Annotated in this window: 39 protein-coding genes (1 of these 39 cut by a window edge); 7 read left to right on the forward strand and 32 right to left on the reverse strand. The window is 64.6% G+C overall.

The window, feature by feature from the left end; all coding sequences use genetic code 11:
- The 3 genes in view from IE125_RS15390 to IE125_RS15400 are tightly spaced (at most 4 nt apart) and all read right to left on the reverse strand, a layout consistent with a single transcriptional unit that may run on beyond the window.
- On the reverse strand, window positions 1-4,154 hold the 5' portion of the coding sequence (locus IE125_RS15390) for a hypothetical protein (RefSeq protein WP_189445567.1). 763 nt of this gene lie to the left of the window's left edge; only the first 4,154 of its 4,917 coding nucleotides appear in the window; its start codon is at window positions 4,152-4,154; its stop codon lies beyond the left edge, outside the window.
- Window positions 4,151-5,122 (reverse strand): hypothetical protein, encoded by a 972-nt coding sequence (locus IE125_RS15395; protein WP_229809154.1) that lies wholly within the window; start codon window positions 5,120-5,122, stop codon window positions 4,151-4,153. The genes IE125_RS15390 and IE125_RS15395 overlap by 4 nt, the downstream gene beginning before the upstream one ends.
- A gap of 4 nt (window positions 5,123-5,126) precedes the next feature.
- On the reverse strand, window positions 5,127-6,584 hold the full coding sequence (locus tag IE125_RS15400; protein WP_189445568.1) for a hypothetical protein: 1,458 nt from the start codon (window positions 6,582-6,584) through the stop codon (window positions 5,127-5,129).
- Between the two features lie 201 nt (window positions 6,585-6,785).
- Between IE125_RS15400 and IE125_RS15405 the strand changes: the two genes are divergently transcribed.
- Window positions 6,786-7,772 carry an aldo/keto reductase gene (locus tag IE125_RS15405; RefSeq protein WP_189445569.1) on the forward strand — a complete coding sequence of 329 codons (987 nt, stop codon included), beginning with the start codon at window positions 6,786-6,788 and terminating at the stop codon, window positions 7,770-7,772.
- Window positions 7,773-7,825: 53 nt separating this feature from the next.
- On the opposite strand, the gene IE125_RS15410 is transcribed toward IE125_RS15405, so the two are convergent.
- The gene (locus IE125_RS15410; RefSeq protein WP_229809155.1) at window positions 7,826-9,448 is read right to left on the reverse strand and encodes a methyl-accepting chemotaxis protein; all 1,623 of its coding nucleotides are present in this window, start codon (window positions 9,446-9,448) and stop codon (window positions 7,826-7,828) included.
- Window positions 9,449-9,852: 404 nt separating this feature from the next.
- On the opposite strand from IE125_RS15410, the gene IE125_RS15415 reads away from it, so the two are divergent.
- Window positions 9,853-11,043 carry an amino acid aminotransferase gene (locus tag IE125_RS15415; protein ID WP_189445570.1) on the forward strand — a complete coding sequence of 397 codons (1,191 nt, stop codon included), beginning with the start codon at window positions 9,853-9,855 and terminating at the stop codon, window positions 11,041-11,043.
- Between the two features lie 112 nt (window positions 11,044-11,155).
- Here the strand turns inward: IE125_RS15415 and IE125_RS15420 are convergent, their stop codons facing one another.
- The 6 genes from IE125_RS15420 to dkgB all read right to left on the reverse strand — a co-directional run bounded on the left by IE125_RS15420 (window position 11,156) and on the right by dkgB (window position 17,618).
- Window positions 11,156-12,013 (reverse strand): copper resistance protein B, encoded by an 858-nt coding sequence (locus IE125_RS15420; protein WP_189445571.1) that lies wholly within the window; start codon window positions 12,011-12,013, stop codon window positions 11,156-11,158.
- On the reverse strand, window positions 12,006-13,886 hold the full coding sequence (locus tag IE125_RS15425; protein WP_189445572.1) for a copper resistance system multicopper oxidase: 1,881 nt from the start codon (window positions 13,884-13,886) through the stop codon (window positions 12,006-12,008). Before IE125_RS15425 ends, IE125_RS15420 begins: the two co-directional genes overlap by 8 nt.
- A 157-nt stretch (window positions 13,887-14,043) precedes the next feature.
- Window positions 14,044-15,402, reverse strand: a complete 1,359-nt coding sequence (locus IE125_RS15430) for a sensor histidine kinase (RefSeq protein ID WP_189445573.1) — start codon at window positions 15,400-15,402, stop codon at window positions 14,044-14,046.
- A complete protein-coding gene (locus tag IE125_RS15435; protein ID WP_189445574.1) occupies window positions 15,356-16,057 on the reverse strand; it encodes a response regulator transcription factor in 702 nt (233 codons plus the stop codon). The genes IE125_RS15430 and IE125_RS15435 overlap by 47 nt, the downstream gene beginning before the upstream one ends.
- A 153-nt stretch (window positions 16,058-16,210) precedes the next feature.
- Window positions 16,211-16,669 (reverse strand): EF-hand domain-containing protein, encoded by a 459-nt coding sequence (locus IE125_RS15440; protein ID WP_189445575.1) that lies wholly within the window; start codon window positions 16,667-16,669, stop codon window positions 16,211-16,213.
- A gap of 136 nt (window positions 16,670-16,805) precedes the next feature.
- Complete coding sequence (gene dkgB, locus IE125_RS15445) at window positions 16,806-17,618, reverse strand: 2,5-didehydrogluconate reductase DkgB (protein ID WP_189445576.1); 813 nt, start codon at window positions 17,616-17,618, stop codon at window positions 16,806-16,808.
- Between the two features lie 182 nt (window positions 17,619-17,800).
- Between dkgB and IE125_RS15450 the strand changes: the two genes are divergently transcribed.
- A complete protein-coding gene (locus IE125_RS15450) occupies window positions 17,801-18,910 on the forward strand; it encodes an NAD(P)/FAD-dependent oxidoreductase (RefSeq protein ID WP_189445577.1) in 1,110 nt (369 codons plus the stop codon).
- A gap of 189 nt (window positions 18,911-19,099) precedes the next feature.
- On the opposite strand, the gene IE125_RS15455 is transcribed toward IE125_RS15450, so the two are convergent.
- From IE125_RS15455 to leuC, 16 genes are all read right to left on the reverse strand, one after another.
- Window positions 19,100-20,287 carry an O-succinylhomoserine sulfhydrylase gene (locus tag IE125_RS15455; protein WP_189445578.1) on the reverse strand — a complete coding sequence of 396 codons (1,188 nt, stop codon included), beginning with the start codon at window positions 20,285-20,287 and terminating at the stop codon, window positions 19,100-19,102.
- Window positions 20,288-20,351: 64 nt separating this feature from the next.
- The gene (purF, locus tag IE125_RS15460) at window positions 20,352-21,866 is read right to left on the reverse strand and encodes an amidophosphoribosyltransferase (RefSeq protein ID WP_189445579.1); all 1,515 of its coding nucleotides are present in this window, start codon (window positions 21,864-21,866) and stop codon (window positions 20,352-20,354) included.
- Between the two features lie 32 nt (window positions 21,867-21,898).
- The gene (locus IE125_RS15465; RefSeq protein WP_189445580.1) at window positions 21,899-22,501 is read right to left on the reverse strand and encodes a CvpA family protein; all 603 of its coding nucleotides are present in this window, start codon (window positions 22,499-22,501) and stop codon (window positions 21,899-21,901) included.
- The gene (locus IE125_RS15470) at window positions 22,501-23,250 is read right to left on the reverse strand and encodes an SPOR domain-containing protein (protein ID WP_189445581.1); all 750 of its coding nucleotides are present in this window, start codon (window positions 23,248-23,250) and stop codon (window positions 22,501-22,503) included. The genes IE125_RS15465 and IE125_RS15470 overlap by 1 nt, the downstream gene beginning before the upstream one ends.
- 37 nt (window positions 23,251-23,287) lie before the next feature.
- Window positions 23,288-24,592 carry a bifunctional folylpolyglutamate synthase/dihydrofolate synthase gene (locus IE125_RS15475; RefSeq protein ID WP_189445582.1) on the reverse strand — a complete coding sequence of 435 codons (1,305 nt, stop codon included), beginning with the start codon at window positions 24,590-24,592 and terminating at the stop codon, window positions 23,288-23,290.
- A gap of 5 nt (window positions 24,593-24,597) precedes the next feature.
- Window positions 24,598-25,533, reverse strand: a complete 936-nt coding sequence (gene accD, locus IE125_RS15480) for an acetyl-CoA carboxylase, carboxyltransferase subunit beta (RefSeq protein WP_229809156.1) — start codon at window positions 25,531-25,533, stop codon at window positions 24,598-24,600.
- Window positions 25,534-25,715: 182 nt separating this feature from the next.
- Complete coding sequence (gene trpA, locus IE125_RS15485) at window positions 25,716-26,579, reverse strand: tryptophan synthase subunit alpha (RefSeq protein ID WP_189445583.1); 864 nt, start codon at window positions 26,577-26,579, stop codon at window positions 25,716-25,718.
- 14 nt (window positions 26,580-26,593) lie between these two features.
- Complete coding sequence (gene trpB, locus IE125_RS15490; RefSeq protein ID WP_189445584.1) at window positions 26,594-27,808, reverse strand: tryptophan synthase subunit beta; 1,215 nt, start codon at window positions 27,806-27,808, stop codon at window positions 26,594-26,596.
- A gap of 13 nt (window positions 27,809-27,821) precedes the next feature.
- Window positions 27,822-28,535 (reverse strand): phosphoribosylanthranilate isomerase, encoded by a 714-nt coding sequence (locus IE125_RS15495; RefSeq protein WP_189445585.1) that lies wholly within the window; start codon window positions 28,533-28,535, stop codon window positions 27,822-27,824.
- Complete coding sequence (gene truA, locus IE125_RS15500; protein ID WP_189445586.1) at window positions 28,532-29,497, reverse strand: tRNA pseudouridine(38-40) synthase TruA; 966 nt, start codon at window positions 29,495-29,497, stop codon at window positions 28,532-28,534. Before truA ends, IE125_RS15495 begins: the two co-directional genes overlap by 4 nt.
- 26 nt (window positions 29,498-29,523) lie before the next feature.
- Entirely contained in the window at window positions 29,524-31,848 is a 2,325-nt protein-coding gene (locus IE125_RS15505) for a type IV pilus assembly protein FimV (RefSeq protein ID WP_189445587.1), read from the reverse strand.
- Window positions 31,849-32,006: 158 nt separating this feature from the next.
- A complete protein-coding gene (gene asd, locus IE125_RS15510) occupies window positions 32,007-33,122 on the reverse strand; it encodes an aspartate-semialdehyde dehydrogenase (RefSeq protein ID WP_189445588.1) in 1,116 nt (371 codons plus the stop codon).
- 154 nt (window positions 33,123-33,276) lie between these two features.
- Complete coding sequence (leuB, locus tag IE125_RS15515) at window positions 33,277-34,368, reverse strand: 3-isopropylmalate dehydrogenase (protein WP_189445589.1); 1,092 nt, start codon at window positions 34,366-34,368, stop codon at window positions 33,277-33,279.
- Between the two features lie 9 nt (window positions 34,369-34,377).
- Window positions 34,378-35,163: a class I SAM-dependent methyltransferase gene (locus IE125_RS15520; RefSeq protein ID WP_189445590.1), complete on the reverse strand. Its 786-nt coding sequence runs from the start codon at window positions 35,161-35,163 to the stop codon at window positions 34,378-34,380.
- The gene (leuD, locus tag IE125_RS15525) at window positions 35,156-35,800 is read right to left on the reverse strand and encodes a 3-isopropylmalate dehydratase small subunit (protein ID WP_189445591.1); all 645 of its coding nucleotides are present in this window, start codon (window positions 35,798-35,800) and stop codon (window positions 35,156-35,158) included. The genes IE125_RS15520 and leuD overlap by 8 nt, the downstream gene beginning before the upstream one ends.
- A 12-nt stretch (window positions 35,801-35,812) precedes the next feature.
- A complete protein-coding gene (gene leuC, locus IE125_RS15530) occupies window positions 35,813-37,261 on the reverse strand; it encodes a 3-isopropylmalate dehydratase large subunit (protein WP_189445592.1) in 1,449 nt (482 codons plus the stop codon).
- Between the two features lie 193 nt (window positions 37,262-37,454).
- Here leuC and IE125_RS15535 point away from each other — a divergent pair, with 193 nt between their 5' ends.
- Together IE125_RS15535 and IE125_RS15540 are read left to right on the forward strand one after the other, a co-directional pair.
- Window positions 37,455-38,348, forward strand: coding sequence for a LysR family transcriptional regulator (locus tag IE125_RS15535; protein WP_189445593.1), 894 nt, complete (start codon window positions 37,455-37,457; stop codon window positions 38,346-38,348).
- 110 nt (window positions 38,349-38,458) lie between these two features.
- Entirely contained in the window at window positions 38,459-39,706 is a 1,248-nt protein-coding gene (locus tag IE125_RS15540; RefSeq protein ID WP_189445594.1) for an MFS transporter, read from the forward strand.
- A gap of 102 nt (window positions 39,707-39,808) precedes the next feature.
- Here IE125_RS15540 and aroC read toward each other — a convergent pair whose 3' ends face one another.
- The gene (gene aroC / locus IE125_RS15545; RefSeq protein ID WP_189445595.1) at window positions 39,809-40,900 is read right to left on the reverse strand and encodes a chorismate synthase; all 1,092 of its coding nucleotides are present in this window, start codon (window positions 40,898-40,900) and stop codon (window positions 39,809-39,811) included.
- 45 nt (window positions 40,901-40,945) lie between these two features.
- A complete protein-coding gene (gene prmB, locus IE125_RS15550; protein WP_189445596.1) occupies window positions 40,946-41,899 on the reverse strand; it encodes a 50S ribosomal protein L3 N(5)-glutamine methyltransferase in 954 nt (317 codons plus the stop codon).
- Window positions 41,900-42,121: 222 nt separating this feature from the next.
- Here prmB and IE125_RS15555 point away from each other — a divergent pair, with 222 nt between their 5' ends.
- On the forward strand, window positions 42,122-42,694 hold the full coding sequence (locus tag IE125_RS15555; protein ID WP_189445597.1) for a Smr/MutS family protein: 573 nt from the start codon (window positions 42,122-42,124) through the stop codon (window positions 42,692-42,694).
- 6 nt (window positions 42,695-42,700) lie between these two features.
- On the opposite strand, the gene IE125_RS15560 is transcribed toward IE125_RS15555, so the two are convergent.
- From IE125_RS15560 to IE125_RS15570, 3 genes are read right to left on the reverse strand one after another with little or no spacing between them, the layout of a single operon-like run.
- Window positions 42,701-43,780, reverse strand: coding sequence for a patatin-like phospholipase family protein (locus IE125_RS15560; RefSeq protein WP_189445598.1), 1,080 nt, complete (start codon window positions 43,778-43,780; stop codon window positions 42,701-42,703).
- The gene (locus IE125_RS15565; protein ID WP_189445599.1) at window positions 43,777-44,670 is read right to left on the reverse strand and encodes an alpha/beta fold hydrolase; all 894 of its coding nucleotides are present in this window, start codon (window positions 44,668-44,670) and stop codon (window positions 43,777-43,779) included. Before IE125_RS15565 ends, IE125_RS15560 begins: the two co-directional genes overlap by 4 nt.
- Window positions 44,667-45,464 (reverse strand): alpha/beta fold hydrolase, encoded by a 798-nt coding sequence (locus IE125_RS15570; protein ID WP_189445600.1) that lies wholly within the window; start codon window positions 45,462-45,464, stop codon window positions 44,667-44,669. The genes IE125_RS15565 and IE125_RS15570 overlap by 4 nt, the downstream gene beginning before the upstream one ends.
- Window positions 45,465-45,692: 228 nt before the next feature.
- On the opposite strand from IE125_RS15570, the gene IE125_RS15575 reads away from it, so the two are divergent.
- The gene (locus IE125_RS15575; protein WP_189445601.1) at window positions 45,693-46,640 is read left to right on the forward strand and encodes an AEC family transporter; all 948 of its coding nucleotides are present in this window, start codon (window positions 45,693-45,695) and stop codon (window positions 46,638-46,640) included.
- Between the two features lie 265 nt (window positions 46,641-46,905).
- On the opposite strand, the gene IE125_RS15580 is transcribed toward IE125_RS15575, so the two are convergent.
- Window positions 46,906-48,483: an aldehyde dehydrogenase (NADP(+)) gene (locus IE125_RS15580; protein ID WP_189445602.1), complete on the reverse strand. Its 1,578-nt coding sequence runs from the start codon at window positions 48,481-48,483 to the stop codon at window positions 46,906-46,908.
- Window positions 48,484-48,582 lie beyond the last annotated feature (99 nt).

The raw sequence follows: 48,582 nt of genomic DNA on the forward strand, positions 1-48,582 counted from the left end.
GCGTCGATAATGATCGAGCTCAAGCGTTCGACCAGGGTGTCCTCGATCTGCTCACGAGAGGTGTGCAGGCGCCCGACTCGAGCGCGATGTTCGTCCAGCTGGCCAACCAGCTGGGCGTGCAGGGAGCGTAGCGACTCCAGCGCCTCGGGACTCACCCCCTCGAGCGAGCCGAGGCGCGCGCGCTCGGTCTCGTTGAACAGTCGACTCGCACTGGCCGACTCCAGCGAGAGCCCCAGCGCCCGCTCACGGGCCGTCACGTCGCGCGCCTGACGCTCCCGATTGCGTGCGCGCTCGCCGAGGTTGAGTGCACCCAGCCCCTCGAGCAACGTCTGCTGGCAGGTTTCCAGGGCCTCGAGCTCGAACGTCCCGGCTGCCTCCGGATCGAGCGGTGCCGCCAGCCACTGGCGCCAGCTCGCGAGCGCCGCATCGAGCCGTTCGGCCTCATCGCCATCACGCGGCCAGCCAGCGTCTGGATCGGCGAGCGCGCGTTCGGCCCAACCCTCGGGGAGCTGCCTGAGGACTTCCAGCCAGGCGACGGCCAGCTGATCGACGACGTTCAGCGCCTGCTGATGGCGACCAAGGCGTGTCTCGACAGTGCTCTGCTCCGAGCCGTTGGCCTTGCGTCGGTCACGGCTCTCTTTCAGCGACTGCTTGAGTCGGCCGATATCGCGCTCGAGCGTGCGATTGCCGCCTTTTTCGTCGCGCACCTGGAGAAACGCGCGGATGCGGTCGAAATCGAAATCGGCGCGCCGGTTGGCATCGGCAACGCCGCGCTGCAGATCGGCTTCGCGCGTCTCGGCGTCCCGCATGAATTCAGGCCCGCCTTCGGCGACGAACGTCGCCAGCCGCCGCAGTCGATCGCGTTCGCCATCGTCAAAGAGCCGTCTGAGCTGCTCGCGGCCTTCACCGCGACGCGATTCGAGCGCCTCGACCTGCAACTCGATCTCGGCCAGTCGCTCACCAAATTCGGCACTCTCTTCGTCGAGCAGCGAGAGCTGTTCATCGATCTCCGCCAACCGCTCGATACCGCCGGCGGCAGCGAAGCGTTCGGCGGCCAGCCATAGATCGCCGTGCTGTTCGAGCTCCCGCGCCGCCGATTCCCGCAGCGGCGACAGCCGATCGCGCTCGCTCACTGCCGCCGCCCGTGCCTCACGAGCCTCGGCGAGCGCCGATTCGCCGCCCTCTTCGAGAAAACGCTGGAAATCGTCGATCGCCTTGAGCGCCGCCTCGCCGAGACGCGGTGCCAGTGCCGACTGCTCGGCCTCGAGCCTGTCACGCTTTTCATCGAGCGCGGCCAGACGAACTTCAGCGTCGTCCGCAATCGCCTGCTGGGCCTCGAGCGCCAGACGAAAACGCTCACCGTGGGGGTCGAGTCGCGCGATCTCGTCTTCCAACGCCTGCTGGCGCTGACGATCGATCTCCAGGCGCTGCTGTGTTTCTTCGCGCAAGGCGGTGAGGTAGGCCGGGTCGAGCGCGGCCTTGACCGCGAGCGTCTCGACGCCCTGCACGGCACCGAGCGGCAGCTCGCCTCGGGCCAGCGTCGCTGCCAGACTCGCGGCCTCCAGCACAGGCACCCCGCAGCCGGCATCGATCAGACACTGGGAAGCCTCGCGGGCGGCGGCCTCGCCCTCGATCACCGGCGCGAACAGTTGGCCTGCAGCCTGAGCCAGCCACAGCCGGCGCTGTTCGGCATCCGCCTCGAGCCCGGCGATGACCTCGTGCAGGACTTGGAACTCGATCTGTTTGTCGTCGAGCAGTTGCTGCGCTTCGGTTTCGGCGGCCAAGCGCGCCAGCGGATCGCCGCTGAGACTTTCGAGATAGCGCTCACGTGCCTCGCTGGCGCCGGCCAGCGTTTCCCGCTCCCGCAGCAGTCGCGGGTAGCGCGCCTTGGCATCCTTGAGCCAGGCACCCGGCGTCTGCTCGGAGATCTCGCGAAACGCGCTCAGCGCCTCGCGAAGGCGCTCGAATTCGCGCGCCTCCTGCGTCAGCTGATGCAGACCATCCTGCAGCTCACGCGACTGGCGGTAGAGCGTATCGCGCAGGTGAACGGGCGAGGCGTCACCGTGCCACTGACGGTAACGCGACGCGGAATCCTCGAGCGGCTCGAGACGCGCCAGTCGCGCCCCGGCATCCGCCTCCGCGCGACGGGCGTCGGCCAGCGCCTGCTCATGAGACGCCAGCGCACTGCGACGCGCGCTCCAGAACCCGACTGGCGAGGCATCGGGCCAGTTCTCGGCAAATGTCTGCCACGCCTCGCGTCCGGCGGCCAGCGGCGCCATCTCGCCCTCGAGGCGCTGACGCTGCTCGCGCCGGCTCTGCACTGCCTGACGCGCGCCATCGCGCTGCCCCAGCAGTGTGCTCGCTTCTTCTTCCCAGTCCGCAAGCTGCGTTTCGAGCTCTGCCTGTTGCGCCTGCTTGGTCTCGAGCAACGCTTCCGGCGTGATGTCGGCATGCTCGGCCACGAATGCCGCGTGCCACTGTGCCGGTTGCTTCAACTCGCCCATGCGCCCGAGATGATCGGCGTGCTGGCGACGGGCGACTTCCAGCGTTTGCCGGGCACCGTCGCGCGTTGCCTCCGGCGTCTCCAGCTCGGCTTCACTGAAGAGCCCCTCGGCCAGCGCCTGGGTGTAGACACTCTGGTTGTCGATGAAGTCGCGCTGGCGCGACTCGAGTTGCTCCCGCTCGTGTTCGAGCCCTTCGATCTCGTCGTCGAGACGCTCGGCATCGAGCTTCAACGAGCGCCGGTACTCGCGGTCGGCGATGACCTCTTCGCGAAAGCGATTGCCATCGAGCGCTTCGAACGCCTCAACCGCATTGTCGAGCTGACTCAGGGCGCGATAGCGCGCGGCGTCGTCGCTGAAAGCGTGGCTGTCGGCCAACCAGGCGCGAGCCTGATCGAAAGCGACATGCCCCACCTCGCGCCCGCCGATCCAGCTCGCTTGCGGCAGATGCACCAGACGGCGATGCGTGTCGACACGCGCGCCGCGCTCGGAGAGCGCCTGACGCACGTTGCGCTCGGCCTGCCGGCTCAGCTTGGCCAGCAGCCAGGTCGAAACGCGCGGTCGCTCGGTATCGCCGATCGCCCAGGCGAGTCCCGCAGCCAGCTCGAGCTCGGCGACTGAATCAGGCTCGGCGGTCGACTCGGCGTCAGCGTCGATGCTCGACCGGCCCGGCAGCCCCGCCAATGGCGCCAACGCCTGGCCACCGAGCAGACGTTCGGCCTCCTCGAGCGAGGCATCGAGGTTGCCGAGCTGCCGGCGCGACTCGAGCAGGCTCTCCCCCTCCTCGTTCAGCGTCGCCAGTCGCTCGACCTTGTCGTCGGCGCGCTGCTGGTCGCTCTCCGCCTCGGCCAGACGATGGCGCAGTTCGGTGATCCGCGTACCGGAGTTGAGGATGACATCTTCGATCAGCTCCTCTTCCTCGTCGGTCTCGCCGCGCGTCGCCCCGGAAAGAATCTGTGGCGCCAGCACTTCGTAGAAGAACGCCTGATCGGCCTTCTCGCCGGCTCGCGGTTTGATCGCGTTGAAGATCTGACTCTTGTCGGCGCCGCCCTCTTTCTGAAAAGCGGCCAACTGGGCCAGTTCCCGCCGCGAAATATGCGCCCCGACCGCTTCCAGCCACTCTTCGCGGTTGGAGGCACGCGTCACCCCATTGGCGCGCATGGTGCTCTGGAAATCGGCGTTGGGATAGAGCGCGAGCTTGCCGTCACGTGTGATGTGATGCACCGGCACGTCAGCCAGCTGCCCGGGATAGTGATAGAACACCAGCCCGCTGCCGTCACTGTAGCCGTACATGCCGAAGACGAACGTCTCGCCGGCGACCTCGTCGCCCGCCGCCGCCAATATGTCATCCTGACGTTCGGCCTCCTGGGCACGGAATTCGACGCGCAGGTGGGTCCAGCTACGCGCCTCGCCGTTGACCTTGCTCGGCGAGCATTTGCGGCGGGTGCGCGTCAGCAGCTGACGATCGCGCGAGAGCATCCCGATCAGCGCCTCGGCCATGGTCGTCTTGCCGAAGCCATTTTCCATGCTGATCGCGCTGGATTGACCGCGCAGGTCGAGCAGCAGATGGCGCATCTTCGCTTCCCACGGCGAGGCGATATCGCCGTGCTTGTTGAGCAGGTTGGCGATCTCGATGCGGTTGATGACGCTCATCGGCGGCCCTCCTCGGCGTCTGTCTGGCTAGCGGCGCTCTCGTTATCGGATGCGCTGTTCGATTCGCGACCCAGCGTGGCGGGAGTTTCCTGGCCATCCTCGAACAGGTCCGTCTCGGGCACGGTTTCATCCTTTTCAGAATCTTCTTCCCTGTCCTTGTCAGCCCCCGCTGCGCCCTCGTCCTCTTCGGCGGATTCCGGCACCGCGGTCTCGGAAGCCTCGCCATCGCCGGAGGTCAACTCGATCAGGTGCGTCAGGTGGTGGACTCCGATCTGCTCGGCTTCGAGCGCCCCCAGCAGCGTCTGCTGCCAGACATCCTCGTCGGCCGCTTCACGCACGGCGTCGAGATGGCCCGCCTTGACCAGCAGATCGATGAACGCTTTGACGCGGCGCGCAATATCCTCGCCTCGCTCGTCGAGCAACACGCGACTGCTGGCCGGCGCGCGATCGCCAAGGCCACGCAGCGTCTCGAGCTGGTCGCGCACCAGCTCGACGAGCTCGCGGGTGACGAAGGTCGCTTCCTGGTAGCGGCTGACGTCCGACAGCGCGCGGTTCAGGCGCGTATAGATCAGCGTGTGCAGCAGAAGCCACAGCTGCAGATACCAGAGCGCCAGCTCCGCGCGACTCTCCTGACGCAGCTTGAGCGCGTCGAACACCGGCTCGCGGGTATAGAGCGGCGGCTGCTCGAGCTCCGGGTCGGGCAGGAGCGCGAAGAAGCGCGACCCAGGGGCGATACCGGGGTAATCGCCGGCCTCGAATGCCTTGAGACGCAGTCCCTGACCGGCGAGAAAATCGCGTAGCGCCTCGCGTTCGTTCTCCTGCGCGTCGTCGATCAGCGCGCAGACATCGCGCTCGGAAAGCTGCCCCTCGCGCGCGGGCCGACGTTTACGACCGCCGCTGGGAACGCGTTCGGCCGTGCGATAGCGAAGCAGATAGGCGACGACCTCGCCCATTTCCATCATGTTCATGCGTTCAGGCTTCCCTGTTCCTGGATTCGGTCTCGTTGGCAGCAACTGCCTCGCGCAGGCGTAGCGAGGGTGTCACGGCGCCCTCGATGCGACGACCGTCTGGCAGGTCGATCGTGAAAGGCGTGTCGTCGATACCGACGCTGAGGCTGTCACCCAGCAGTTGGGTATCCACGAAGGTGTTGAGCAGCTGCGGCAGGCAGTCGAGCGTGCGATTGGCGGCGCCATCGACATCATCCTCGAAACGATGCCAGCCCTCGCCGAGTGCCTCGGGCAGTGACAGCGGCGCCTGGCTCAAACGTTGACGCAGCGCGGAACCGCGGGCCTTGAGATAGCGTGCCAGCAAAGGGTCGGCACTCGGCCTGTCGCTGGCCTCGTCGAACACCAGTGCGGCCCCACTGCGCTCGGCGCGCCGCGTCTCCACCAGCATCGTCAAGGTCTCGCCACGCGGCATCGAGACCTGGACACTGAGCGGCATCATGCGCGCGACCACGGCACTCTGCAGGCGCGCCGGCGGCGGACTCGTCAGCAGACGCTGGGCCAGCCCGGCAAAGTCGATGACGCCCATCGACTGGATACGTCCTTCTGCAATATCGGAGAGCAGCTCCGAGAGGCGTCGCGAGAGATTCTCGATCGCCGTCAGCACGCGGCCGATGGCGCCCGACAGCATGCGCAGATCCCACTCGTCCTCCTGGCGCTCGGCCCAGGTCTCGAAGCTCGTGAGCAGCGCGGGCGTGGCGAGCTGGGCACGCGCGCTGAGTAGCGTCCCCTGGATCGTGCTGAGCGCGTTGTGATAGTGGCGCTCGTTGTCTAGCAGCGCGCTCAATTTGCCCTCGTGCGTCGGATTCTCTCGCACCCGGCGTAGTTCCTGGGTCAGCGCGCGGATCGCCATCAAAATCTGCTGGGTAATGTCGGGCACGCGCGCGTAGTCTCCCCGCGACAATGCGGCGACGACCTTGGCGGCGTCGTATTCGGAATAGAGAAGATCCTCGACCTGGCTCGCCAGCGTCACCGCCTGTCGCCCGCTCGGCGTGAGGCGTACCTGGCCGGTCTGGCCCTGCTTCTCGATCAGCGCGGTACGCTTGGTACTGCGCCCGCTGCGCTCGCCGGCAGGCGCATCTACGTCACTCGGCGAGGGGCTGGCCTGCCACTCCCGATAGTGGATCTCGCTCGGCGTCGCCAGCAGGTTGACCACGAAGCTCAGGTCGTCGGCGGAGAGCCGGGGATACTCGCCGCGCAGATGCGCCAGACACCGACGCTGGGTGACGAAGGCGCTATTGGTGGCGAAATCCACCTCCAGCAGGTAGTCAAGCAACAGACAGCCGAGGTCCAGCCAGTAGCCATCGCGCAGCCCTCGTCGCTGCTCCTGCGTCACCTGAACGAAGGGCGAGCCCGGCTCGTGTGCGCTGTCATGTAAATCCAGCAGCCGCGTCGTCGCGACCAGCAGCTTGTTCCAGGCGGTCATGTCGACTCCAGACGGGGAACAACGGAGGTCTCGTGGCCGAACAATCGGCGCGTCGCCGTGCTGGCGAGCCGTGACCACGAGCCAAAGCGACGCATTATGCCAAGGTTGCCGGCTCGGGTCATGGCGCGAGTCGACGTCAAGGCTTCGCGATGACTGCTATGTTGACTCCGTTCTCTCTTCACTTCTCAACGGAGACTTCCCATGGAATATCGCCGTCTTGGCCGTACCGGCCTCAAGGTTTCACCGCTCTGCCTGGGCACCATGACCTATGGCACGCCGCAGTGGCGCGATTGGGTGCTGGACGAAGGCCAGAGCCGACCGTTCATTCAGCAGGCTCTGGAGGCTGGCATCAATTTCTTCGATACCGCCGACATGTACTCGGATGGAGAGTCGGAGCGGGTCGTGGGCAAGGCGCTGAACGACTTCGCACGGCGGGAAGAGGTCGTGGTAGCGACCAAGGTCTACAACCCGACCGGCAACAAGTCTCCCAACGAGCGCGGTCTGTCGCGCAAGCACATCCACCACGCAATTGACGCCTCGCTCGAGCGGCTCGGCATGGATTACGTCGATCTCTACCAGACCCATCGCTGGGACTACGACACGCCGATCGAGGAGACGATGGAAGCGCTTCATGAGGTGGTCAAGGCTGGCAAGGCGCGCTACATCGGCGCCTCGAGCATGCACGCCTGGCAGTTTGCCAAGGCGCAGCATATTGCCGAGCGACACGGCTGGACCCAGTTCGTCACCATGCAGCCGATGGTCAACCTGATCTATCGCGAGGAGGAGCGCGAGATGATCCCGCAGTGTCGTGATCAGGGCGTCGGCGTCATTCCCTGGAGCCCGCTAGCCCGCGGCATCCTTGCCGGTAGCAAACCGGTCGGCAGCGATGGCACCACGACTCGCGCCAAAAGCGACGAACAGATGCGCGCCTGGAAGCTCGGTCTCGACCGCGATACGCCGGTTCTCGAGGCGCTGCGTGCGCTTGCCGAAGCGAAGGGTGTGTCGCCTGCCCAGGTCGCACTCGCCTGGCTATTGCAGAAACCCGGCATCACCGCACCGATCGTGGGTGCCAGCAAATCTCACCATCTGGACCAGGCACTGGGGGCGCTCGATATCTCGTTGACCGCGGACGAGGTCGAGCGCCTCGAGGCACCCTATGTCCCGCATGAGGTCGTCGGCTTCGAGTGATCGAGTCTGAAAGGCAGGCCGTCACGGCCTGCCTGCTTCTCGCTGATTCGCTGTCAGGCCGGTAGCGCTTCGCGGGGCGCCGTATCATGCCGCCGACCGGCGATGCCCAATCGATCGAGCGTCGGCCGCGCCGATTCATCGAGCCGAAACCAGGCGATCAGCCGCTGGAGCTCGGCCGCCTGCGACTCCATGGCTCGCGCCGATTCCGAGGCTTCCTGGACCATGCTGGCATTCTGCTGCGTGACCTGATCCATCTGCCCCACCGCTTGACTGACCTGGGAGATTCCGGTGCTCTGCTCCTGCGTGGCCGAAGAAATTTCTGCCATCAGTGACGACATGCGTGTCACGCCCTCGACCACATCGTGAATCGAACTTCCCGTGACTTCGATCAATGCCGCGCCGCTGCCGATGCGCTGGTGAGAGGATTCGATCATGGTGCGTATTTCACCGGCAGCATCGGCGCAGCGTTTGGCCAACGTCTGCACTTCGCTGGCAACCACGGCGAAGCCACGCCCGTGCTCGCCGGCACGCGCGGCTTCGACAGAGGCATTGAGGGCAAGAATATTTGTCTGAAAAGCGATCGAATCGATCATTCCCACGACTTCGACCACACGCCGCGAGTCCTCGGTAATCGCCCGCATGGAGCCGACCGCTTCCGCCATGCGCTCACCGCTCTCGGTCGCCTGGGCACGGACCTGCGCCGCGAGGTCACTGGCCTGGCGCGTGTTGTCCGCGTTCTGGCTGACGGTCTGCGTCATCTGCTCCATGCTGGTCGCCGTCTCCTCGAGTGATGCCGCCTGCTGCTCGGTACGACTCGAGAGATCCTGACTTGCCATGGCGATTTCACCCGCGCCAAGGTCGATATTCGTGCTGGTCGCGTTGACCTGACTCAGCGTCGACACCAGGCGCTGGCGCATCGATTCGAGCGCAGCGAGCAGGCTGCTGGTATCGCCACTTCTGAGTGCGAGCGGCTTGCTGAGGTCGCCCTCGGCAATACGCCTGACCACGCCTTGGGCAACGCGGGGGTCACCCCCCAGACTGCCGGTGACGTCACGAATGATCCACGCCATGATGCCGGTGAGCAGCAGGCCGACGACGGCGAGGATAACACCGGACTCCACTGCACTATCCCAGAAGGCTTGCTGTACATCGGTCAGATAGGCGCCCGTGGCCAGATACCAGCCCCATTGCGGGACCTGCAGGGCGTAACTCATCTTCTCCTGCCAGGGAGCATCGGTCGAGGCGCGATAGGCGTAACGGAAGCTGCCGCCACCTGCCGGCTGGCCCGCCTCACGCAATGCCTGGAAAGTCGCGACTCCATTCTCATCCTTATAGTTCGTCATATCCTGCCCGACCGGAAATGAGGGGTGCGACACGATGTGAAGTCCATCGTCGAAGGCAAAAAGATAACCATCCTTGCCGAACCTCAGGTCATGCAAGCGCGTCAGCGCGCGTTTCTGGGCGTCCTCACGCGTCAACTCACCCTGGTCTGCCTGTTCCACGTACCCCTCGACGAGATCTCTGGCGCTCTCGACGAAATGCCGGAGGCTGGTGCGTCGCTCTTCCAGCAACCCCTCACGCTTGTCGACGATGGTCCAACCCGTCAGCATCAGCATGCCGACCCAGACCAGCCCCAGTGTTGCCCAAAGCTTCCGACTCATCGTCAGTCGCGTCATCGCTGTTCCCCATTTTTTCTGATTGGAAGAAACTTCTCTGTGGAGAGATATCGCGCCGTCCCTATCGAGTCGGCCGCATGATGACTATCGACCAAAGTCTAAGATTCTAAAAAAATATCGATTTATCAGATAATTACGACTACAAAAACCGTAAGAAACTGGATACTAAACCTGTAGGACATCCCCTAAGCAGCAAAAACGTTTTGATTGGGATCCGCCACCAAAGTGGCGCCGTATCGGCCCGACTTCGAGTGGCAGGCGCTCGGGGACGATGGCATCATTGAGAGACAGCGCAGACCTCGCTGCCGGCGCCGATTTCCGGTGACGAGCCGAGGCCTGCAAGCTGACGATGTCTTCATGGCCGCCGAGACGGCGCGCCACAATCAGTGAGGTAGTGCACGCCAATGTTTGAGAAGATCGAGCGCGTCCCGGGGGATGCCATCCTCGGGCTGATCGAAGCCTACAACCAGGATCCCAATCCGCAGAAGGTCGACCTGGGTGTCGGCGTCTACCGGGATTCCCATGGCAATACGCCGATCATGCGCGCCGTGAAGCAAGCCGAGGCACGCCTGCTGGAGAACGAGAAGACCAAGAGCTATATCGGTTCTCATGGTGACCCGCGCTATGGCAAGGTCGTCCTGCCGCTGGTTCTGGGTGCCGACTCGGCGGTCCTCGCCGCCAATCGGGCGAGCCTGACGCAATCTCCTGGCGGGACGGGTGCCCTGCGCCTGGCGGCGGATTTCATCAAGACCAATCTGCCCGGCAAGTCGATCTGGCTCTCCGATCCGACTTGGCCCAACCACCTCGGTATCTTCGAGGCGGCGGGCATCGCGATTCACAAGTATCCCTACGTCAGCGCCGACAACCGCCTCGACTTCGACGGCATGCTGGCGACATTGAAGACGATTCCCCAAGGCGACGTGGTGCTGTTGCACGCCTGCTGCCACAACCCCTCCGGCTTCGATCTCAGTCAGGATCAGTGGCGCCAGGTGCTGGAAGTGGTCAAGGCGCGGGGGCTGCTGCCACTGGTGGATTTCGCCTATCAGGGCTTCGGCGATGGCCTCGAGGCCGACGCCTTCGGCGTTCGGCTGATGGCGGAGAATCTCGACGAAGTATTGATAACCAGCAGCTGTTCCAAGAACTTCGGTCTCTATCGCGAGCGCACCGGCGCCCTCATCGTGATCGCCGGCAACGCCGAGCAGATGGAGAACGTGCGCTCACAGATGGCCATCGTGGCTCGCGAGAACTACTCCAACCCGCCCTCCCACGGGGCTGCCATCGTCACCGAAATTCTCGAGTCCAGTGAACTGGCCAGCGTCTGGCGCGACGAGCTGACCGACATGTGCGATCGCATCAACGGTCTACGCAGCGATCTGGTCGAATCGCTCAAGCCGTACGGACTGGACGGGCGCTTCGCCCACGTTGCCGAGCAGCGCGGCATGTTTTCCTACACCGGTCTCAGCACGGCTCAGGTCAAGCGCCTGCGCGATGAGTTCAGCATCTACATGGTCGGCTCCGGTCGTGCCAACGTCGCGGGCTTTACCCGCGAAAACCTGCCCTACGTCGCCAAGGCGATCGCTGCCGTCGTCGAGTAACGTCCGTCATCACGGCTTCCGACCGGAAGCTGTCACGCATTCGCCCGGCCAAATGGCCGGGCGAATGCATTAGGACCACACGCGGGCCGGGTAGAGCTCGCGTCAACCCGGCTCAGTACCAGGCGCTGATACCCAGGACCAGAGAGAGTCGATCCGCTTCATCGTTCGGGCGCATGCGGCGGGTTTCACCGTAGACGTTCTCCCAGCTCAAGCCGACATACGGCGAGAACATCTTGGTGACGTCGTAACTCAGTCTCAGCCCGGTTTCGGTCGAATTGATCCCCTGACCGATCTCGTAGTCGGCGACGCGATCGGCAGAGGCATTGATCTCGAAGCGGGGAGAGAGAATCCAGCGCTGAGTCAGCAGCCACTCATATTCGAATTCGACACGGGCACTCGTATCGCCACGCTCGCTGACGAACAGCGAAGCCTCGGTATCGATGCCGTACGGCGCGAGTCCTTGCAGCCCGAGAACAGCGTAAGTGCGTGATGGGTGAGGATCGATATCGTGACGCAGGCCGAGCTGAACGTCCCAGAAATCATCCAACTTGCGGTCGTATAATGCCTGCAGCTCCGCGCTCTCCGACTGCCCGGTTCGCCAGTCACCTTCCCCCTCCGTTTTCCACCAGAACTTGTCGAGATCGTTTCCATACCACCCCTCGGCATCCCAGAGATAACCTTCGCCAACGTCGTCATGGCGATACTCGAGACGATCCAGCGTGATATTGCTGTAATTGGCGGTATCGTGAATCGGCGGTCCCCAGCTCGCGGGTGCGCCACTGCTGGGATCGGCGTTCTCGGGGACGACAGCGTCGAGAGATGCCTTGCCCGGCGGCGGGTTCGCCCACGCGGGAGTCGACGCGGCGATTATCCATGAAGCCACCAGCAATGAAGACAGAGTCGGCGTGGCGCCGTCGATACCGAACGCGGTCACGAGGCGGGGATACGAACAGGATCGACGATCATGCATGGTGGTTCTCCTCGTCGAGCACCCGAACCACCCGGAACATGCCCATCTCCATGTGATAGAGCAAATGGCAGTGAAAAGCCCACCGTCCCGGTTCGTCGGCCGTGATCAGCAGCGATACCCTGGCCGCGGGCCTGACGCTGATCGTGTGCTTGAGCGGCAGATGCTGGCCCTGCCCGTTCTCGAGCGCCATGAACATGCCATGAAGATGAATGGGGTGCTCCATCATGGTGTTGTTGATCAACACCAATCTGAGCCGCTCGCCGTATTGAAAATCGATCGGTTCGGCTTCGCTGTAAGTCTCGCCATCGAACGACCACATATAGCGCTCCATGTTGCCGGTCAGATGCAGCTCGACGGTCCGTGTCGGTTCACGCTGATCCGCATTCGGCCAGGGTCGCCTCAACTGGGTGTAGCGAAGCACGCGATGATCGACGCCCTCGAGCCCCGTTCCAGGTTCGTCCAGTCGGCTGTCACTGCTGGCCGGCATCAGCGCGTCGTGATCGGCGGGAGAGACGTCGTCGTCCATCGACATGGCATCGTGGCCCGTATTCATGTCCATCGGCGGCTTTCCGTCGGCATCGCCGCCATGACCGTTCGACGCTCGGCCGGCTGACATCGGTGGCGCCGAGCCGTGGTGCATCATGGTGTCGCTTTCGGCGATGCTGTCCTGAGACATCGCTTTTCGGGACATGCCGCTCATATCACTCATGCCCGCCATCTTGCCCATCCCCATATCCGCCATGGTGCGACGCGGCGGCTTTCGAAGCGGCGGTACCGGCGCGAACTCTCCGATCTTTGGCGTCAGGCTGCCCATCACATAGCCGGAGCGATCCATGCTCTCGCACATCAAGGTATAAGGGCGGGAATCCGGCGTGACCACGACATCGAACGTTTCCGCTACGCCAATCTGAAATTCGTCGACGTCCACCGGGTCGACAGGCTGGCCATCGGCAGCGACGACCGTCATCGCCAACCCCGGAATTCTCACGTTGAAATAGGTCATCGCCGAGGCGTTGATGAAACGCAGCTTGACGCGCTCCCCAGGCACGAACAGCCCCTCCCAGGGCGTCGCCGAATGATGGCCGTTGAGCAGGTAGTCGTAAGTCAGGCCGGACACGTCCGCGATATCTCGCGGGCTCATGCGCATATCACCCCACATGCGACGCTCTTTCAGCGTGGCGGCCCACCCCCGCTTCTCGACGTCAGCGAAGAAATCGTCGACGGTACGCTCGTCGAGATTGTAGTAATCGCTTTGCGCCTTGAGCTTGGTCATGACCCGATGCGGATCTTCGAACGTCCAGTCGTTGAGCATGACGACGAAATCACGCTCGACGGGATGCGCTCGAGCTTCCGAAGGATGAATGACGATCGGCCCGGTCAGCCCCTTCTGCTCCTGCATTCCCGCATGGCTGTGGTACCAGTAGGTACCACTCTGGCGCACGGGAAAATAGGCCTCGAAGGTCTGGCCCGGTGCCACGCCGGGAAACGAAACCCCCGGTACACCGTCCAGTTGAAACGGCAGCAGAATGCCGTGCCAGTGCAGCGACGTCGGCGTGTCCATATGATTGTGAACGCGCAGCCTCGCTGTCTGGCCCTCCCACAGCTCGATCAGCGGAGCGGGGACCCGGTCGTTGACGCTGTAAGCGGCGCCACTTCGAGAGCCCAGTTGAAATCGATCGCGCCGGATATGCGCATCGAAGGTCACATTGCGCGGCGGACCGCCGGGCACCCGCCCAATGCTTCCCGCCGACGCCGTTCTTGCGGAATCGCCAGCGAATGCGCTGCCGGGCATCAAGGCGTTCCACCCCCCCAATACCCCCAACGCTCCCAAGGCGCTCAAGAGCGCGCGCCGCTGATGGCAGACATCGTCCATTCATGGTCTCCAGCACGAAATGATGCCGTCAGACTAAAAGACCAAACTGAGCCGAAGCTGACAGCCTCGAATCGATCGACTCAAGGCCCGAGAAGGGCTGAGGGCTGAGGGCTGAGGGCTGAGGGCTGAGGGCTGAGGGCCATGAGATTGTGCCCCATCACGAGCCCGAGGACGCCTGCGGCCCCCTGGGCGAGAAATGTAGCTCGATACGCAGGCCGCCGAACGCCGACTGATCATATTTCACCCGGCCCTGATATCGCTCGATCAGCTGAGCGAGTATCGACAGACCGAGTCCATGCCCTGGCTTCTGCTCGTCGAGCCGAGTGCCTCGCTCGCCCAGCGATGCAAGATGCGCGCGATCCACGCCGGGGCCATCATCCTCGACCACCAGCCGATCCGGCATGGACACATCGACCATCACGCGCGATCGTGCCCACTTGCCACCGTTATCGAGCAGAATGCCCAGACACTCCATGGCGTCATGGCGCTCGAGCGGCAGCCGACACAGCGCTTCGGGACCGGGATCGATGTCAAAGTCGATGCCCGGATAGAGGGTCTCCAGCATCGACAGCATCGACTCGACATCGGCCACGTCGAGCCGACGCTGGCCAGTCGCCTGACCGGCGATACGTGAACGCCTCAACTCCTCGGATAGCTTCTCGTCGATGGCTCTCAATCGATGAACCATGGCCTCGCGCCGCCTTTCATCGGGTATCGAAGGCGCACTCAGTGCCTGGATGACCGCCGCCAGCGGCGTCTTGATGGCGTGCGAGAGATTGGCGAGCGACTGTCGCATGCGCTGCTGACGGAACTGTTGCTCATCCACCAGCTCGTTGATCTGCGCGATAACGCCTTCCAGTTCGGATACCGTCCCGATATCCAGTCGGGCGCGCTCGCCGCGACGCAATGCCTCGAGCTGACGGGTCAGCGACTTCAGCGGTCTGAGCCCGCGCTGGACGACAGCGAAACTGAGCGCCAGCAGTATCAGCGAAATGAGCGCGGCACTGGCCCCGATCCAGAGATGCAGACGCGCCAGCCCTTGATCGACCTGCGCGAAATCCTCGCCCACGAGCACCGTGACCGCCGCCCCTCGAATCGTCTGCCGCTCGCGCCACGCGAGCAGATGCCTGCCCTGCCAATGGAGATCGAGGAGCTTGTCTTCCGGCCCGTCAAGATAAGGCGCGAGGGCTCGCACCCCGTCCGCCGGCGAGACATATACCTGAGCACCACGACGTACCAGATAGACATGATGAAAGACGGACGTATCCGGCCACACGCTCTGCTCGATCGGGGCCAGCGGCAAGTCGCCGGGGCCGAGGCGCGAGAAGATGTACTCCGCCTCCTGCTGCAGACGACCGGCGAGAAACTCTCTTGCGACGTCCTTGAGCAGAATGCCGTGCAGCAGCCAGGTGAGCCCCATGATGAGAGCCGCCACCAACGCCAGGCGGCTCAGTAACCGGATGCGAAGACTAGGACTCCGACGCATGCGGTAGCGATTCGCGCGGTGTCTTGCCATGAAAGACGTATCCCTCTCCGCGACGCGTTTCGATACGACGACGTCCGAGTCGCTGACGCAGCCGGGCGATGTAGACTTCGATCATGTTGGGCGTCGATGCATCCTGAGAGAGGGCGTAAAGCTGATCCAGCAACTGGACCTTGGAGTGCACGTGCTCCGGGTGGAGCATCAAAAAACGCAGTAGCCGGTATTCGGTAGCGGTGAGATTCTGCCACTCATCCTCCCCCACCCGGCAGCGCTTCAACGATTCATCGAGATGGACGTCACCGACCCGCAGTACGATCCGGGTCTGGCCGCTGGCGCGGCGAATCAACGCCTGCAGACGCGCCAGCAGTTCCTGCTCGTGAAACGGCTTGGTCAAATAGTCGTCGGCGCCTTGCTGCAGACCGTCGACCTTATCCTCCCAGCTGTCTCTGGCGGTCAGCGCCAGCACTGGGTCGCGCATGCCGATATCTCGCCAGCGGCAGAGCATCGACAACCCGGAACCATCCGGCAGGCCGATATCGAGAATGATCGCCGCGTAGGATTCGCTCTGCACGAACAGTTCGGCCTGTCGGCAGTCCGCCGCCAGATCGACGCGGTATCCCTCACTGTTCAAGCGCTCGGCCAGACTCTCGGCCAAGAGTTCATCATCCTCGACAAGCAATAGTTTCATGGCTTCTGGACACGTGCGAACGGAATAGACATCGCGAGTCTAGCGGAGTTTCCTGAATCGATGCTGAGCAGGCGCCAACGGAGAAGTCGGCCATAGCGAGAGCCGCCCGGCCAAACGGCCGGGCGACTGTATATTGGCAAGAACCTCGCCAAGCTAGGGCTTCAAGGTATCCGCGCCCATCGCCGACTCGAAACGCTCGCGCGTGACACCACCGGCCTGCTCGTCTCCGAGCTGCTGAAACATCGTCTCCTGCTTGGCACTGGTCGCCTCGTCCTGGTCGATGACACCATCGCCGTTGACGTCGAGCTGGTCGAAACTCAGCGCGTTGGGCCGCTGGTCGACCGGCGTCTGCGCGCCGCCGTCGGTGAAGCCGGCATTCGCTCGGCCGACACCGCCTGACTTCTCGATCGACTCACTGTCCAGCTGGGATGCGTTGGCGGGGGCCTGGGGCTCACCCTCCTGCTCGACGATATTGGGTCCGTCGGTCGTGCCCTCGTCCTGCGCCCAGGCCCCGGGCAGTGCAACCAGCGACAGCCCCATCAGCATCGATACGCCTATCACCTTACGCCAGGGCGTCTTTACGGGCAGGATTAACGTACGGCTTTTCAACATCGTGTCACCTCGGGATTGTCGATAGCCTTGAGACAATCAAGCGACGCGAACATTCCGTCCGTCATTGGCAATCGACTCGATGCCGTCGGCGATGACGACCGCATCGCGCTACGCGGTCGTCGCTAGAGGCTCAGATTCATTCGTCCCACTGCGGCGCAAAGGACGGGTTCGCCTGGCGGTCCCCCCGGTCCAGACGATCGATGTCGGCCATTTCCTGTTCGGAGAGCTGAATTTTCATCGCGTCGAGATTGGATTGCTGATTCTCGCGCTTGGTCGACGACGGAATCACGATGATGTCCCGCGCCGCGATCCACGCGAGCGCGATCTGCGCGGGGCTCGCATCATGCGCCTCGGCGATACGCTTGAGCACCGGGTCGTCCATCACCTTGCCGACGGCAAGCGGCATGTAGGCCGTCACGTCCAGCCCCTTGGCCTGACAGAGCTTGACCAGCTTGCGGTTGGCGAGAAACGGATGAACCTCGATCTGGTTGGTCACGATATTCTCGCCGCCGGGCAGCGTCAGCGCCTCGTCGATCTGCGCGATCGTGAAGTTCGACACGCCGATGTGCTTGGTGAGCCCCCTGGCGCGAGCGGCATCGAGCGCGCCAATGTAATCCGCCATCGGCACTTCGCCTCCTGGCGACGGCCAGTGCACGAGCAGGAGATCGAGCTGATCGATGCCGAAGTTCTCGAGGCTTTTGTCGACGGCGGCAGCAAATTTCTTCGGCTCGAGATTGTCCCACCAGATCTTGGTGGTGATGAAGAGCTCGTCGCGATCGATACCGCTTTGTCGAATGGCTTTACCGACCGCAGCTTCATTCTCGTACATCTGGGCGCTGTCGAGATGCCGATAGCCTACCTCCAGCGCCGAGGTCACCGAGTCGATGACGGCCTGCTCCTTCAGACGATAGGTGCCCAGGCCGGGTTGCGGCAGAACGTGACGTGCCATGAGATCGCTCCTGATGATGCCGGAAGCGCCTGTCGAGCGAGACCTCGACGGACGCAGCGGGAAAACGGTTAACGTGACGTTGACGAGCTTGACCGGCACCGCCAGCGAAGACGCGCAGGCCGGATTCGGGCTCGCCTCCCTCCCATGCTAGACTCAAGCTCCTGTCTTTGCCCGGATTGCGCATGTCCGACGCCACTCGACAACTGGTTCTCGTCGGCAATGGTGACATTCACCTTCGCCTGGCCGCCCGCGCAGAGCGTCTAGCCCAGCACGGTATCAGCGTCACGCTGGTCACGCCTGAGGATTTCGCGTTCGCCGACTGGCTCGGCGGGATGCTGGGTGGGGAGTGGCAGCTCGACGACGTCATCCTGCCAGCCTCGCGCATCGCCGACCACGGTGGCGTGCATTGCGATGCCGAGGTGTGCGAGATCGACCGCGGCCGACGCCGCGTGACGCTCGCCGACCGGCGCACGCTTTCCTATGACTGGCTCTCCATCGACCTGCCTTCGACGCTCGACGAGCGCTGCCTCCCCGGCCTCCACGCTGCCCCCGGTACCTACACGGCGGCAGCCGGCGATCTCTGGCGACTGCGCCAGCGCCTGGAGAGCCAGCTGGCCAGCGCGAACGAGTCGCTCCCGTCGGTCGCCGTCATCGGCAGCGGTCCCAACGGCATCGAGCTCGCCGCCAATCTGCTGGCGCTCGGCGAGCGCTACGGTAGGGAGTTACCGGTCACCTTGATCGGCAATGAGCGTCGGCCCCTTCCCGGCGCCTGTCGACGTGCCAACCGCTGGCTGATGCAGCGCCTGATCTCTCGCGGGCTGCGTCTCGAGATGGTTGCCACGGCGACGCGTTTCGAGGCCGGCCAATTGATTCTCGACGACGGTACCCCGGTGGATGCCGAACTGGTGTTGATCGCGGACCCGCCCAGCGCCTCGCCAGCGCTTGCGCGTCTTGGCCTCGTCGACGATGCCGAACGCGGCATGATCGACGCCACCCTGCGCTATCGCGAGGACCCTCACCTCTTCCTGCCTGCTGCGGCGCTACCGGGGCAGCTCGAGCCGCCCACGACGAGAGAACGTGCCGCCCTGCTCTTCGCCTCGCTCGAACAGGCTGCCGTCGGTAGTGACGACAAGCTGAGATACCCGCCACGACAGCGCTGGAAGGCGCTCAATCTCGGCGATCTGCGCGATATCGCCTGGTGGGGATCGCTATGGTGCCGGGGTCGCTGGGTGAGACGGCTCAAGCATCGTCGCGATCGGCGCGAGGTAGCGCGCTACCTGAAGGGGGCGTGACCGTCTATGGCAGAAAGGCGGCTATAGGCAGCTCTTGAGACCCGCTCTGAAATCCAGCCTGGGGCCCGCGCGAAACCAAGAGCCGGAAACCGAGCGCAGGAATCGAGGCGCCAGAAACGACGAACCCGTCATGGCGACGGGTTCGTGAGCATCAGCGGGAGCGGTGTTGCTTGTCGCTGACGCGAAGCATCATAGCGAGTCCAGCCCCCGCGCCAGATCCGCCTTCAGATCCTCCAGCGACTCGAGCCCGACGGCGAGACGAATCAGTCCGTCGCGAATGCCCGCGGAAGCCCGCTGTTCGTCACTGAGACGGCCGTGCGTCGTGGTGCCAGGGTGGGTGATCGTGGTCTTCACGTCCCCCAGATTACCGGTGATGGACATGACGCGCGTACTGTCGATCACCTGCCACGCCGCCGGCTGCCCCCCCTTGATCTCGACCCCCATGACCGCGCCGAAACCTCGCTGCTGACGCTGGGCCAGCGCGTGCTGCGGATGACTCTCGAGGCCGCTGTAATAGACGCGCTCGACCGCCGGCTGGGCTTCCAGCCACTGGGCCAACCCCAACGCATTACGGCTGTGGGCGTTCATCCGCAGGCTCAGCGTCTCAAGCCCCTTGAGGAACACCCAGGCATTGAACGGGCTCATGCACGGGCCGCAGGTCCGCACCACGCCGAATAGCTGCTCGAGTTCCTGATCGCGACCGACGACCGCCCCGCCGATGGCACGCCCCTGCCCATCGATATATTTGGTGGCGGAGTGAATGACGAGATCCGCCCCCAGCTCGAGTGGACGCTGTAACGCCGGGGTCAGAAAGCAGTTATCGATCGCAAGAAGTGCGCCATGCCGGTGCGCCAGTTCGGCGAGCGCGGCAATATCGACCAGCTCGTTGAGCGGGTTGGACGGCGTCTCCGCAAACAGCAGTTTCGTCTTCGACGACATCGCCGCTTCCCAGCCGGCAATGTCGTTGAGTTCGACATAGCGCGGCTGGATACCGAACTTCGAGAGATACTTGTCGAACAGCGCGATGGTTGAGCCGAATACCGAGCGCGAGACGATGACCTCGTCCCCGGCCTCTAGCAGCGCCAGCACGGTAGACAGAATCGCCGCCATTCCTGAGCTGGTCGCCACACAGCGCTCGCCGCCCTCCATCGCCGCCAGTCGCTTCTCGAAGTTGCGCACGGTCGGGTTGGTGAAGCGGGAGTAGACGTTGCCAGGCTCCTCGCCCTTGAACTTGCGGGCGGCCTCCGCCGCGCTCTCGTAGACGAAGCTCGACGTCGGGAAGATCGGTTCGCCGTGCTCCTGCTCATGGGTACGGGCGTGACCGGCACGAATGGCCAATGTCTCCAGCCCCAGTCCTTCCAGTTCGTCGAAACTCATGCCAACTCCCTTATTCGATCACGGCGCAACATTGTTCGATCACGGCGCAACCGCGCCGCGAGGTTCAATCGTCTTCGCTGTCGTTATGCAGATCGACGACCGCGTTGACACTCTCGCGCTTCTGTTTGGCATCGTCACTGCGCGCTGCCTGCAGAGCCTCGAAGTAGGCTTCGTCGACGTCGCCCGTCACGTAATGACCGTCGAATACCGAACAGTCGAACGCCTCGAGCGCCGGATTGACCTCGCGACAGGCATCCTTGAGATCTTCCAGGTCCTGATAGATCAGGCGATCGGCCCCGATCAATTCGCCGACCTCGGCATCGGTTCGTCCGTGAGCGATCAGCTCATCGGCGACCGGCATGTCGATACCGTAGACATTGGGGTGGCGCACGGGCGGCGCGGCGGAGGCAAAATAGACCTTATTCGCGCCGGCATCCCGCGCCATCTGGATGATCTGCTTGCAGGTGGTGCCGCGAACGATGGAGTCGTCCACCAGCAGCACATTCTTGCCCGCGAACTCGCTGGCGATGGCGTTGAGTTTCTGCCGCACCGACTTCTTGCGCTGGGTCTGCCCCGGCATGATGAAGGTCCGCCCGATGTAGCGGTTCTTCATGAAGCCTTCGCGGAAGGTCACGCCAATGTGCTGCGCCAGCTCCAGCGCCGTGGTGCGCGACGTGTCAGGAATCGGGATGACCACGTCGATATCGTGATCCGGCCACTCGCGCTGAATGCGATCGCCCAGCTTGCGGCCCATCTGCATGCGCGTGCCGTAGACGTAAGCGCCGTCGAGCATCGAGTCCGGACGCGCAAAGTAGACATGCTCGAAGATGCACGGCGTCAGCTGCGGCCGGTCGGCGCACTGCTGGGTGTGCACGTTCCGATCCATGTCGACGAAGATCGCCTCGCCGGGGGCCAGGTCCCGCACCAGCTCGAATCCGCTGACGTCGAGCGCAACCGATTCCGACGCGATCATCACATCCTGCCCCGAGTCGGTATCGCGCGTGCCGTAGACCACCGGCCGGATCCCGTGCGGGTCACGGAAGGCCACCAGACCGAAGCCGTTGATGATCGCCACTGCCGCATACCCGCCGCGGCAGCGCCGATGTACGCGACGAATGGCATCGAAGATATCGTCCGGCGTCAGGTAGAGGCCCTGCTTGCCGAGCTCATGGGCGAACACGTTAAGCAGAACTTCGGAGTCCGACGTGGTGTTGATGTGTCGAAGATCCGACGAAAACAGCTCCTGCTGGAGCTGATCGGAGTTGGTCAGATTGCCGTTATGCGCCAGCGTGATGCCGTATGGCGAGTTGACGTAGAACGGCTGTGACTCGGCCTCGCTGGACGACCCGGCCGTCGGATAACGCACGTGGCCGATACCCAGATTGCCCTGGAGCCGTTTCATGTGACGGGTGTGGAACACGTCCCGCACCAGTCCGTTGTTCTTGCGCAGCAGGAATCGACCTTCGTCCCAGGTCATCATGCCGGCGGCATCCTGTCCGCGGTGCTGCAACACCGTCAATGCGTCGTAGATAGACTGATTGACCGCTTCATTGGCCATGAGGCCCACGATACCGCACATGCCGCCTTACCTCGCTGAGTTGCACCCGCTCGTCAGGGTGCCGGTTGTTCGGTCGGGGTGGGTGTCACGCCCTGACCGCCCTGCCTGGATGAAGAGTTGCCCTGTCCGGGAAGCGTCAGCGGCAGCTGACGCATCGCATCTTCCGCCGCCGAAGCGTCCACGTCCCAGCTCTGAAGCTGTACCACCGCCCAGTCGCGCAGCGACTCGAAAGAGGGTCGCAGCTGCGCCTGCTGCCACGCCTGGAGCTGCGCCAACGGCGTCAAACCGATGATGACCGTGGCGATCACCAGAATCGCGGCGCCTCTCGCCAGCCCGAAGATGGCGCCCGACAGGCGGTTGAAGAAGCCCATGCCGACCCACTCGATCGCCGCATTCAACAGCCGGATGACGAACCCGCAGACCATCACGACGACAAAGATGATCAGCACGAATGCCAGCACGAGCCGCGCATCCGGATGCGATACCCACGGCTGCAGGGCATCGGCGATCGGCTTGGCAAAAACCCGCGCCGCCAGCAGTGCCACGATCCAGGCACCGAGACCCAGCGCCTCTCTCACCAGACCGCGCATGAAACCCGCCAGCATCGAGATCGTCAATACCAGCAGGAAAACGTAGTCGAGCCAGGTCAGCGTCATCAGCTACCCGGCTTGCGAATCAACAGCCCCTGGATGTTGGCGGCGTCCTTCAGCTCGGCGCGGGCTTTTTCGCCAGCATCCGATGAGCTGAAGGGGCCGACGTACACCGTGGTCAGATTATTGTCGCGTGGCTGGGCGTAGGCTGTAAAACCCTGATCTTTCAGCTTGGCGGTCAATCGCGTGGCATTGTCGGCCTGACCGAAGCTGCCGACCTGGACGACCCAGCCACCGTCGCTGCTCGCCGGCGTGCGCTGCGGCGCGCTGTCCGTCGAGGCATCGCTCGGCGCATCGACAGGCGCGGCCGCAGGCCGCGAACGCGACGAGTCCGTGTTGGCCTGCGCCAGCTCGGCGATCGGATCGTCGCGCTGGTTGTCTTCGGCCTGAGCCTCTTCGGCCTGATTGTCTTCGGGCCGGGCGGATCGATCGCCACCTCCCGACGACGCCGTGTCACTGGCCGGCGGCTGACTCGAGGCCTGGCCACCGAACCCGCCGCCACTCCCAAGCTGGCTACTGGTGTCCGGCTCCGGTACATCGCTGCCAGCGTTATCCGCCACCGAAGCGGGCGGCTGCGGCGACTCGATAATGCGCTGCGTGGCTTCCCCGCCGCCCACCGGCTGCTCGATCACCATGACCGGCTCGGGAGACTGCTGCCGCGGCTCGGGATCATCGAACAGCATCGGCAGGAAAATGGCCCCCAGCGCGACGAGAATGACTGCCCCGGCGATACGTTCACGCCATCCATACTTCATAGGACCTCCTTGAACACCTCAAACCGCCATCGGCAGGTCAAGCCTGCCGATCTGGCGCATCGCGATCACCTGAGCGTATGGCCTCGACAGCACCGAGCGCTTCGGCAACGGTGAAGAACGACCCACACACCAACACTTCGTCTTCTGCTGTCAGCAGCGGCATCAACCCCGCGACGCCGGCAGCCGGCGATGCTGCCTGCCGCACTATCTCGCCGCCGGCTCGCTCGACGCACGCCGCTAGATTCTCGCTCGAGCGCCCGCGCGGCCCCGCAAGGCCGACGGGTAACCAGAGATCGATGGCGGGCGCCAGCGCCATCACCAGCGCCTCGGCATCCTTGTTGTCGAGGACGCCGAGCAACCCGATGCGCCGAGCCGGCCGCGAGCGCGCAGCCAGCCGCGAAGCCACATACGTTGCCGCGTGCGGGTTGTGCGCCACATCGAAACACCACTGCCCCAGCCACTGCATGCGTCCCGCCAGCGAGACCGTGGCAAACGCCTCACGCGTGGCTTCAGGGCATAGCTCGAAGCCGCAAAGCGCAAGGCTCTGCAGCGCGACCGCAGCATTGTCAAGCGGCAAGCCGGGATCGGGCAACTCATCCAGCACGAGCGGGCGGCCGCTGGCGTCTTCTCCGCGCCACCGCCAGCCGCCAGCAGGCGTGTCGTCGCGCTCGAACGCCTGGCCGAGCCAATAGTCACTGACCTCGAGCTCGGCGATTCGCGCCGACACGCTGACTGGCAAGGAACGGCTGCCGAGGACCGCCGGGCGCCCCTGTCGCAGGATACCGGCCTTCTCGCGGCCAATACCTTCCAGATCGTTGCCGAGGAAATCGGCATGATCGTGGGCGATGGTGGTGATGACGGCAACGTCGCTATCGATCACGTTGACTGCGTCGAGACGCCCGCCGAGCCCAACTTCCAGAATCGCCAGATCCGGAGCCCGTTCGGCGATGGCGTGGAGCGCCGCCAGCGTACCCGTCTCGAAATAGGTCAGGCTGACGGGATCACCGGCAAGCCGCGCCGCGTCGACACGCTCGAACGCCGTGACCAGCACCTCGTCGCTGGCGGGCACCCCGTCGAAACAGAGCCGCTCGTTGTAGCGAATCAGATGCGGCGAAGTGTAGCTTGCCGTGGTGTGGCCGTGGGCGCGCGCCAGACGCTCCAGCATCGCGACGGTCGAGCCCTTGCCGTTGGTACCCGCCACGACGATCACTCGCCGCGCCAGCGGACGCTCGGCAAGGTCCAACCGATCGGCGACCGCCCTGACGCGGTCAAGCCCGAGGTCGATAGCGACCGGATGCTGGCTCTCCAGCCGGGAGAGCCAGTCGTCGAGTGTCATCTGCATGGACCTCAGCGAGACGCCTCGGAGACATCCGACTCATCGGAGAGCGGCGAGAAATCCTGGTTGGCTGCCGCTGCGTTACCTGCCGCCGGCTGATGCGTCAGGATGCGCAGAACGCTACCGATTCGCTCGCGCAGTTCCGGACGCGCCACGATCATGTCGACGGTGCCGTGCTCGAGTAGAAATTCGCTGCGCTGGAAGCCCTCCGGCAGCGTCTCACGCACGGTCTGTTCGATGACGCGCGGACCGGCAAACCCGATGAGCGCGTTGGGTTCCGCGACGTTGAGATCGCCGAGCATCGCAAGCGATGCGGAGACGCCGCCGAATACCGGGTCGGTCAGCACCGAGATATAGGGCACCCCGGCCTGCTTCAGTTTTTCCAGCGCGGCCGACGTCTTGGCCATCTGCATCAGCGAGAACAGCGCTTCCTGCATGCGCGCGCCACCGGAAGCGGCAAAGCAGATCAGCGGGATCTCCTCTTCGAGCGCCAGCGTCGCCGCGCGGACGAACTTCTCGCCGACGATCGCTCCCATGGAGCCCCCCATGAACGAGAACTCGAAGGCCACCGCCACGACCGGCAGGCCATCCAGCGTGCCACGCATCGCGATCAGCGCATCGTTCTCGTCCGTCTCTTTTTGCGCGGCAGCCAGACGATCCTTGTACTTCTTGGAGTCGCGGAACTTGAGCCGGTCGACGGGCTGAAGATCACCGGCAATCTCCTCGCGCCCTTCGGCATCGAGGAACCAGTTGAGCCGCTTGCGGGCGGTCAGGCGCAGGTGATGCTCGCACTTGGGGCAGACGTTCTGGTGCTTCTCCAGCTCCGGGAGATAGAGCACCGATTCGCAGTTCGGGCACTTGCGCCACAGGCCGTCGGGCACGCTCGCCCGGCGCTCGTTACGCTGCGTGCGGCTCATCGACGGTACGATCTTGTCTAGCCAGCTCATGTCAGCAGAGATTCCTGAAGTTGAAAGTCAATGAAGTAGAAATTCGGCGAAGTCGAAAATCGATCAATCCGGACACCCGACTCGGGATGCCATCGCGCCCACCGCCACCCTGTGGGGCAAAGCGTTCGAGACGCTATCGCAAAGAACCAGGGCGCCGATCATACCAGAACGGCAACCCTGGCTCAGGCCGTGACCGTCTCGTCGAGCGCCGCTCGCATCTCGCCGAGGATCGCCTTGAGCGCCGCCGGGATCGTTTCCGGCTCACTCGCCCGCTCGGCAATCCGCCCGACCAGCGCGCTGCCGACGATCACGCCGTCGGCTACCCGACCGACTGCGGCCGCCGAGGCGCCATCACGGATACCGAAGCCGACGCAGAGCGGGAGATCGGTCAGCCCGCGAAGCCTGGCAAGCTGCTCGCCGACCGCATCGGCGTCCAGCGTCGCCGCTCCAGTCACGCCTTTTAGCGAAACATAGTAAAGATAGCCTTGGCCGTGATCGCAGATGGTCGCCGCACGCGTCGACGATGTCGTCGGCGCCAGCAGGAAGATCGACTGGAGGCCGTGCTCGGCAAACAGCTTGCTGTTCTCGCCGATCTCTTCCGGCGGCATGTCGACCGCCAGGAAGCCATCGACCCCGGCCTCGCTGGCGCGGCGTGCGAAGGTCTCGTAGCCGATGCGCTCGACCGGATTGAGATACCCCATCAGCACCACCGGCGTGTCGGCATCGCGCTGGCGAAACGCCGCGACCATGTCGAGCACGTCGACCAGTCGGGTGCCGTGGGCCAGCGCGCGCTCGCAAGCCTTCTGGATGACCGGCCCGTCGGCCATCGGGTCGGAGAACGGCACGCCAAGTTCGATCACGTCCGCCCCCGCTTCGACGCAGGCGTGCATGAAATCGACGGTGTGCTGCGGCGCCGGATCACCTGCCGTGATGTAGGGGATCAGTGCCGTGCGCCCCGACTGCTTGAGCTCGGCAAAGCGTCGGTCGATGCGGTTGGGCCGGCGGGAACCGGCGGCGTTCTGGTGATCGTCTCGTGCAGAATTCATGGGCAACCTCGCCGTCAAAACTCGATGCCGTCGATCTTGGCGACGGTATGGATGTCCTTGTCGCCACGACCGGACAAGTTGATGACGATGTGCTGGTCCGGGCGCATCTCGGCGGCCATCTTCTTGCCGTGTGCGAGAGCGTGCGCGGACTCGAGCGCGGGCATGATGCCCTCCACGCGAGTCAACTCGCGAAACGCGGCGAGGACCTCGTCGTCATCGGCAGCGACATACTGGACGCGGCCGACGTCCTTCCACAGTGCGTGCTCCGGGCCGACGCCAGGGTAATCCAGCCCCGCAGAGACCGACTGGGTATCCGCGATCTGGCCGGCTTCATCGGACATCAGATAGGTGCGATTGCCGTGCAGCACACCTCGCGGGGCATTGGAGGCCAGCGGTGCCGCATGGCGTCCGGTGGCGACCCCTTCACCACCGGCTTCGACGCCGACCATGGCCACGTCGTCATCCTCGACGAACGGGTAGAACAGCCCCATGGCATTGGAGCCCCCGCCGACGCAGGCCACCAGCGCATCCGGCAATCGGCCGATCTGCTCGAGCGACTGGCTTCTCGCTTCGCGGCCCGCGACCGCATTGAAGTCACGCACCAGCATCGGGTAAGGATGCGGTCCGGCCACGGTTCCGATGATGTAGAAGGTGTCGTCGACGTTGGTGACCCAGTCGCGAAGCGCTTCGTTCATGGCATCCTTGAGCGTACGCGAGCCGGACTCTACCGGTATGACCTTGGCGCCGAGCAGGTGCATGCGGTAGACGTTGAGCTTCTGACGCTCGACGTCTTCGGCACCCATGTAGATTTCGCACTTGAGCCCGAGGCGCGCCGCCACCGTTGCCGTGGCAACTCCGTGCTGACCGGCGCCGGTCTCGGCAATGACCCGCGGCTTGCCGGCTTTCTTGGCCAGCAGCGCCTGACCGATGGTGTTGTTCACCTTGTGTGCGCCCGTGTGATTGAGATCCTCACGCTTGAGCCAGATCTGGGCACCGCCGATCTCGCGAGACCAGCGCTCGGCGTGATAGAGCGGTGACGGGCGGCCGACGTAGTGCTTGAGGTCGCGGTCGAACTCGGCCTGGAAATCGGGATCGTCCTTGAGGCTCGCATAGATGTTCTCGAGCTCTTCGAGGGCGAAGCTCAGCGTCTCGGAGACGAAGCGGCCACCGTACGGACCGAAATGGCCGCGAGCGTCCGGGAGTTGCGTCAGATCTTGAAATCGGCTCACGAAGGAACCCTCGTCATGATGCGGTGAATGGCATGGGGCCGGTGGATACAGGGGCAACGTTGGATACAGGGGCACCGTTGGATATAAGGGCGACGTTGGCCGCGTGCACTCGCTCACAGAACGCGCGGATGGACTGCGGATCCTTGATGCCCTTGAGCGCACCACTCTCGCCTTGCGCTTCGACCCCACCCGAGACATCGACGGCGTAAGGCCGAACGCGGGCAATCGCCTCGCTCACGTTGTCCGGCGTCAGACCACCGGCCAGAATAACAGGTTTCGGCAAATCACCAGGGATTCGCGCCCAGTCGAAGGTTTCCCCAGTGCCGCCGGGCACGCCCGGGCGATAGGCGTCGAGCAACAGTGCCCCGGCTACGGCATAGCGTTCGCAGGCGCGATACAGATCGATGTCATCGCGCATGCGCAGCGCCTTGATCCAGGGTTTGCCGAAACCGGCACAGAAAGCCGGCGACTCATCGCCGTGAAATTGAAGCAGGTCGAGATGATCGAGCGCGGCCTCGACCTCGGCGGCCGTCGGGTCGACGAACAGGCCAACGCGAGTGACGAATGGCGCAACCCGAGCGCTCAGGCTCGCCAGCGTCGCGCCATCGATAGCGCGAGCGCTACCCGACCAGAGCACGAACCCGAGGGCGTCGGCACCACCAGCGATGGCTGCCTCGATGTCCGACTGGCGCGTCATGCCGCAGATCTTGATGCGAACCGCCGTCATGAGTTCATCTCCTCGCCGGTCGCGGCGTTCGATTCGACCACGCGCCCGTTGTCGTCGATCCATTTCGGCCAGACCCGACGCCGGCGCATGAGCGGCGTGTCCGGAATGACATCGCGGTCGCCGGTCCAGTCACCGAGAAAGCCCAGCATCTGCGGGCCGACCGGCTCCTCGGGGAGCGCGAAGCGCTCGTCGTAGCGCACGTCGACGAAATGAAGGCCACACGCCGGCGCGGTCACGTTGCCCAGCGTGCGATCGCGCAGCGCCAGCAGGCGAGCCGGATAGCCCTCGTCCTCGTCGCCACGCCCGACCGCCACCAGCACCCCGGCGAGGTTGCGAATCATGTGATGCAGAAAGGCATTGGCCTGCACGTCGATGACGACCAGCGCCCCGTGCCGCTGCACCTCGATGAAGTGCAGATGGCGAATCGGCGTGCTCGACTGACAGCCGGCAGCGCGGTAACTGGAAAAATCGTGCTCGCCGACCAGCACCTGAGCGGCGCGATGCATCCGGTCGGCGTCGAGCGGCTCGCGGCACCAGGTCACGTTGTGGCGCTCGAGAACCGGGCGCGTTGGCTGATTGACGATAACGTAGCGATAGCGCCGGGCCAGCGCGGAAAAGCGCGAATGAAAGTCGCTTTCGACCTCGACGAGCCAGCGAATCGCGATATCGCGCGGCAGTTGGGCGTTGGTGCCGAATACCCAGGCTTTCTGGGTACGCGCCACCGGCGCATCGAAATGAACGATCTGGCGTGTGGCATGCACGCCGCTGTCCGTGCGTCCGCTGCAGAGTACGCGCACCGGCGTCGCGGCGATCTTGGACAGTGCCGCCTCCAGGGCGCCCTGGACCGACTCTGCATGACGCAGCCGCTGCCAGCCGCAGTAGCGGGTGCCGTCATACTCGACGCCAAGCGCCAGGCGACCGCCCAGTGTCCGGTTATCATCCTGCCGGGTAAAAAACGCCATCGAAACCTGTGCTGAAGGGCTTGATCCTAGGGGCGACCATTATCCCGATGCGGCGGCTCGAATTCCACCTCCTCGACATCCCATCCGGCGGAAACGGCACGCGTCTCATAAGCGTCCGGCACCACTTCAGTCGCTTCCGGGGATGACGCCGTCAGGTCCGCGGCTTCGAAAGCGGCGGCCGAACTCGAAAAATCGATCTCCGGCATCGACGAAGTCACGCCCGATTCGTGCACGCGCGCTGCCACGTCGGGCGCTGCGTCCAGCTGCAGCACCGGCGCCTGGTAGTCGATCACCATCGTGGCGGGCGCCAGCTCCTCCTCGCGCTCCTCGGCCGTCTCGGCACGGCCGTCCCCCAACGTCGAATCACCTTGTCGCAGCGCATCGCCGCCCTGACGCCTTGAGCCCTGCAATGACGGCTCGAGGCGAACCGCGTCGGCCGGGTCGCGGAGCGTGGCCGCCTCGTCGGCGACCGCCGTCGACGAGTCCGGCTGCCCCAGGCCGCTGATTTCGGCCTCGAACAGCGAGTCCACGTCATCGACGGAGGGCGTTTCGCTCTCCATGGACGTTGCCTCCTGCCAGCTCTCTTCGACATGGCGCGCCCGATACGTCTCGACAAGCTGCTGCCCTTCCTGGCGCTGCGCTGTCGTGGCATCGTCTCCAAAACCGCTGACGGCCATCTCCAGCGCCTCCATGTCGCGTAGCTCTCCCAGCGCCCGGATCAGACTCAGCCTTAGATCGGCATCCTCACGTTCGGCGAGCTGCGACTGCAGCCACTCTCTGGCCTCGCCGTAGCGCCCGTAGGCGAGATAGATATCTGCCTGACTGATCGTTGCCGCGTCCATGTCTGTGGCAACCGTCGCTGCCGCTCGGCGTGACTGTCTGCGCGACTTCGCGGATGGCGGCACCGGCGCCGGTGGCTCTTCGCCCTCTGCCTGAGCGCGATCGCCTGACGCGTTGGGGGGCTCGCCTATTGCCCGCCGCTGACGACGACGCTGCCATACCCAGACGCCAAGCAGCACAGCCAGTAACGCGCCGCCGATCCAGTCGAGATGGTTTAGCACCCGTTCGAGCCAAGTGGGTTCGGATGGAGACGCAAGTTGCGCGGAAGCCCGGCGCGCAGCCTCGACGCCGTCAGTCGCCGTTAGGCCTGCCGTCAGAACGGGGGCGGCCTTCGTCATGCTGACGGGCATCGCCGCACCGGCCTGGCTCACGCTGCTTTGATCCACCGCGCCCGAGGCCGCGCTGCCTTGATCTACATCGCCCGAAACCGCGCTGCCTTGATCCACCTCGCTCGAGGTCGCGTCGGCGGACACGCCGGGCGCCGAAGCGGTATCGACCTTGTCGAGTGCGGCCTGCAGCCGGGTCCGATCGGCGGTCAGCGCCAATATCTGCGCTCGCTGCCGGTCGTTCTGCTGTTCGAGCATCGCGACCTGCCGCTGGAGCTCACCCAATGCGTCGGTCGCCGATGCACGCGGCGAACCGTCGATCTCGATGGTCGGGCGCCCGTCGTCGGTGTCAGCCAACTGCGCGGGTGACGAACCCGGCGATGCCGATCGAGGCGCGCTGTCGGTCGGCCCGAGTGATGACAGCTCATCAAGCGCGGCGACGGCTTCGCCACGCGGTATCGACGCGACGCGGGTGACAGGCGGTACATCGAGCGTCGCACCGGCGCGCAGACGATCGACATCGTTACCGGCAAAAGCGGTCGGATTGGCACGGTAGAGCGCCAGCATCAGCGACTGCCGGTTGAGACCGCCGTGGGGCAGTAGCGATCCCGCCAGCGTGGACAGCGAATCCCCCGGCGAGACGCGCAGCCGCGCCGGCCAGCGGCCATCCAGACCCGAGACCGGCAACGCGCCTGGCGTCGAAACCGGCGCGCTCGGCACCAGGCCGAAGGTTTGTGCGCCACCAGCCTCGCCGCTTCGATCACCACCGAGCAGCGGCGCGGCCGCCGCGTAGTCGGCGGGATCGAAAAGCAAGGTGATGTCACGCTGCCACTGACCGTCCGGCCAGGTGATCTCGAGCAGTAGATCGGCAAAGGGTTCACGCACACGCCTGGCGCTATCGAACACGATCTCGAGGCCAGCGTCCCCCCTGGCTACCGTCGCGCGCACCGAGTCGATGAGCGCGGTACGCTCGAGCCCGGCCGCCCGGTATGCCGCATCGTCGACGATCTTCACGCTGATCTGCTGCGGCTGCAGCCCAGCCCCGTCCGTCAGCGGCAGCACCACATGAAGCGGTCGACCGAGCGCAGAGATGTCACGCGGATCGGCGATGCCCAGAGCCAGGGCTTTCGGCACCTGAGAAAGGCACAGCAAACCGCCCACGGTGAGGATGAGCCACTGCCGCATGATGTCCTCGCCTGCCAATACGTTAAGAGTCTGAAGCGATCATCGGCCGCCGCTCAGTAAACTTTAACATCAGGTAACAAAAGGCCCTGTCGACACAAAGTCGACAGGGCCTTAAGCGACACATCTCGGCGGATTGCAGGCAGTCACGCCATACGGAATCAGGCCTGTTCGCGCAGGATCATCAGCATCCGCTTGAGCGGTTCGGCGGCGCCCCACAGGAGCTGGTCGCCGACGCTGAACGCGGTCAGGTATTCACCGCCCATCGCCAGCTTGCGCAGCCGCCCGACCGGCACCGTGAGCGTGCCGCTGACGGCTGCCGGGGTGAGGTGTTCAAGCGTCGCCTCTTTCTCGTTGGGCACGACCTTGACCCAATCGTTGTGCTTGGCGAGACGGTCCTCGATCTCGTCGAGCGGCACGTCCTGCTTCAGCTTGATGGTGAACGCCTGGCTGTGTGAGCGCATCGCGCCAATGCGAACGCAGAGGCCGTCGATCGGGATCGGGTGATCACCGGTGGCGAGGATCTTGTTGGTCTCGACGCCGCCCTTCCACTCTTCCTTGCTCTGGCCGTTCTCCATTGCCTTGTCGATCCACGGCAGCAAGCTACCGGCGAGCGGTGCACCGAAATTATCGACCGGGAAGTCGCCGCCACGCATCGCCGCGGTGACATCGCGATCGATATCGAGAATGGCACTCGAGGGCGTCGCGAGATCACGGGCCACGGCTGATTGCAGCGCGCCCATCTGCGACAGCAGTTCGCGCATGTGCTTGGCACCGGAGCCGGACGCGGCCTGATAGGTCATCGAGGTCATCCACTCGATCATGCCGGCTTCGAACAGTCCACCGAGGCCCATCAGCATCAGGCTGACGGTGCAGTTGCCGCCAACGAAGGTTTTTGCCCCCTTGGCGAGCTGCGCATCGATGACGTGACGGTTGACCGGGTCGAGCACGATGGTCGATTCGTCCACCATGCGCAGAGTACTCGCGGCGTCGATCCAGTAGCCCTTCCATCCGGCTTCACGCAGCGGCTGGTACACGGCCCCGGTGTAGTCGCCACCCTGACAGGTGACGATGACATCCATCGCCTTGAGCTGATCGACATCGTTGGCGTCTTTCAGCGCCGGCACGTCGACACCGATATCCGGCCCCGGCTGCCCGGTCTGCGACGTCGAGAAGAAGACCGGCTCGATGCCGGCGAAATCGTTGTCGTCCAGCATGCGCTGCATGAGTACGGAACCGACCATTCCGCGCCAGCCTACGAATCCGACTTTCAACATAGCGTGCATCCCCCCGCTTGTGGAGAATCCGCAACGCCGGCGACTCACTGGCCGTCGGGCGCTGGGCTCTCTCAAGTATCAACGCGACGCGACGACCCCGAAGAGTCGTCGCGTCGCACTTGCATGGAACCTCTAGTCTAGCACGCAGGCGCGCTCAGGATTCGGCGAAGGCCGCCAGCACGGCGTCACCCATCTCGCGCGTGGAAACCTGGCGCGTACCCGGGTAGGCGATATCCGCCGTGCGCAGGCCCTGATCGAGCACCTTGCCGACCGCCCGCTCGATGCGTTCGGCCAGTGACGACTCACCCAGCGAATAGCGCAGCATCATCGCCACCGACAGGATCGTCGCCAGCGGATTGGCGAGCCCCTGCCCAGCGATGTCCGGCGCGCTGCCATGGCACGGCTCGTACATGCCCTGCTGCTTCTCGTTGAGCGAGGCCGAGGGCAGCATGCCGATGGAGCCGGTGAGCATCGCGGCGGCGTCGGACAGGATGTCGCCGAACATGTTGCCGGTCACCACCACGTCGAACTGCTTGGGCGCCCGCACCAGCTGCATCGCCGCGTTGTCGACGTACATGTGCGACAGCTCGACGTCCGGATACTCGGACGCGAGCCGGTTCATCACCTCGCGCCAGAGAATGGTGACTTCGAGCACGTTGGCCTTGTCGACGGAGCAGAGCTTCTTGCCACGCTTCTGCGCCATCTCGAAGGCGACCCGGCCGATCCGTTCGATCTCGGATTCCGAATAGACGTAGGTGTTGTAGCCCACTCTTTCCTTGCCATGCTCGACGTCGCGCTCCTCGATACCGCGCGGCTGGCCGAAATAGATCCCGCCGGTCAGCTCACGCACGATCATGATGTCGAGCCCGGAGACGACTTCCGGCTTCAACGTCGATGCCTCGGCAAGCTGCGGGTACAGAAGCGCCGGTCGCAGGTTGCCGAACAGGTTCAGATTCTTGCGCAGGCCGAGAAGCCCCTTCTCCGGCCGCTTGGAGAGATCCTCCAGCGTGTCCCACTTCGGACCACCCACCGCGCCCAGCAGGATCGCGTCGGCCGCCTTGGCCTTCTCAAGCGTCGACTCAGGTAGCGGATGGCCCACGGCGTCATACCCCGCGCCGCCGACCAGCCCCTCTTCGAGTTCGGCGTCCAGACCGGCCTCACGGCAGGCGTTGAGAATCTTGACCGCCTCAGCGGTGATCTCCGGCCCGATGCCATCACCGGGGAGAATCAGAATCTTCTTGCTCATGCATGTTCCTTAAACGTGTTCTCTGGACGCCCACAGCACCAGCATATCGGTTGTGAAGGAGCCATCGTCGTCGATCTCGAAAGCGTCACGCACTTCCTGACCGACCTGAGTCTGTAGATGCCGGATCGCGTCACGCATCACGTTCGGCGTGCGCATGCGCGCGATCCACGTCTCGAAATCCAACCGCAGGCGCTGGCGCGAACTGGCGGTGACCGAAAGCCCGGCCTCGCCGACGTATCGCGTCCACTCACTCACGCTGTAATCGCGCACGTGGCTGGTATCGCGCAGCATTTCGACGGTCTGCAAGAAGCTGTCGAGGAGCGGCTGTTCGGAGGCCGCAACATCAATGAAAGCGGCCAGACCGCCGGGCTTCAACACCCGCCTCGCCTCGCGCAGCGCGAGCCCGACATCACGCCAGTGATGGGCGGAGAAGCGGCTACACACCACGTCGAAACTCTCATCAGCAAACGGCAGCGACTCCGCGACTCCCTGAACCGCGCGGATATTGTCGAAGCCGCGATCGCCAGCCGCCTCACTGACCACGTCGAGCATGCGCGGCGATAGATCATAGGCGACGACCTCCGCCGCCAGATCAGCGAGCTGGAAACTCACGTGACCCGCGCCGCAGCCGAGATCCAGCACGCGGGCTGCGTCGATTTGCGCCACCCGCTCTCTCAACTGTGCGAACTCAGCCCCCTGGGCATGCACCTGACTCGTCAGGTAGGCGCCCGCCTGAGCGCCGAACTGACGCTCGACCACGGCGCTGTGCTCAGCGCCACCGGTGGTGTCAGGCATCACGAAAGAGCCACGGCTGCGCCGCGCGATGACGCGACTCGAAATCACGAATCGCGCCGGACTGCTCCAGCGTCAGACCGATATCGTCGAGCCCCTCCAGCAAACAGTGCTTGCGGAACGGGTCGGCATCGAAGGCGATGACGTCGCCGCTCGGCGTGGTGATCGTCTGCGCGTCCAGGTCGATGTCGAGACGATAGCCTTCGCTGGCTTCGGTCTCCTGGAACAGACGCTCGACCGTGGCCTCGTCCAGCGTGATCAGCAGGATGCCGTTCTTGAACGAGTTGTTGTAGAAGATATCGGCGAAACTTGGCGCGATCACCACGCGGAAGCCGAAATCGTCCAGCGCCCAGGGCGCATGCTCGCGGGAGCTACCGCAACCGAAGTTGCGCCGAGCCAGCAGCACCTGCGCCCCCTGATAACGGGACTGGTTGAGCACGAAATCGGGGTTGAGCGGCCGACTCGACGTATCCTGGCCGGGATAACCCTCGTCCAGATAACGCAGCTCATCGAACAGGTTGGGACCGAACCCCGTGCGCTTGATCGACTTCAGAAACTGCTTGGGAATGATCAGATCGGTGTCGACGTTGGCGCGATCGAGCGGTGCAACCAGCCCGTCGAGACGTTCGAATTTTTTCATCTTCGGCTCTCCTCAAGCGCTCATCGTGGCAGCGGGGGCGTAGTCATAGTCCCGCACGTCGACGAAGTGTCCTTCGATGGCAGCGGCCGCCGCCATCGCCGGGCTGACCAGATGCGTGCGTCCGCCGTAACCTTGCCGCCCCTCGAAATTGCGATTCGAGGTCGACGCGCAGCGCTCCCCGGCGCCGAGCTTGTCGGCGTTCATCGCCAGGCACATGGAACAGCCAGGCTCACGCCACTCGAAGCCGGCTTCGATGAAGATCTTGTCCAATCCCTCGGCTTCTGCCAGACGCTTCACCAGACCGGAGCCGGGAACGACCATGGCCAATTGAATGTTGTCGGCGACCTTGCGTCCTCTAGCCACCTTCGCTGCCTCGCGCAGATCCTCGATGCGCGAATTGGTGCAGGAGCCGATGAACACCTTGTCGAGCTGGATATCGGTGATCTTCTGCCCCGCCTCGAGGCCCATGTATTCGAGTGCACGCTTCATGCCGCGCTCGACGGTCTCATCCGAGGCTCCGGCCGGGTCGGGTACCGTGGCGGAGACGTTGACCACCATCTCCGGGCTGGTGCCCCAGGTGACCTGCGGCTCGATCTCGGCCGCATCGAGTTCGACCACCTTGTCGAAATGCGCTCCTTCGTCGGAGACGAGGTTCCGCCAAGCCTCCACCGCCGCCGGCCACTGCTCGACGCTCGGCGCATAGGGGCGACCGCGCAGATACTCGATGGTGTTGTCGTCGACCGCCACTAGCCCCACGCGCGCACCGGCCTCGATCGCCATGTTGCAGATGGTCATGCGACCTTCCATGGAAAGCTCGCGAATCGCGCTGCCGGCGAACTCGATGGCGTAGCCGGTCCCCCCGGCGGTGCCGATGCGGCCGATCACCGCCAGCACGATATCCTTGGCGGTGACGCCGAGGCCAAGCTTGCCCTCGACGCGCACCTGCATGTTCTTCATCTTCTGCGCAATCAGGCACTGGGTTGCCAGTACGTGCTCGACTTCCGACGTGCCGATGCCATGCGAGAGCGCGGCGAAGGCCCCGTGGGTCGCGGTGTGGGAATCCCCGCAGACCACGGTCATGCCCGGCAGCGTGGCGCCCTGCTCCGGCCCGACCACGTGAACGATGCCCTGACGCTCGTCGTTGATGCGAAACTCTTCGATATCGAAGCTCTCGCAGTTGGCATCCAGCGTCTCGACCTGGATGCGCGAGACGCTGTCGAGAATCCCCGCGTTGCCGGCGCTGCGCTCCTTGAGCGTGGTCGGCACGTTATGGTCCGGGGTCGCCAGATTGGCGTCACGGCGCCACGGCTTGCGACCGGCGAGCCGCAGCCCTTCGAACGCCTGCGGCGAGGTGACTTCGTGCAGCAGGTGGCGGTCGATGTAAATCAACGCCGAGCCGTCGTCGCGGCTGGTTACCAGATGCTGCGCCCACAGCTTGTCGTAGAGCGTCCGGCTGGACATGGTTCTTCTCCTCGGTCACCCGCCGTCTGCGCGACTTGAGTGACACCATTGCGGTCTCGAGAGCGTTATCCACGCTCTCGTTCATCGTGGGACCCACCTTACGCCTCGCCACTGCATAAAACCAATTCATCTTGATTATGCTTTGGATTCCATAACAGAATTTACTTAACCAGACCTAGCCGAGACATGACGCGTGGACACCCAAAGCCTTCAGGCCTTCATCGCCGTCGCCGACACACAGTCGTTTTCGCTTGCCGGCGAGCAGCTGCATCTGACGCAGCCAGCGGTCAGCAAGCGTATCGCGACGCTCGAACACCAGAGCGGTGCCAAGCTGTTCGATCGCATCAATCGCCGCGTCAGCCTGACCGAAGCCGGACGACTGCTGCTGCCCAGAGCCCGCCAGATTCTGCAACTGGTCGAGGATAGCCGGCGGCAGCTGCACAACCTGAGCGGCGAGGTGACGGGAAGCCTGGCGCTGGCCACCAGCCACCATGTCGGCCTGCACCGCCTGCCGCCAGTGCTCAAGGCGTTCACCCAGCGCTACCCGAGCGTCAATCTGGAGATGCAGTTTCTCTACTCAGAGCAGGCTTATCAGGCGGTCGTCTCCGGCGAGGCGGAGCTGGCCGTGGTGACGCTCTTCCCGCAGACGGGGCCGATGATCGAGTCGACACCGGTGTGGACGGATCAGCTTCGCTTCGTCGCCTCCCCCGACCACCCGTTGGCGCGCGAGCAGCGTTTGCCGCTCTCCGCACTCGTCGGCCACCCCGCGGTGCTGCCCGGTCCCAATACCTTTACGCGCGATCTCATCCTGGGCTCCTTCTCGGCGCAGTCGTTACATATCGATATCGCGCTGTCGACCTACTATCTCGAGACCCTGAAGATGATGGCGGGGATCGGGCTGGGCTGGAGCGTTCTGCCGGAGAGTCTGATCGACGAGGAGCTCGTTGTTCTGCCGGTGGAACACCCTCCGATCATCCGCCGCCTCGGCTATCTGCTGCACCGCGAGCGCACGCTCTCCAACGCCGGTCGCGCCATGATCGGCGAGCTCGAGGCCGTGAAGGCGGCGCAGATCACGCTGACGGACTAGCCTGAAGGGCGAATTCGAGGGGCGAGTTCGAGGCAATTCTCGACAGACCGGGCATCGTATCGGGTGCCTCGCCCCGCCAGCCATCCCTGCACTCGAAAAGGAACCGAGCCATGGCGCAAGACTCCGCGGCGCAAGAACGGATCGCCACTGAAACAACGACGATCAGACGTCGACTGGGGCTGGTGCCGGCGCCGGAACTGCCGGAAACCACCGCCCGCGACATCGCCGAGGAGCTTCCGGCACTGCTCAAGCGCCATACGGACGACCGACACGACTGGGACGTCGAGTGCGTCACCGATCCGCTGATCGGCGCCGACGACACGACGGAGGATGTCATTCATCAGGCCGACGAGATCAAGCGCGCCAATCATTGGGATTACGTGGTCTGCATCACCGATCTGCCGCTGTTTCGTGATGGCCGCCTGACACTGGCCGAGGCAAGTGAAAGTCGTCGCGTCGCGGTCATCTCACAGCCGGCGCTGGGCGCCTCGCCGCTGAGGCGCCGCCTGCGAGAAGCGATCCTGCATCTGGTCAACGAAATGCATCATGGCAGTGACGAAGGCGAACGTGACCGCCAGCAACAGCACATGGAGCGTGGCGCCGCAGCCCGTAGCGAAAGCGGCATCCTCAACCGCAACTCGCGAGAGCTGATGGGCTGGCGGCTGTCCGAGCGGCTGGTGCCCATTCAACGCGTCACGCCGGGAGAGAACGAGAAGGAAGTCGACGTTCGCTTCGTTTCCGGTGCACGTCTACGTGGCTTGGCGAAGTTGCTGGCCGGGATGGTACGCGCCAACCGTCCGTGGACCATCGTACCCGCCTTCCGCCGCATCGTGGCGGTCGCCTTCGCCACCGGCGCCTACGGCCTGATCTTCCCGTCCCTGTGGAAGCTCAGTGCCGCCTATGAACTCTATCGCTTCGTGATTCTGATGGTCGCGGCCATCGGCGCCATGGTGGTCTGGCTGATTCTCGATCATGGCCTGTGGGAACCCGCTCGCTACAGCCGCTCGAAGCGGCTGACGCAGCTCTACAACTTGACGACGATCGTCACGCTGTCGGCCGGGGTGCTCTGTTATTACGCGATCCTGTTCGGCCTGTTTCTGATCGCGGTCATTCTCTTCGTGCCCGGCAGTCTGCTCGAATCGACCGTCGGGGGGTCGGTAAGCTGGCTCAACTTCCCCGCGCTGGCCTGGCTTGCCGCGTCGGTCGCGACGGTGGCGGGCGCACTGGGCTCGAGCCTGGAAAGCGACGAGACCATTCGCAGCGCCACCTACGGCTATCGCCAGCAGCTGCGCCAGCAAAAGGTGAAGGAACGCCAGCAGCAGGACAAACAGCGCGAGGAGACGGATTCATCGGCGTGACGAAGCCCATCGACGTGACGAAGCTGTGCCACCGGTCGCTCGAGGCGCCCTCTCGACGTTCTGAGGGCAGCGGAACTCGGCGAGCGATGGTCAGACTGGTTCTCAGGCCATGCCGAGCTGCGGCGTCGCGACGCGAACATCGCCATTCTGCGCGCGATGGCGCAGCAGATGATCGATCAGCGTCAGCGCCATCATCGCTTCGGCGATTGGCGTGGCGCGGATACCGACGCAGGGATCATGACGGCCCTTGGTGACCACGTCCACCGGATCGCCGTGCGTGTCGATCGAGCGGCCAGGCTGGGTGATGCTGGAGGTCGGCTTGAGCGCCAGATGCGCAACGACCGGCTGGCCGCTAGAGATGCCGCCCAGCACACCGCCGGCATGGTTGGAGAGAAAGCCCTCTGGTGTCATCTCGTCGCGATGCTCGCTGCCGCGGCTCGCCACGGCATCGAAACCGTCGCCGATCTCCACGCCCTTGACCGCGTTGATCCCCATCAGCGCATGCGCGAGATCGGCATCGAGACGATCGAAGACCGGCTCGCCCAGGCCCACCGGCACCCCTTCGGCGACCACGGTGATCTTCGCGCCGACCGAATCCTGATCGCGGCGCAGCTGATCCATGTAATCCTCGAGTTCACCGATTCGCTCCGGATCCGGGCAGAAGAACGGGTTGTCGTCGACCCCATCCCAGCTTTTGAAGTCGATCGCGATGGGGCCGAGCTGGCTCATGTAGCCACGCACGCGAATTCCCTGTGTCGCCAGCCACTTCTTGGCAATCGCCCCGGCGGCGACTCGCATCGCGGTTTCCCGCGCACTGGAGCGCCCGCCGCCGCGGTAATCGCGAATGCCGTACTTGTGGTGATAGGTGTAGTCGGCGTGTGCCGGGCGGAACTGATCCTTGATCTTCGAATAGTCCTTGGAGCGCTGATCGGTATTCTCGATCAGAAGCCCGATCGGCGTGCCGGTCGTTCTGCCTTCGAAGACTCCGGAAAGAATGCGCACTGCGTCCGGCTCGCGGCGCTGTGTGGTATGACGCGAGGAGCCGGGACGACGGCGATCGAGATCGATCTGAAGATCGGCCTCATCAAGCTCGAGTCCCGGCGGGCAGCCATCGACGATCGCGCCCAGGGCCGGGCCATGACTTTCACCGAAGGTGGTGACGGTGAACAGCTTGCCGAAAGTGTTGCCGGACATGCGCGATCCTCGGGAATCAGGGTTGGAAACGGTAAAAAAAGAAACTTACTGCGACAGCGCGGCGAACGTTTCGGCGTACTCGTCGAGCGCCTCGGCGGGCAGCGCGAAAACGCCCTCGCCACCGCGCTCGAACTCGAGCCAGAGAAACGGAACCTCGGGAAACGCCCGCTCGAGGTGATGCTGCGAGTTGCCGACTTCGACGATCAGCATGCCACCGTCGTTCAAGTAGGTCCGCGCCTCGCGCAGAATGCGGCGCACGATATCGAGGCCGTCGCGACCGGCTCCCAACGCCAGATCCGGCTCGTGACGATACTCCGCCGGCATCGCCGCCAGATCGCGACTATCGACGTAAGGCGGATTGCTGACGATCAGATCGTAGCGCTGGCCGGCAACGCCCTCGAACAGATCGGAGACGACAGCCCTCACCCGCTGGCCAACGTCGTGACGCACGATATTGGCCTTGGCAACCTCCAGCGCTTCCACGCTGATATCGACCAGATCGACCTCGCTGGTCGGCAGGTGCAGCGCGGTGGCAATACCGATGCAGCCCGAGCCGGTGCAGAGATCGAGCACGCGCGCCGGCGGGAGGTCGGGGAACCAGGCTGCGAAGCCCTGCTCGATCAGTTCGGCCGTGGGCGAGCGTGGTATCAGCACGCGTTCGTCCACTTCGAACGGAAAACCCGCGAAGAACGCCTCGCCAATCAGATATGGCAGCGGCCGTCGCGACTCGATGCGCTCGCGGACCAGGCCAACGATGCGGCAGCGCTCGACACGCAAAAGTCGTGAATCGAGCACCGCCGGATCGATATCCCAGGGCAGATGCAGCGCGCCGAGCACCAGCGCCACGGCTTCGTCCCAGGCACTGTCGGTGCCGTGTCCGAAATGCAGCCGGTGCGCATGGAATTCGCTGGTCGCCCAGCGCAGGCAGTCGCGAATGCTGAGTAGCTCAGCGGCGAGGTCATCGTCGGTGAGGTTCAGGGTCGACGGCTGGGAAGGCATGGCGAGGCTCGCATTCAGGAGTGAAACGGACGACGATTGTACCCGCAAGCCCGCGGGCTTCACAGCGATGCGGCACGCCCCGCGCCGAGCCACACGGTTTTCCTGGACGTCTTCCCTGGCTCCCCGGCGGCGAACGTGTCTCGAGAGGCACGATGGTTTACCCTTCGCCGCTGATTTACCCTTGCGCTGCTCGCAAGCCAGGCAGAGAGAGGCAACCCAGCCATGACGCCATCCGACAAAGACGAGGATTTCAACGCCTTCCGCCAGGCGCTGGAAGCAGCTGGCGTCAAGCGGCTGACGACCAACCGCGCTGATGTCGGCCGGGCACGCCAGCAAGATCGTCAGCTCAATGCCGACGCGCGACGCGAAGCCGCGGAGCAGGTCTCGCCCAGCGCGCAGTCGCAGCTCTCGGACGGTGGCGTCGAGGCCGTCACCCCGCATCAGCGCCTGGAGTTCGCGATACCCGACCTGCCCCAGCGTACCTTCGCTCAGCTCAAGCGCGGCCGGATTCCCTGGGAGGGTGGCCTCGACCTGCACGGCTATACCGTGGATGAAGCGCGTTTCGAACTGGAATCGTTCATCGACGATGCCATCGGCAACCGCATGCGCTGCGTGCTGATCGTTCACGGCAAGGCTCGTGCGCAGCGCGCGGGCGGTGCGGACTATCCGGTGATCAAGAGCCATGTCAACACTTGGCTCAAGAGCTGGTCGCGCGTGCTCGGCTTCTGCTCCGCCAGCGAGATCGATGGTGGCACGGGCGCCCTCTACGTGCTGCTTCGCACGCGTGGCGACTGAGGGTTCTCAGCCGTTGCGCTTGGGAGACGACAGCGGCAACGGCAGACGTCGCTGCGGGTCGGCGCTGCTCGCTGGCTGACGGTGCGAGTCGACAGGCTCGCCGGCTGCCACGGTGTGATCCTGCCGCCCTTCGTAACGATCCAGCGCCTGCGCCGCCAGATAGCGGCCAAGCTCGATCAGCGCCTCCGCACGATGGAACTCGTAGGCCCCGCAGACGCTCTTGGGCACTTCGATCAGCACGTCCGGCGGATAGCCCGCCACCTTGTATTTCGCCAGCGCCGCCTGCGTGATATCGAAAGACGCCAGCATCATGTCCAGCTTGCTCCAGGCGCGCTCGGTCTGGCTCGACCAGCTGGTGCTCTCGCTCGTTGACTCCTCCTCGTCGCTGAAGCTCGAAATCATGTCCTGAACGCGCGTGCGAACACCTTTGACCCAACCGCTGAAGCTCTTGCCCTCCGCTTCGCGCTCGATCTCGCGAGCGTGCTCCTCGGCGGCCTGGTCGGCTGGCAACAGGTCCTCCAGCGACACAGGTCTCGGCGTCTGGGCGGTTGCGTTGACCGCCAGCACGATGTCGGCCGGCACGGAGACCGTGGGGATGATCGGCAGCGGGTTGAGCAAGCCCCCATCGACCAGCACTTGGCCCCCGTCCTGCACAGGTGTGATGATGCCGGGCACCGCAATCGAGGCGCGAATGGCGCGCAGCAGCGAGCCGCTCTGGAACCAGACCTCGCGCTGACGGGTGAGATCGGTCGCGACCGCCGTGAACGGCATGGGGAGATCCTCGATGCGGATGTCACCGACCAGCGATTCGAGTTTGGTCATCACCTTGCCGGCTCGCATCGCCCCCATGGCGCTCCAGGTGATATCGACCAGACGCAGCACATCGAAATAGTCGAGCTGACAGACCCAGTCACGGTAGCCCTGAAGTCGGCCCGCCGCGTAGACACCGCCGATCAGCGCCCCCATCGAGCAGCCCGAGAGCGCCACGATTTCGTAGCCGCGCGCCTCGAGTTCCTCGATGACCCCGATGTGGGCGTAGCCCCGCGCCCCACCACTGCCCAGAACCAGCGAAACACGAGGCTTCATGGCGTCTTCTCCTTGTCTTGCATCCGATCGCACGCTACCTGCCAGCGTACGATCTCTTCACCGACCCGCGCCACTGTCGCGCGCTCCAGGTGCAAATGGTGGCCGCCGCCGAGAACGCGTCGCGTGAGCCGCGCAATCCGCCGGCACGCCTCATGAAAATGAGCGCGTTCGTTGAGTACGCCGGCCGAAGCCTGGAGCAGCAGCGTCGGCACATCGACGGCGGCCATCGTTTCCAGCATCTGCGCCGGTGACCAGCGCAGCAGCGAGGGCGCGCTCAAACGAGGATCGGTTCGCCAGTGAAAGCGGCCGTCGCGATCACGCTGCAGGTTGCGCTCGACGATCGGCCTTGCGGTCTCGGCGTCCAGCCGGGTCACACCGCCGCGAACGCGTGCCGCCAAGGCTTCCTCGACAGTGGCATAGCCCCGGCTGTCGCGTGCCGGACGTCGTCGAGCGCGCAGCCCGGCCTGGAGTTGCCCCACGGTGGCGGCGGGCTCGTCGGTAGTCGAGGCCAGGCCATCGATCAGCACCAGTCGCGCAACGCACTCCGGCGCGGCGGCCGCCAGCATCGTCGCGATACCCGCCCCCATGGAGTGACCGAACAGCGTCACGCGCGAGGCATCGAGTGCCTCAAGGGCATCAAGAACATCGGGCAGGTAGCCCCATAGCGGATAGTCCGCACCCGCGCCGCGGGCCTGGGAATGCCCATGCCCGGGCAGGTCTAGCGCGACGATGCGTACGCCGAGCGTGGCCGCCAGAGTCGGTGCCAGCCGCGAGAAAGATGCGGCGTTGTCGAGCCAACCATGTAGTGCCAGCCAGATCGGCGCGCCCTCTTCTCCCCAGCTCAGCGCCGCCAGCCTTCCATCCGCCAGACGCAGGTCGCGTGGCCTCATCGCGCGTCCTCCTGCATCGCCTCGATGGCCTGCAGAATCGCCTCTCGCGCTGCCTCGGGGTGCTCGAACGGAAACATGTGCCCGCCGGGCACCGTCTTTAGCCTGATACCCAGCCGGGAGAGCGTCGAGCGTCTCGTCGGGGTCAATAGATCGGAGGCCTCGCCGGCGATGACGGTCAGGGGCACCGACAGGCGGCGTAGCTGCCGCGGCAGGTCATCCGGCAGATGACGAAAGATCGCCGCTTCGGTTCGTGGCGCGAAAATCAGTCGCGCGGCGCCATCGGTGTCGAGTGCCGTGGCGCCGGTGACGTAGTCGTTCATTGCCGCTTCGGTAAAGTCCTTGAACAGCGCTCGTCGACGCAGCGCATTCGTCATCGCCTCGCGGCTCGGCCAGTGATCGCGACGCTTGAGCGTCTTGCCGGCAGGCGTGACCCGGTCGACCAGACGCGTCATCTTGGCCAGTTTCAGCATCCAGGCATCCCGCCCCAGCAGCAGCGGTGGATCCAGCGCCACGACGGCCTGGAACCGCTCGGGGGCCGCAATCGCCGCCATGATCGACAATACGCCGCCCATCGAGTGACCGACGGCGATCAGCGGCGCCGGGATCGCCGCGATCGAAGCCAAGTATTCATCGCGCAGCTTGAGCCAGTTGCGTCCTACCGGAAAACGCGGGTCATGCGCCAGCCGGGTCAGCGGGTAGAGATCGAAACGGCTTTCCAGCGGGGCCAGCAAGGTACGGTAACTGGCACCAGTAAAGCCGTTGGCGTGAGCGAAAACCAGTGGATAACGCGGCATTGAACGCTAATTTCCCGTAAACTATCGACTTTCGTCCAACCCACCGTTGCTCGACGCTGCGTGCTCCACAGGAAGAGCGTGTCGGCGGAGTTTCTCTCATCAGCAAGGATTGTAACGTGCCTCGCCAAGGTTCCCATCGCGATACTCGCCGCCGTAATCGGCTCTTCTGGGCCATTCTGATCGCCGCTCTGGTCGTCGGCTTCTGGCTGGTGCGAGGCGGCAACTGACATGGGCCTGTTCGCCGCCTTCACTCACACGCTGGAAATCACGCTACCGGTCTTCCTGATGGTCTTCCTCGGCCTGGGGCTCAAGCGTATCGGGTGGATCGACCAGCACTTCATCACCACGGCCTCGATGCTGGTCTTCAAGGTCACGATGCCCGCGCTGCTCTTCTTGAGCATCATCAAGGCGGATCTCGGTGAGGCCCTGCAGCCTGACGTGATCGGTTATTTTCTCGGTTACACCATCCTGAGCTTCTTTCTCGCCTGGGGCTGGGCCATCTGGCGCCATCCGCGGGTCGAGCGCGGCATCTTCACTCAGGGCGCGTTCCGTGCCAACAACGGCATCGTCGGTCTGGCGCTGGCCGCCAGCCAGTACGGCGACTACGGCCTGTCGCTGGGCGGCGTGATCGCCGGCGCCGTCATCGTGCTCTACAACGTCTTCTGCGTCTTCATTCTTTCACTCTACAGCGAAGAGTCGGCGACCGATTTCAAGAGCCTGATCAAGAATATGGCCAAGAACCCGCTGATCTTGAGCGTGGTCGCCGCGATCCCGTTCGCGCTGCTCGGCATCCGGCTGCCCGGCTGGATCATGACCTCCGGCGGCTACCTGGCCGGCATGTCGCTGCCGCTCGGGCTGATCTGCATCGGCGGCACCTTATCCATCTCCGCGTTCAAGCGCAGCAGCACGATCGCGATCGATGCCAGCCTCTGGAAGGTCGTCTGGGTGCCGTTGCTCGGCGTGCTTGGCGCACTGGCGGTAGGTATCCAAGGCCCGGCGCTGGGGGTGATCTTCCTGTATCTGGGGTGTCCCGGTGCGGCCGCCAGTTTCGTCATGGCCAAGGCCTTCAAGAGCAACGACAAGCTCGCCGCCAATATCATCGTGATCACCACCTTCGCGTCGATGTTCACACTCAGCGTCGGTATCTTCCTGCTGAAATGGCTGGGGCTGATCTAGGCGCGTCCGTGCACCGCCCCACGGCCAGCCCCGCGCCCCACGACAAAGGGCTGCGCCCCACGAAACAGGGCCGCTCATGAGAGCGGCCCTGTGTCTTCGGTAGCCCTGTGTCTTCGGTAGCCCTATATCTCTGGTCATTATCTTCAGGCGCGGTGTCCAGGCCCCTGGATCCAAGCGCTGACGCCACCCTGCGATTCCACGTCGAGACATCGGCGATCGGCGCTCGCCGAACGAGCGCCTGCCAGTCGATGGGCCGCGCCGGACATCAAGATTCGCGCTGGCCATCGACGAGGCGCTTGAGCGAGAGCGGATTGCCCTCCTTGACCGCCTCGGGGCGCAGCGCGTCCGGCAGATCCTGATAGCAGACCGGACGCAGAAAGCGAAAGATCGCTGCGGTGCCGACCGAGGTCGAGCGCGCATCGGAAGTTGCTGGGTAGGGCCCTCCATGCACCATCGCATCGCACACTTCGACGCCCGTCGGCCAGCCATTGGCCATCACGCGCCCGGCCTTGCGCTCCAGCGTCGGCAGCAGCGCCCTGGCCGCCTCGAGATCGCCCTCGTCCATCTGCAGCGTGGCGGTCAGCTGCCCCTCCAGCGCTTCGGCGACGCGCTTGACCTCGGCGGCGTCTCGACAGCTGACGATGAGCGACGAGGCACCGAAGACTTCGGCCTGCAGCGCCTCGTCGGCAACGACATCCTCCCCGGTCGCCACGAAAAGCGCACTTTGACAGCGATTGGGGCCATCACCGGGCAGGCCACGGGCCACCTCGCGCACCTTGTCGCTCTCGGCCAGTGTTGCCACACCTCGAACATAAGCGTCGTGAATCCCCGGCGACAGCATGGTCTGCGCCTGAGAGCCTTTGAGCGCTTCGGCCGCCGCCTCGACGAACGCATCCAGCCCAGCACCTCGAATACCGATGACCAGCCCCGGATTGGTGCAGAACTGGCCGGCACCCATGTTGAGCGAGCCGACGAACGCCTCGCCGAGCGCCTTCCCGCGGGCTTCGAGCGCGGCCGGCATCAGGAAAACCGGGTTGATACTGCTCATCTCGGCATAGAACGGAATCGGTTCCGGTCGATTCTGCGCAATGCCAAGCAGGGCCAGCCCGCCCTTGCGCGAGCCGGTGAAGCCGCCCGCCTTGATGCGGGGATCGCCCACGAGCGCCTGGCCGACTTCGAACCCGGCATCATGCAGCATCGAGAAGACACCCTCCGGCAGCCCGCATTTCGCTACCGCGCGCTGAATCGCCCGGCCGACCATCTCGCAGGTGCCCGGATGCGCCGGATGCGCCTTGACCACGACCGGGCAGCCTGCCGCCAGCGCGGAAGCGGTATCGCCGCCGGCAACCGAGAACGCCAGCGGAAAATTGCTGGCGCCGAACACGGCAACCGGGCCCAGTGCGATATGACGCTGTCGCAGGTCGACGCGCGGCAGGGGCTGGCGATCAGGCAGCGCGGGATCGATTCGCACGTCCAGCCACTCGCCGGCGCGCACGGTTCTCGCGAACAGACGTAGCTGCCCGCAGGTTCGACCCCGCTCCCCCTGAATTCGCCCCTCGGGCAACCCGGACTCGGCGACTGCGCGTTCGACGAGCGCATCACCGAGCGCTTCGATCTCGGCGGCGATCGCTTCGAGAAAGTCCGCGCGCGCTGCCAGCGAAGTCTCTCGGTAACTGTCGAAAGCCGACCATGCCAGTTCGCAGGCTCGGCGGGCATCCTGCGGCGTACCGCCGGAGAACTCGGGGGAGAGCGTTTCGCCGGTAGCCGGATTGACGGCCTTGATGGTGCCATGCGTGCCTTTGACGGCCTGCTGGCCGATCAGGAGTTCGCCTGTCAGATTCACAATGCCTCCTTCAGGGAGAGAGAAATGACCAAAAACCACCACCTCTCACGACCGACTGACGGCGAAAAGCCGACCTCCGTCAACGACGGAGGTCGGCTG

Source organism: Salinicola rhizosphaerae (assembly GCF_014652715.1).
GTDB lineage: Bacteria > Pseudomonadota > Gammaproteobacteria > Pseudomonadales > Halomonadaceae > Salinicola > Salinicola rhizosphaerae.

Bases quoted from the DNA above. Each gene is read 5' to 3' on its own strand.
- IE125_RS15420 (WP_189445571.1), bottom strand. From the start codon at position 12,013: ATGCATGATCGTCGATCCTGTTCGTATCCCCGCCTCGTGACCGCGTTC.
- aroC (WP_189445595.1), bottom strand. From the start codon at position 40,900: ATGTCCGGCAACACTTTCGGCAAGCTGTTCACCGTCACCACCTTCGGT.
- leuB (WP_189445589.1), bottom strand. From the start codon at position 34,368: ATGAGCAAGAAGATTCTGATTCTCCCCGGTGATGGCATCGGGCCGGAG.
- IE125_RS15540 (WP_189445594.1), top strand. From the start codon at position 38,459: ATGGCGCAAGACTCCGCGGCGCAAGAACGGATCGCCACTGAAACAACG.
- leuC (WP_189445592.1), bottom strand. From the start codon at position 37,261: ATGTCCAGCCGGACGCTCTACGACAAGCTGTGGGCGCAGCATCTGGTA.
- asd (WP_189445588.1), bottom strand. From the start codon at position 33,122: ATGTTGAAAGTCGGATTCGTAGGCTGGCGCGGAATGGTCGGTTCCGTA.
- IE125_RS15415 (WP_189445570.1), top strand. From the start codon at position 9,853: ATGTTTGAGAAGATCGAGCGCGTCCCGGGGGATGCCATCCTCGGGCTG.
- IE125_RS15430 (WP_189445573.1), bottom strand. From the start codon at position 15,402: ATGGCAAGACACCGCGCGAATCGCTACCGCATGCGTCGGAGTCCTAGT.
- IE125_RS15410 (WP_229809155.1), bottom strand. From the start codon at position 9,448: ATGACGCGACTGACGATGAGTCGGAAGCTTTGGGCAACACTGGGGCTG.
- IE125_RS15440 (WP_189445575.1), bottom strand. From the start codon at position 16,669: ATGTTGAAAAGCCGTACGTTAATCCTGCCCGTAAAGACGCCCTGGCGT.
- IE125_RS15450 (WP_189445577.1), top strand. From the start codon at position 17,801: ATGTCCGACGCCACTCGACAACTGGTTCTCGTCGGCAATGGTGACATT.
- trpA (WP_189445583.1), bottom strand. From the start codon at position 26,579: ATGAATTCTGCACGAGACGATCACCAGAACGCCGCCGGTTCCCGCCGG.
- IE125_RS15405 (WP_189445569.1), top strand. From the start codon at position 6,786: ATGGAATATCGCCGTCTTGGCCGTACCGGCCTCAAGGTTTCACCGCTC.
- IE125_RS15555 (WP_189445597.1), top strand. From the start codon at position 42,122: ATGACGCCATCCGACAAAGACGAGGATTTCAACGCCTTCCGCCAGGCG.
- dkgB (WP_189445576.1), bottom strand. From the start codon at position 17,618: ATGGCACGTCACGTTCTGCCGCAACCCGGCCTGGGCACCTATCGTCTG.
- IE125_RS15570 (WP_189445600.1), bottom strand. From the start codon at position 45,464: ATGCCGCGTTATCCACTGGTTTTCGCTCACGCCAACGGCTTTACTGGT.
- IE125_RS15520 (WP_189445590.1), bottom strand. From the start codon at position 35,163: ATGCCTGACACCACCGGTGGCGCTGAGCACAGCGCCGTGGTCGAGCGT.
- IE125_RS15475 (WP_189445582.1), bottom strand. From the start codon at position 24,592: ATGCAGATGACACTCGACGACTGGCTCTCCCGGCTGGAGAGCCAGCAT.
- IE125_RS15465 (WP_189445580.1), bottom strand. From the start codon at position 22,501: ATGACGCTGACCTGGCTCGACTACGTTTTCCTGCTGGTATTGACGATC.
- leuD (WP_189445591.1), bottom strand. From the start codon at position 35,800: ATGAAAAAATTCGAACGTCTCGACGGGCTGGTTGCACCGCTCGATCGC.
- IE125_RS15560 (WP_189445598.1), bottom strand. From the start codon at position 43,780: ATGAAGCCTCGTGTTTCGCTGGTTCTGGGCAGTGGTGGGGCGCGGGGC.
- IE125_RS15400 (WP_189445568.1), bottom strand. From the start codon at position 6,584: ATGACCGCCTGGAACAAGCTGCTGGTCGCGACGACGCGGCTGCTGGAT.
- IE125_RS15435 (WP_189445574.1), bottom strand. From the start codon at position 16,057: ATGAAACTATTGCTTGTCGAGGATGATGAACTCTTGGCCGAGAGTCTG.
- IE125_RS15395 (WP_229809154.1), bottom strand. From the start codon at position 5,122: ATGAACATGATGGAAATGGGCGAGGTCGTCGCCTATCTGCTTCGCTAT.
- IE125_RS15455 (WP_189445578.1), bottom strand. From the start codon at position 20,287: ATGAGTTTCGACGAACTGGAAGGACTGGGGCTGGAGACATTGGCCATT.
- accD (WP_229809156.1), bottom strand. From the start codon at position 25,533: ATGAGCTGGCTAGACAAGATCGTACCGTCGATGAGCCGCACGCAGCGT.
- IE125_RS15505 (WP_189445587.1), bottom strand. From the start codon at position 31,848: ATGCGGCAGTGGCTCATCCTCACCGTGGGCGGTTTGCTGTGCCTTTCT.
- IE125_RS15565 (WP_189445599.1), bottom strand. From the start codon at position 44,670: ATGAGGCCACGCGACCTGCGTCTGGCGGATGGAAGGCTGGCGGCGCTG.
- truA (WP_189445586.1), bottom strand. From the start codon at position 29,497: ATGGCGTTTTTTACCCGGCAGGATGATAACCGGACACTGGGCGGTCGC.
- IE125_RS15575 (WP_189445601.1), top strand. From the start codon at position 45,693: ATGGGCCTGTTCGCCGCCTTCACTCACACGCTGGAAATCACGCTACCG.
- IE125_RS15425 (WP_189445572.1), bottom strand. From the start codon at position 13,886: ATGGACGATGTCTGCCATCAGCGGCGCGCGCTCTTGAGCGCCTTGGGA.
- IE125_RS15495 (WP_189445585.1), bottom strand. From the start codon at position 28,535: ATGACGGCGGTTCGCATCAAGATCTGCGGCATGACGCGCCAGTCGGAC.
- purF (WP_189445579.1), bottom strand. From the start codon at position 21,866: ATGTGCGGTATCGTGGGCCTCATGGCCAATGAAGCGGTCAATCAGTCT.
- IE125_RS15470 (WP_189445581.1), bottom strand. From the start codon at position 23,250: ATGAAGTATGGATGGCGTGAACGTATCGCCGGGGCAGTCATTCTCGTC.
- prmB (WP_189445596.1), bottom strand. From the start codon at position 41,899: ATGCCTTCCCAGCCGTCGACCCTGAACCTCACCGACGATGACCTCGCC.